We start from the raw sequence: 46,079 nt of genomic DNA, 5'->3' as shown, positions 1-46,079 counted from the left end.
GGGCAGCGGTGGATGCGGGTTACGCACCCAACGACTGGCAGGTCGGGCAGACGGGCAAGATCGTCGCACCGCAGCTGTACATCGCCGCCGGCATCTCGGGGGCCATCCAGCACCTGGCCGGCATGAAGGACTCCAAGGTCATCGTCGCCATCAACAAAGACCCTGAGGCGCCGATCTTTGCGGTGGCTGACTACGGCCTCGAGGCCGATCTGTTCACCGCGGTGCCGGAACTGGTGAAGGCGCTGTAAAGCGCGAACACCGCAAGAGCCCGTTCGCCCTGCGGCCAACGGGCTTTTTGTTGCCCGAACATAAAAGCTGAAGGAGATGCCATGAGCTACGTCGCTCCCGTCAAGGACATGCTGTTTTGCATGAAGGAACTCGCCAACATCGAAGCCGTGGCGCAACTGCCCGGGTTCGAAGAAGCGGGTCTGGAGACGGCCCAGGCCGTGCTCGAAGAGTGCGCCAAGTTCAACGAAGGCGTGCTCGCGCCCTTGAACTTTGAGGGCGACAAGAACCCGTCGTACTGGAAAGACGGCGAAGTGTTTACGACGCCAGGCTTCAAGGACGCCTTCCGCCAGTTCGGTGAAGGTGGCTGGCAAGGCCTGCAGCACCCGACCGACTTCGGCGGCCAAGGTCTCCCCAAGACCATCGGTGCCGCATGCATCGAGATGCTCAACAGCGCCAACATGAGCTTCGCGCTGTGCCCGCTGCTGACCGATGGCGCGATCGAAGCGCTGCTTACGGCTGGTTCCCCCGAGCAGCAAACCATCTACCTGCCGAAGATGATCGAAGGCACATGGACCGGCACCATGAACCTGACCGAGCCACAGGCCGGCTCCGACCTGGCGCTGGTGCGCACGCGCGCCGAACCGCAGCCCGACGGCACCTACAAGATTTTCGGCACCAAGATCTTCATCACCTACGGTGAACACGACATGGCCGAGAACATCGTGCACCTCGTGCTGGCCCGCGTGGTCGGGGCACCGGAAGGGGTGAAGGGCATCAGCCTCTTCGTCGTGCCGAAGTTTCTGGTCAAGGCCGACGGTTCGCTGGGCGAGCGCAACGACGCGCACTGCGTGAGCATCGAGCACAAGCTGGGCATCAAGGCCAGCCCCACGGCCGTGCTGCAGTTCGGCGATCACGGCGGCGCGATCGGCACGCTGGTGGGCCAGGAGAACCGTGGCCTCGAGTACATGTTCATCATGATGAATGCGGCTCGCTATGCCGTCGGCATGCAGGGCATCGCGGTGGCCGAGCGCGCCTACCAGAAGGCCGTGCAGTACGCGAAGGACCGTGTGCAGTCGCGCCCGGTCGACGGCTCCATGCCGGGCAGCGCGCCGATCATTCATCACCCCGATGTGAAGCGCATGCTGATGACCATGCGTGCACAGACCGAAGGCTGCCGTGCAATGGCCATCACCGCGGCAGCGGCTTACGACGCGGCGCATGCGCACCCCGATGCCGAGGTCCGCAAGCAGAACCAGGCCTTCTATGAATTCATGGTGCCCTTGGTCAAGGGCTACAGCACCGAGATGAGCCTCGAGGTGACGAGCCTCGGCGTGCAGGTGCACGGGGGCATGGGCTTCATCGAGGAAACCGGCGCGGCGCAGTACTACCGCGACGCGAAGATTCTCACCATCTACGAAGGCACGACCGCCATCCAGGCCAATGACCTGGTGGGTCGCAAGACGGCGCGGGACGGTGGCCAGACGGCCAAGGCCATCGCTCGCCAGATCGCGAGCACCGAGGTCGAACTGGGCAAGAGCGACAGCGTGAATGCACGCGCTGTCATGAAGCGCCTGAGTGCGGCGCGCGTGGCCTTTGAGCAGGTGGTCGACTTCGTTGCGGTTGGTACCAAGGGCAACCCGAATGCGGTGTTTGCCGGCTCGGTGCCCTACCTGATGCTCGCCGGCAATGTCATGGCCGGTTGGCAGCTTGCGCGCGCCTTGCTGGTGGCCGAGTCGCAACTCAAGGCAGGCGAGGGCGATACCGCGTTCCTGCAAGCCAAGGTGACGACCGCGCGCTTCTACGCAGACCACATCCTGAGCCGCGTGCCAGGCGTGCGCGATGCCATCGTCGAAGGCGCCGAGAGCGTGACGGCGCTGTCCCTCGAATCCTTCTGACCTGTCGCTCGCGTGACTGCTCGCGCCTGAGCCCGCTGCGCACACTCCAACCCAATCGACCTACCCATTTCGGAGACACCCYGTGGCCTTGCCTCCCATCCTGCAGAACCTGCCCCTGCCCATCATCGGTTCGCCGCTGTTCATCATCAGCAACCCCAAGCTCGTGATCGAGCAGTGCAAGGCGGGGGTCGTCGGCTCCATGCCGGCGCTGAATGCCCGGCCTGCCGAGTTGCTAGACGAGTGGTTGGCCGAGATCACCGAGACGCTCGCGGCCTACAACAAGGCCAACCCGAACAAGCCAGCCGCGCCTTTCGCCATCAACCAGATCGTGCACAAGAGCAATGACAGGCTCGAACACGACATGGCCTTGTGTGCCAAGTACAAGGTGCCCATCATCATCACTTCGCTGGGTGCGCGCGAGGACGTGAATCAGGCCGTCCATGCCTGGGGCGGCGTGGTGTTGCACGACATCATCAACAACAAGTTCGCTCACAAGGCGATCGAGAAGGGCGCTGACGGCCTGATCGCCGTGGCGGCGGGAGCCGGTGGCCATGCGGGCGTGAAGAGCCCGTTCGCGCTGGTGCGCGAGATTCGTGAATGGTTCGACGGCCCGATCGCGCTGAGCGGTGCCATTGCAAGTGGCGAAGCCGTGCTGGCAGCGCAGGCCATGGGCGCCGACTTCGCCTACATCGGCTCGGCCTTCATCGCGACCGACGAAGCGCGCGCCGACGAGGCCTACAAGCAGGCCATCGTGAACAGCAGCTCCGACGACATCGTCTACTCCAACCTCTTCACCGGGGTGCATGGCAACTACCTTGCGCCGTCGATCCGTGCGGCAGGCCTCGACCCAGACAATCTGCCCGAAAGCGACCCGAGCAAGATGAGCTTCGGCGGTGGTGAAGGCTCCAAGGCCAAGGCCTGGAAGGACATCTGGGGTTCGGGGCAGGGCATCGGCGCCGTCAAGAAGATCGTGCCGGCACGCGAGTTGGTGCAGCGCCTGAGCGATGAATACACCGCGGCGCGGCGTCGCCTCGGTGTCGCCGCGGCCGTCGCCTGAGTCAGGCCAGCGGTTCGACCGTGAGGTCGCAATCGCAGCCGGAGCCTGCCGAGATCATGCGCATCGCGAAGCTCGCAGCCATGGCTGCGAGCCAGCGCGGTGCCACGAAGCGCTGCGGCTCGCTCACCACGCCGCAGCGGTAGCGGCCTTCTTCCGAATTCCACAGCAAGGCCTTGCAGGCGCCTTGGCGTTGTCTGCTGATTAGCATGCCGACGGGGCAGGGCTCCGTTGCGCAACACACTCCGCAGCCATTGCACGGCTCGCCCCACGCTGGCTTGGGCGCTRCGGCTGGGTGAATGTGGATGGTCTGGTACATCGTGGTTGACGCTTAAAGGGACTTCTCCCTTTTCACATTGTGTTAACTCACACGGTGTCCAATCACTCGAAGTGGCTGCCCATAAACAACGGTGTTACAGTCGCCCGCAGACTTTTTAGGTCCTTCCCGTCCCCTTGATCGCAGCAGTCAAGGCGGGTCGCAATCCGCCAGTCGGTTCAGCCGTGTCGCGGAAGGTTTATCAACCCACTACAGCACCGGGAACCGGAGCGAAAGGTGAGCGAAATGATGCAGGAATACAGGTCCAATTCGTACCTGTTCGGGGGCAATGCGCCCTATGTCGAAGAGATGTACGAGGCCTACCTCGACAACCCGGGGTCCGTGCCCGACAACTGGCGTACGTATTTCGACGCCCTCCAGAACGTACCCGCCGCCGACGGCTCCGAAAGCCGTGACGTCGCTCATGCGCCGGTGGTCGAATCGTTCGCGCAACGCGCCAAGGCCAACGCCTTCGCCGTCAAGGCGAGCGCTACCGAACTGGCCGTCGCACGCAAGCAGGTTCACGTCCAGTCGCTGATTGCAGCCTACCGCTCGCTCGGCGCACGCTGGGCTGACCTCGATCCGCTCAAGCGCCAGGAGCGCCCGAAGATTCCCGAGTTGGAGCCGGCGTTCTACGACCTGAGCGAGTCCGACATGGACATCACGTTCAGCGCCACCAACACCTACTTCACCACCGCCGAGCAGCAGACGCTGCGCGAGATCGTGCAGGCGCTGCGTGAAACCTACTGCGGCTCCATCGGTGCCGAGTTCATGCACATCACCGAGCCGAGCGAAAAGCGCTGGTGGCAGCAGAAGCTCGAAGCCATTCGCTCGAAGCCCAATTTCACGGGCGATGAGAAGAAGAACATCCTCGACCGGCTGACCGCGGCCGAAGGCCTGGAGCGCTATCTCCACACCAAGTACGTCGGCCAGAAGCGCTTTTCGCTCGAAGGCGGTGAAAGCTTCATCGCGTCGATGGACGAAGTGGTGCAGCGCTCGGGTGTCAAGGGCATCCAGGAAATCGTGATCGGCATGGCCCACCGCGGCCGGCTGAACGTGCTCGTCAACACCCTTGGCAAGGCGCCGAAGAACCTGTTCTCCGAGTTCGACCACACCGCCCCTGAAGAGTTGCCCTCCGGCGACGTGAAGTACCACCAGGGCTTCTCGAGCGACGTGACGACCGACGGCGGCCCGGTGCACCTGAGCCTCTCGTTCAACCCCTCGCACCTCGAGATCGTGAACCCGGTGGTCGAAGGTTCCGTGAAGGCCCGCCTGGATCGCCGTGGCGACAAGGAAGGCGACACCGTGCTGCCCGTGATCGTGCACGGCGACGCGGCCTTCGCCGGCCAGGGCGTGGTGATGGAAACGCTGGCGCTGGCGCAAACGCGCGGTTATTACACCGGCGGCACGCTGCATATCGTCATCAACAACCAGATCGGCTTCACCACCAGCGACCCGCGCGACAGCCGCTCGACGCTGTATTGCACCGACGTGGTCAAGATGATCGAGGCACCGGTGCTGCACGTGAACGGTGACGATCCCGAAGCCGTGGTGCTGTGCACCCAGCTCGCGCTCGACTATCGGCAAGAGTTCAAGAAAGACGTGGTCGTCGACATCGTCTGCTTCCGCAAGCTGGGCCACAACGAGCAGGACACGCCCTCGCTCACTCAGCCGCTGATGTACAAGAAGATCGCCCAGCACCCAGGCACGCGCAAGCTCTACGGCGACAAGCTGATCGCCCAGGGCGTGCTGCAGGCCGAAGGCCCGGACGAGATGGTCAAGGCCTTCCGTGCCGCGATGGACAGTGGCAAGCACACCGTCGACCCGGTGCTAACCAACTACAAGAGCAAGTACGCGGTGGACTGGTCACCGTTCCTCAACAAGAAGTGGACCGACTCGGCCGACACGGCACTGCCGCTCGCCGAGATCAAGCGGCTGGCTGAACGCATTACCACGCTGCCGCCGAAGTTCAAGGCCCACCCGCTGGTTGAAAAGGTGCTGGCCGACCGCGCTGCGATGGGGCGCGGCGAGATCAACGTCGACTGGGGTATGGCGGAACACTTCGCTTATGCCTCGCTGGTGGCCAGTGGCTACCCCGTGCGGCTGTCGGGCGAAGACAGCGGCCGCGGCACCTTCACCCACCGCCATGCGGTGTTGCACGACCAGAATCGCGAGAAGTGGGACGAAGGCACCTGGACGCCACTCGAGCACATCGCCGACAGCCAGGCTCCGTTCGTCGTGATCGACTCGCTGCTGTCCGAAGAAGCCGTGCTCGGCTTCGAATACGGCTACGCCTCGGCCGACCCGAACACGCTGGTGATCTGGGAAGCCCAGTTCGGCGACTTTGTCAACGGCGCGCAGGTGGTGATCGACCAGTTCCTCGCGTCCGGCGAAGTGAAATGGGGCCGTGCCAATGGCCTCACGCTGATGCTGCCGCACGGCTACGAAGGGCAAGGCCCGGAGCACTCGTCGGCACGCCTCGAGCGCTTCATGCAGCTCGCCGCTGACAACAACATGCAGATCGTGCAGCCCACCTCGGCGAGCCAGATCTTCCATGTGCTGCGCCGGCAGATGGTGCGCATGTTCCGCAAGCCGCTGGTGATCCTGACGCCTAAGTCGCTTCTGCGCGCCAAGGATGCGTCTTCTCCGCTGTCTGAATTCACCAAGGGCGAATTCAAGACCGTGATTGGCCCGGCTCGCGACGAGATCGAAGCCGACAAGGTCAAGCGCGTGATCGCCTGCTCGGGCAAGGTCGCCTACGACCTGATCAAGCGCCGCGACGAGAAGAAGGCCTGGGACACGGTGATCCTGCGTGTGGAGCAGCTCTACCCGTTCCCGCACAAGGCGTTCGCCGCCGAGCTGAAGAAGTTTCCCAACGTGACCGACGTGGTCTGGTGCCAGGACGAACCGCAGAACCAGGGCGCCTGGTTCTTCGTGCAGCACTACATCCACGAAAACATGCTCGAAGGTCAGAAGCTGGGCTATGCCGGCCGGCCGGCCTCGGCATCGCCGGCAGTGGGTTACGCCCACCTGCACCAGGAACAGCAGAAGGCTCTGCTCGACCAGGCCTTCAGCAAACTCAAGGGCTTCGTCCTCACCAAATGACGCTCTGGCAAGCGACGGCGGCCGCCCTGCGCCACCGTCGCTTCGCGCGCTCGGCCGCATCTGGCGGCTATCAGCGCGGGGTGAACACCACAAGAAAGAATTGAAATGGCAATCGTAGAAGTCAAGGTCCCGCAGCTTTCAGAATCCGTGGCCGAAGCCACTTTGCTGCAGTGGAAGAAGAAGCCCGGTGAAGCCGTGGCGCTGGATGAAATCCTGGTCGAAATCGAAACCGACAAGGTCGTGCTTGAAGTGCCGGCCCCCGCCGCCGGCGTGATGGTGCAGCTGGTCAAGGGCGATGGCGAAAGCTGTGTCAGCGATGAAGTCATCGCCAAGATCGACACCGAAGCCGCAGCGCAGGTCAGCCCGCTGGAAGTGAAGCCGGCTCCCGCCACCACCCCGGTTGCGCCGGCGCCTGCCGCAGCAGCAACCAGCACGGGCGGTAGCAAGAGCGACGTGGCGATGCCCGCCGCCGCGAAGATCATGGCCGACAACAACCTCGCTGCCGGCTCGGTGTCGGGCACCGGCAAGGATGGCCGCGTGACCAAGGGTGACGTGCTGGGCGTGCTGGCGTCGCCGCCCGCCGCGAAGCCGGCCGCAGCTCCTGTCGCCGCACCGGTGGCAGCCGCCGTCGCCAGGCCGCTGCCTTCAGTCGCAGCGCCCGCTGCGGCCAACCTAGGTGATCGCCCCGAGCAGCGCGTGCCGATGAGCCGCCTGCGCGCCCGCGTTGCCGAGCGCCTGCTGCAATCGCAAGCCACCAACGCCATCCTGACCACGTTCAACGAAGTGAACATGGCGCCAGTGATGGAGATGCGCAAGAAGTTCCAGGAGAAGTTCGAGAAGGAGCACGGCGTGAAGCTCGGCTTCATGAGCTTCTTCGTGAAGGCGGCCGTGGCCGCGCTCAAGCGCTACCCGGTGATCAACGCTTCAGTCGACGGCAACGACATCGTCTACCACGGCTATTTCGACATCGGCATCGCCGTCGGTTCGCCACGCGGCCTGGTGGTGCCCATCATCCGCAACGCCGACCAGATGAGCTTTGCCGACATCGAGAAGAAGATCGGTGAATTCGGCCAGAAGGCGAAGGACGGCAAGCTGTCGCTCGACGACCTGACCGGCGGCACGTTCTCGATCTCGAACGGCGGCACCTTCGGCTCGATGCTGTCGACGCCGATCATCAACCCACCGCAGTCGGCCATCCTGGGCGTGCACGCCACCAAGGACCGTGCTGTCGTGGAGAACGGCCAGATCGTCATCCGCCCGATGAACTATCTGGCGATGAGCTACGACCACCGCATCATCGACGGTCGCGAAGCCGTGCTGGGCCTGGTCGCGATGAAAGAAGCGCTGGAAGATCCGTCGCGCCTTCTGTTCGATATCTAAGGACGCACGATGGCAACCAAGCAATTCGACGTCATCGTCATCGGCGGTGGCCCAGGCGGCTACATCGCCGCCATCCGTGCGGCGCAGCTCGGCTTCAACACGGCCTGCATCGACGACTGGAAGAACGCCAAAGGCGGCCCTGCACCGGGTGGCACCTGCACCAACGTGGGCTGCATCCCATCCAAAGCGCTGCTGCAATCGAGCGAACACTACGACCATGCCAAGCTGCACTTTGCCGATCACGGCATCAGTGTCGGTGAGTTGAGCCTGGACCTCGCCAAGATGCTCAGCCGCAAGGACGCGGTGGTGAAGCAGAACAACGACGGCATCCTGTACCTCTTCAAGAAGAACAAGGTCACGTTCTTCCACGGGCTCGGTTCCTTCGTGAAGGCTGCCGACGGCGGCTACGAGATCAAGGTGGCCGGAGCGGCCGAAGAGTCGATCTCGGGCAAGCACATCATCGTCGCGACTGGTTCCAGCCCGCGCGCGCTGCCTGGTGCGGCGTTCGATGAAGAGAACATCCTCAGCAACGATGGCGCGCTGCGCATCGAAGGCGTGCCGAAGAAGCTGGGTGTGATCGGCTCGGGCGTGATCGGCCTTGAAATGGGCTCGGTATGGCGGCGCCTGGGCGCCGAAGTGACGGTGCTGGAAGCGCTGCCCACTTTCCTCGGTGCTGTGGACGAGCAGATCGCCAAGGAAGCCAAGAAGGCCTTCGACAAGCAGGGCCTGAAGATCGAGCTCGGCGTGAAGATCAGCGAAGTCAAGTCAGGCAAGAAGGGCGTGAGCATCGCTTACGCCAATGCCAAGGGCGAAGCGCAGACGCTGGAGGTCGACAAGCTCATCGTTTCCATCGGCCGCGTGGCGCACACCAAGGGCCTGGCCCCGGAAGCCGTCGGCCTGAAGCTTGACGAGCGCGGTGCCGTGGTGGTCGATGACGAGTGCAAGACCAACCTGCCGAACGTGTGGGCCATTGGCGACGTGGTGCGCGGCCCGATGCTCGCGCACAAGGCCGAAGAAGAAGGTGTGGCCGTGGCCGAGCGCATTGCCGGCCAGCACGGGCACGTCAACTTCAACACCATTCCGTGGGTGATCTACACCTCGCCTGAGATCGCGTGGGTGGGCCAGACCGAGCAGCAGCTCAAGGCCGCGGGCCGCGCCTACAAGGCGGGTACGTTCCCGTTCATGGCCAATGGCCGTGCGCGCGCGTTGGGCGATACGACCGGCATGGTCAAGTTCTTGGCCGACGCGGCGACGGACGAGATCCTCGGTGTGCACATCGTTGGCCCCATGGCGTCGGAGCTGATCTCCGAAGCCGTGGTCGCCATGGAGTTCAAGGCTTCCGCTGAAGACATTGCACGCATCTGCCACGCCCACCCGAGCCTGAGCGAGGCCACGAAGGAGGCCGCACTCGCCGTCGACAAGCGCACGCTCAACTTCTGACGTGACAGCCGTTGTGGGCGTGCGAGCGCTCTACGAGCAGACCCTGGCGGAGCGCGGCTATGCACCCGATCCGGCGCAGCTCAGGGCCGTTGACGCTCTGGAGCGCTGCGAGAGCGAGTGGGCCGACTACAAGGCACGGCGAAGCAATGCGCTGACGAAGCTGCTTGCTCGCCCGCCGATCCCGCGTGGGGTCTACATGTACGGCGGAGTGGGGCGGGGAAAAAGCTTTCTGATGGATTGCTTTTTCAACGCCGTGCCGCTCACGCGCAAGACGCGGCTGCATTTCCATGAGTTCATGCGTGAAGTGCACCGCGAACTGGCCGAGCTGAAGGGCACGGTCAACCCCCTGTTCGAACTGGGAAAGCGCATCGCGCGCCGCTATCGGCTGATCTGCTTCGACGAATTCCACGTCGCCGACGTCACCGACGCGATGATTCTTCATCGCTTGCTGGAGTCGCTGTTCGAGCACCGCGTGAGCATCGTCACCACCTCGAACTTCAAGCCGGACGATCTTTATCCGAACGGTTTGCACCGCGATCGCATCCTGCCGGCGATCGAGCTGCTGAAGGAGAAGATGGAAGTGATCGGCGTGGACAACGGCACCGACTACCGGCGCCGCACGTTCGAGCAGGTGACGATGTACCACACGCCGCTCGGCCGGCAAGCCGATGCAGCGATGACCGAAGCATTCGATCGCCTGGCCGAGAGCCGGGACGAGACGCCCATCCTTCAGATCGAGCACCGGGAGCTGAAGGCTCGCCGCAAGGCGGGCGGCGTGGTGTGGTTCGATTTCAAGCAACTGTGCGGTGGCCCGCGCTCGCAGAACGATTACCTCGAACTCGCGACGCAGTTCCACACGGTGCTGCTGTCCGACGTACCGCAGATGTCGCCTCGACTGGCATCCGAAGCGCGCCGCTTCACGTGGCTGGTGGACGTGCTGTACGACCGGCGGGTCAAGCTGATCATGTCGGCGGAGGTGCCCCCCGAAGAGCTGTACACCGATGGTCCCTTGGCGCATGAGTTTCCGCGCACGGCCTCGCGTTTGAACGAAATGCAGTCGACCGAGTTTCTGGCGCTCGCGCGCCGTGACGTGGACACTTCGCTGACATGAACAAGCGCCTTGCCCTGTTGCTGCTCCTGTTGTGCGGACTCGTCCATGCGGACGATTCTGCGGAGAAGGAGCGGCTCAAGAAGCAGCGCGAGGCCATCGAAGCGGAACACGCGCAACGGGAAAAGGTCTGCCACCAGCAGTTTGTCGTGAACTCGTGTTTGGAGAACGCGCGCGTCGACAGGCAGAAGGCTTTGCAGACGGTGCGGACGCAAGAGCTGGCCATTGAAGATGCAGAGCGCCGCGAACGCGCGCAGGCTCAGGCAGAGCGGCTGGAGAAGAAGGCACAAGCCGCGCAGGAGCGCAACAGCAAGAAAGCCGTCGAACCGAAACCAGCCAAGGCGGCGCGCGCGGCGCCTCCTCCGAAGGCCGCCAAGCCGCCGGCCCCGAAGGCGTCAGCAGCTGAGCGAAGTGCCAACGAAAAACAGGAGCGCGAAGCCTTCGAAGCGCGTCAGCGCGAGATCAAGGCCCATCGAGAAGCGGTGGAAAAGCGCAACGCCGAGCGTGCCAAACGCAAGCCGCCACCCCAACCGCTGCCTATACCGGCCAGCGCGGCAATGCAGTAACGCTGCTCAGCCCAGAGGGTCGACCCGGATCAAGGCCAGCGACAGGTTGTCGCCCGACCCCCGTGCTCGTTGACGTGCCTTGCTGACCAGCATCTCGCTGGCTTCGCGGGGTGGCAGCGTGTGCACGATGGCGCCAAGTTCTTTCGGCGTGAAGTAGTGCCACAGGCCGTCACTGCAGGCCAGCATGGTGTCGCCCGTTTCCAGGCGATCGATGTGGTGCAGCGTCAGCGGTGGATCTTGAAAGGTGCCGAGGCAGCCGGTCAGCAGGTTCGACTGCGGGTGGCTGTTGGCCTCGTCTTCGGTGATCTGCCCTTCATCGACCAGGCGCTGCACGAACGAGTGATCGATGGTGCGCTTGACCATGTCGGGGCCGCGAAAGTGATAGATGCGGGAGTCGCCGGCGTGAATCAGGTCGCACTCGCGTGACGGGCTGATCAGGAAGGCCGTCACCGTGCTGTGGGGTTCTTCTTCGGCGGTGATGGCGGTCAGCTTGATCATCAGGTGCGCTTCAAGCACCAGTTGCTTCAAGAGCTCGGAGGGGTCGTCCTGGTTGGGGCTGTAGCGCTCGAATAGCTGCTTGGCCGTGAGGATCACCTGGTCCGCTGCCTTGCGCCCGCCGCTCTTGCCGCCCATGCCGTCGGCCAGCACGCCGAGCGCACAGCCAGGAACACGATGGTGGGGCAGGATCTCGACCTGGTCTTGCTGGTAGGCGCGGTCGCCGCGATGAATGCCGGTGGCGGCCGACAAGCGATAGCCAGGAGGGGTGCTCATGGTCGAAAACTATAATCGCTTTGCCTCTCTGCTCTCAATCAATCGCGCTTCCATGGATGACAACCTGCATTCGCCACAGCGCCGACTGATCGAGCTCCGCATGGAACACGCCGACCTCGATTCCGTCATCGATCAAACCGCCGAAGAACGCCCCGCGGACGACTTGGCGTTGCGTCGCCTTAAGAAGCGCCGTCTCGCTCTGCGCGACCAGATTTCCAAGCTCGAAGTCCGGCTCGAGCCGCCCGAACCTGCATGACGAGCCTCAGTGAAGACGTCGCCCAGGCCTTCGCACCGGGCGGTGCGCTGGCGCAGGCCGACGCGCGCTACGTCGAGCGCGAGGTGCAGCAACGAATGGCGCAAGACGTGGCGTCGGCCATCGACGAGCAGCGTGCACTGGTCGCCGAGGCCGGCACCGGTGTCGGGAAGACTTTTGCCTACCTGGTGCCGACCATGCTGTCGGGCAAGCGGGCGCTGATCAGCACGGCCACCAAGAGCCTGCAGGATCAGCTGTTCCTGCGTGATCTGCCGCGGTTGCGGGATGCCTTGCAGCTTCCGGTGTCGATCGCTCTGCTGAAAGGCCGGGCGAGCTACCTGTGCCACCACCGCCTGAACCAGGCCCGCCAATCGGCCCAGTTGCCCGACCGCTGGGCGGTGCGCACGCTGGCCAAGATCGAGACCTGGGCGCAAAGCACGCAGAGCGGCGACCTGGCCGAGCTGGAAGGGTTGGACGAGCGTTCCAGCGTGATCCCGCTCGTCACATCGTCACGTGAGAACTGCCTGGGCAGCGAGTGCCCTGAATACCGCCAGTGCCATGTGATGAAGGCGCGGCGCGAGGCGATGGCGGCCGACCTCGTTGTCGTCAATCATCACCTGTTCTTTGCCGACATGGCCTTGCGCGACAGTGGGGTCGCCGAGCTGCTGCCCAGTGTCGAGGTGGCCGTGTTCGACGAGGCGCACCAGCTGGCCGAAGCCGGCGTGCAGTTTCTCGGCACCACGCTCGGCAGTGCCCAGGTGATCGACTTCGCACGCGACATGCTGGGCGTTGGTCTGCAGCATGCTCGTGGCCTGGTGCCGTGGCAGGAGCTGGCGGGTGCTTGCGACCGCGCGGCGCGCGATCTCCGGCTGGCAGCGGTCGGGCCCTTGCGCGAGGTGCGCGGGTCGCTCAAGCTTCGTTGGGAAGAGCGGGCGGCTCGTGCCGATTTCATCGAAACCTTGAGCCAGGTTGCCAGCGCCTGTACTGCTGCGAGCGAGGGGCTGACCACGGTGGATGAACTCGCGCCCGACTTCACCAAGCTGGCCGAGCGAGCCAAACAGCTCGCCCGTCAGGCGCAGCTCTTCAGTGGTCATGTCACGCCAGGGCGCGTGCGCTGGATCGACCTGTCGCCGCACCAGGCGCGCATGGTCGAGTCACCGTTGGACATTCGCGAGGCATTGCGCGAGCAGATGGCGGCCGCACCCAAGGCCTGGATCTTCACCTCGGCCACATTGGGCGACGACGAGCGCCTGAGTTGGTTCACCGAATCTGCCGGTCTCGATGACGCCACCACCCTGCGCGTGGGCAGCCCTTTCGACTACGCGGCTCATGCGCGGCTCTACGTGCCGGCCGGTTTTCCAAAGCCCAACGAGCCGGGGCACCCTGGCGCCGTGGCGGTGCTCAGCGCGCGCTGCGCTCGAGCGCTGGGAGGCCGGACCTTCGTGCTTACGACCACCTTGCGTGCGCTGCAGGCCATCGGTGAACGCCTGCGAGACATCTTCGAAACCGAAGGCGACAACATCCAGGTGCTGGTGCAAGGCAACGCTCCCAAGCGTCAACTGCTGCAGCAGTTTCTGAACCAGCCGCGCTCGGTGCTGGTTGGTTCGCAAAGCTTCTGGGAGGGCATCGACGTGCCCGGCGATGCGCTGCAATGCGTGCTCATCGACAAACTGCCATTCCCGCCGCCGAACGATCCGCTGGTCGAGGCGCGCGTCAAGCGGCTCGAGAGCGAAGGCCGCAACCCGTTTGCCGAATACTTCGTGGCCGAGGCGGCGGTGTCGCTCAAGCAGGGGGCAGGGCGCCTGATTCGAAGCGAGACGGACCGTGGGCTGCTGGTGATCTGCGACCCACGGATGGCCGGCATGAACTACGGGCGTCGGTTGCGCGAGGCCTTGCCGCCAATGGCGCGCGTGATGAACGAAGACGAGGCGCTGGCCTGGCTGGACAGCCTTTCGGCGGCTTCGTTGCCGTTCTGAGCGCGCTTACTTCGTCGAGGGTGCTGCGGCGGCGATGAAGCTGCTGTTGGGGAAGTTCTTGCGCAGCACCCGGTCTGCGTCGTCGCGCAACTGATCCAGGCCGAGGCGGTCGTAGCTTTGCACCATGATCGCCAGCGCCTCTTCGGCGGCAGGCGCTTGCTGGAACTCTTGCACGGTCTGCTGCACGCGGTTCACGGCAGCGAGGTAGGCGCCGCGGCGATAGTAGTAGCGCGCTACGTGCACTTCATACGCGGCCAGCGAGTTCACGATGTAGCGCATGCGCACCTGCGCGTCGGGCGTGTACTTCGAGTTCGGGAACTGCTCGGTGAGCTGCTTGAACGACTGGTACGAATCGCGCGACGCCTGCTGGTCGCGCTCCGACAGATCCTGGTTGGCCAGGTTGCCGAAGATGCCGAGGTTGTCGTTGAAGTTGATCACGCCCTGCAGATACAGCGCATAGTCGAAAGCAGGGCTCGTAGGGTGGAGCTTGATGAAGCTTTCGACGATGGATAGGGCCGTGGCTTTCTCGCCGGTGCGGTAGTTGATGTAGGCGCGCTCGAGCTGCGCCTGCTGCGACAACAGCGTGCCGGCAGCGCGGCCTTCGAGGCGCTCGTACAGCTTGGCGGCACGTTCGTAGCTGCCGGCGGCGGCTTCTTCCTTCGCCTCTGAATACAATTTCTCGACGCTCATGCCGGCGGTTTCGTCTTTCGGCGTCGAGCCGCAAGCGACCAGCACCATCGACAGAGCCAGCGATGCCAGGCTCCCAACACGGTCTGACCAGCGAATCCGATTCATGAGCTTCATGGCACCGCTGAAGCGGCGCTTCCAGTGAGAAGAAGAAAGCAAAGATTATATGGTTCAGCCCCCATCGCAGATTGAGCAAACCCTGCTCGGAGAGCCGGATGATGAAGACGCGCCCGAGCGGCGGGCGGCCGTGGTCGCGCGCGAATTCCACGGGCAGCGTCTCGACAAGGCGCTCGTCGCGATGGCGGACGAGTTCTCACGCAGCCATCTGCAGGGGTTGATCGAGCAGGGTCATGTCTCGGTCGATGGCGTGGTGGCGAACTCAGCCTCGCGCAAGGTGCTGGCGGGCCAGCAGATCGTCGTTGACCTCGTGCCGACGCCCGAGAGCCGCGCTTTCCGGGCCGAAGCTTTGCCCTTGAACATCGTGTTCGAAGACGAGCATCTGATGGTCATCGACAAGCCGGCCGGCCTCGTCGTGCACCCGGCCGCTGGCAACTGGTCGGGGACCTTGCTCAATGGCGTGTTGGCGCATCACGCAACAGCAGCCACGTTGCCGCGTGCTGGCATCGTGCATCGACTCGACAAAGACACCTCGGGCCTGATGGTGGTCGGCAAGACGCTGCCCGCCGTGACGAGCCTCATGCGCGCGATTTCGGCGCGCGAAGTGCACCGCGAGTACCTGGCGCTGGTTCACGGGCATTTGGGCCAGGAGTCATTCCGCGTCGACGCGCCGTTGGCGCGCGACCCGCAGTCGCGCGTGCGCATGGCCGTAGTGGCCAGTGGCAAGCCTGCACAGACCGATGTGACGCGACTGGCGGTCACTGAGACCGCCGATGGACCGGTCAGCGCCGTGCGCTGCAAGCTGCACACCGGTCGCACGCATCAGATTCGCGTCCACCTGGCGTCGCGCGGCTATCCGCTGATTGGCGACATCATGTACGGAGGGCATCACGCGCTGGGCATGCAGCGCCAGGCCTTGCATGCCGTTCGCCTCGGCCTGAGTCACCCGCAGACAAGCGAAGCCCTGTCGTTTGACGCCGGGCCGCCAGCCGATCTGGCCCAGGCTTGGCAACAGGTGGATACCAGACGTGGCAGCCTCTGACGAGGGGCTATACAATGCACGTCAACCCCTTCCCTGGCACCAAAGCGTTCGACGCTGCGCTACGCGCCCTGCCGACGGAAGTGAGCGCGCCGAATGCGGCGCGACAAGTGGTTCGCCGCGCTGAACGCATCGAGCCTTGAGGTCACCCACTCAGCAGCCATTGATGTGGACCCGCCGGTAGCCGGCCTGTCCCTGCAAAAAGCTGCTGTGAAAGAGCCGATCCCAGAGAGCCCGTTGGCCCTCCCGACTGAGGATAACGACGAAGTCCATGAACACACAGGATGCAAAGCGCGTCCTTGAAACCGCGCTCATCTGTGCGCAGCAGCCCCTGCCTCTGAGGGACATGCGCACGCTCTTCGCCGACGAGCTTGGCCCGGACAGCCTGCGCGTCCTGCTCGACGAGCTGATGCGTGACTGGGAGGGCCGCGGCGTCGAGCTGGTTGCGCTGTCCACGGGCTGGCGGTTTCAAAGCCGCCCTGAGATGCGCGATTACCTCGACCGGTTGAACCCCGAGAAGCCGCCGAAGTATTCACGCGCCGTGATGGAAACGCTGGCCATCATTGCCTACCGCCAGCCGGTGACGCGGGGTGACATCGAAGACATCCGCGGCGTCACCGTCAGCAGCCAGATCGTCAAGCAGCTCGAAGACCGTGGCTGGATCGAAGCGATCGGCTACCGCGAGGCGCCTGGGCGACCGGCCCTCTACGCCACGACGCGGCAGTTCCTCGACGATCTGGGCCTTGCGAGCCTGGAGCAGTTGCCTGCCTTGGACGGCTCTTCACTGGGCAACATGGCGGCGCTGGCTGAGGCCTTGCCCGCCCAACCGTCGTTGCTGGAGCCTGATCAGGCTGCACTGGGGCTTGAAGCCGAGTCCGAACCGGCTGTTCAAGCTGACGAAGAGCTTGTGCCGGTCGACGGCTCCGTTGAAGTGGCTCTGGAAGCCCCTGCGGAAGATCCTGCTGAAGTCGCTGAGGAAACCTCTGTTGAGGTTTCCTCAGAGTCAGAACCCGCACCCAAAGAACCCCCCCTTTCTCACCCCGAGCCTGCGGCCGATGCCGCCCCGATGGATCCCGAAGCATGAATCACCCCGACGACGACACCCCGGCCGACTTGAGCGCCGCGCCCGCAGACGCACCGCAGGCCGAGGCCAAGCCGGTTCGACGTCCGCGTGCACCCAAAGCGGAAGCTGTTGCCGCCGAGGCGGTCGCTCCTGCTCCTGCTCCTGCTGCTCAAGCTCCTGCAGTCGAAGCGCCGACGGAAGAGGCGCCAGCCAAACCCGCACGGAAGCGGCGTGCGGCTGCGGTGAAGACCGAAGAGGCGGCTTTAGAGATCGCGCCTGCAGAGCCAGTTGCTTCGGCCCCTGTTGCTGCCGAGGTGCCTGCTGCTCCGCCCGCCGTCGTTGAAGCGGCGCCAGCTGCGGCCGAGACGCAGGACGCCGCTGACGGCGAGGGCGGTTCAACTGAAGCGGGGCAAGAGGATCGGCCCAGGTCATCACGCAATCGTCGTCGAGGTCGCAAGGATCGGCAGCGTGGCGAAAACGGCGAAGTTCGTGAAGCGGGCGCAGCCGAGGTGGCGCAGCCCGTGCAATCGGCAACGGCGCAGGCGGGCGAAGTGTTTGCCCAAGTGCTGTCGGGTGACTTCGATGTGGAAGCGCCCGCCCCCGAAGGCGAACCGGAGGCCACCGAAGAGGCCCCCGAGTACAAGCGTGTGCTGGCTGCTGAGCCCGACGCGCCCAAGCTGCACAAGGTGCTGGCTCAATCCGGCATCGGCTCGCGTCGCGACATGGAGCAGCTGATCGAAGATGGCCACGTGACGGTCAACGACGAGCCGGCCCATGTGGGGCAGCGCATCTCGTTCGGCGACCAGATCAAGGTCAACGGCAAACCGGTGCGCGTGCGCATCGTGCCGCCGCCGCCACGCATCATTGCGTACCACAAGCCGGTGGGCGAAGTCGTCACGCATGACGACCCGGAAAATCGGCCGACGGTGTTTCGCCGTCTGCCGCGCCTGCAGCAGGGCAAGTGGCAGTCGGTTGGGCGCCTCGACCTGAACACCGAAGGCCTGCTGCTGTTCACCACGTCCGGTGAACTGGCGAACCAGCTGATGCACCCGCGCTTCGGCGTGGAGCGCGAGTACGCCGTGCGCGTGCTCGGCCAACTGAGCCAGGAAGACAAGGACGAGCTGCTGAACGGCGTCAATGTTGAGGGGCAGACGGCTAGCTTCAAGTCGATCGAAGACGGCGGCGGTGAAGGTGCGAACCACTGGTACCGCGTGGTGATCACCGAAGGTCGCAACCGTGAAGTGCGCAAGCTGTTCGACGCCGTGAGCCTCACTGTCAGTCGCCTGATCCGCATCCGCTACGGCACCGTGGTGCTGCCGCGGGGCTTGAAGCGAGGTGTCTGGGTCGACCTGGACGACAACGACGTCCGCACCATCCGCCGGCTGGCCAGCGGTGGTGGCGAACCGCGCCCACAGAGCGATCGCAACAACGACCGCGGGGCAAACCGCGGAAACCAGCGCAATGACCGCGGCGGCGGTCGACCCAACGACCGCGGTCCCCGCGGCCAGGGGCCTCGTCCGGCTGGTGGTCCGAACCCCGTGCCGGCGCAGGCGCGCGACACCTCGCAGGGCGATGTCGATCGCGACGACGAAGATCTCGATTTCGACCCGAGCAAGATCCCCAACCCGCTGGAGCAGACCTTCGACAAGCGCTTCGTACAAGGCAAGTCGCGCGGTCCGGTGGGCGGTGCCGGCTTTGGCCGCGGCGGCGGCGGCTTCGGCGCCGGCGGTAGCGCGCCACCGCGTCAGCAGCAGGGTGGCAAGAAGGGTGGCGGTCCGCGCGAGCCCGATCCCCTGCAGACATCGGTCGGATACATCGGGGCCGATGCTTTCCGCAACAAAGGCGGCCGCGGTGGTGGCCGGGGCGGTGGTGGCGGAAACCGAGGTGGTGGTGGAGGTGGTGGTGGAGGTGGTGGTTTCGGCGGTGGTGGTGGGGGCGGGGGCGGCTTTGGCGGAGGCGGCGGTCGCCGCGGCCGCTAGGCATCAAGAGTGAGTTGACACGAAGGAACCTACCTTCAAGCGTTAGAATCCAAGGCTTTGCCAAGTGCTTGATTCAGGAGAAAAAATTATGGCGATCGAACGTACGCTTTCCATCATCAAACCCGACGCGGTCGCGAAAAATGTGATCGGCCAGATCTACGCCCGCTTCGAAGGCGCCGGCCTGAAGATCGTGGCCTCGAAGATGGCGCATCTGTCGCGCGGCGAGGCCGAAGCCTTCTACGCCGTGCACAAGGCACGCCCGTTCTTCAAGGACCTGGTCGACTTCATGATCTCCGGCCCGGTGATGATCCAGGTGTTGCAAGGTGAGGGCGCCATCGCCAAGAACCGCGACCTGATGGGCGCCACCGACCCGAAGAAGGCCGAGAAGGGCACCATTCGTGCCGACTTCGCCGACAGCATCGATGCCAACGCAGTTCACGGCTCTGACGCTCCGGAGACGGCAGCCCAGGAAGTGGCGTTCTTCTTCGCCGGCCTAAACGTTTACAGCCGCTGAGGCCTGGAACGGGTTTTCAGCCTCGCGCCTCGTTAGAGGCCTTGGGCTGAGCCCAGCGCAAGGAACTGACTCCATGACACCGGCCAACCTGCTCGAATTCGACCTCGACGGATTGGCCGCGTTTTGCGAGCAGCTGGGTGAGAAGCGCTTTCGCGCCACCCAGTTGTATCGCTGGATCCATCAAAAAGGCGCGGCCGACTTCACGGCCATGTCCGATCTCGCCAAATCGCTGCGCGACAAGCTTGCCGGCGTGGCGGTCGTGCAACCGTTCGCTGTGGTCAGCGAGCAGGCCTCGACCGACGGCACCATCAAATGGTTGTTCGACGTGGGCGGCGGCAATGCGGTCGAAACCGTGTTCATTCCCGAAGACGACCGCGGCACGCTGTGCGTTTCTTCCCAGGCCGGCTGTGCGGTCGGCTGCCGCTTCTGCTCCACCGGCCACCAAGGTTTCAGCCGCAACCTCACCACGGGTGAGATCGTCGCTCAGCTCTGGTTCGCCGAGCACCACCTTCGGCAAAGGCTCCAGCTGGCACCCGGTGAGCGCGCCATCACCAACGTCGTGATGATGGGCATGGGAGAGCCGCTGCAGAACTACTCGGCCCTCGTGCCCGCGCTGCGCGTGATGCTCGACGACCATGGCTATGGCTTGTCGCGTCGTCGTGTGACGGTGTCGACCTCGGGCGTGGTGCCGATGATCGATCGCCTGCGTGACGACTGCCCGGTGGCGTTGGCCGTGTCGCTGCACGCACCCGATGATGCGTTGCGCGACGACTTGGTGCCGCTCAACCGCAAGTACCCGATCGATGAATTGCTGCAGGCCTGCGGGCGTTACCTGGACAAGGCGCCGCGCGACTTCATCACCTTCGAATACTGCATGCTCGATGGCGTGAACGACACACCGGAGCATGCCCAGGCACTGGTGAAGCTGAGCCAGCGCATCGCCTGCAAATTCAACCTCATTCCATTCAACCCGTTCCCGCAATCGGGCCTGAAGCGCTCGCCGCGCGAGCGCGTGACCGCGTTTGCGCGCGTGCTGCAAGAGGCGGGCGTGGTCACCACCGTTCGCAAGACACGCGGCGACGACATCGATGCTGCCTGCGGCCAGCTCGCCGGCGAAGTGCAGGACCGCACCAACGCAGCCAAGCGGATGACCCGCGCGCCCATCCAGATCCATCGCAAGCCCCTCGAACCCGCAGCCATCCCCCCTGGAGAACCTCACCCATGACCTTGGGACGCAGTTGGACAGCTATCGCTTGCTGGGTGCTCAGTGTTCTTGTGGCGGGTTGCGCGATGCCGCCGCCGTCCAACGGCGACACCAAGGACCGCATGACCGAGTCCGACCAGACGGATGCGAGCAAGCGTGCGAACGTCCGCATGGAGCTGGCCAGCGCCTATTTCAGCCGTGGCCAGCTCACGACGGCGCTCGATGAAGTCAAGCAAGCCCTGGCAGTGAACCCCAACCTTGGCGAGGCCTACAACCTGCGCGGCCTCATCTACGCTGGATTGAACGACGACGTGCTGGCGCAAGAAAGCTTCAAGCGTGCACTGCAGATCAACCCCAGCGATGGCGACAGCATGCACAACTACGGCTGGTACCTGTGCCAGCAGAAGCGCTACGACGAAGCCGAGGCGCTGTTTGCCCGTGCCATTGCGTTGCCGCAGTACCTGGGCACGAGCCGCACCATGCTGACCAGCGGCGTGTGCCAAGCCCGCTCGGGCAAATGGGCGGAGGCGGAAAACACCCTCAGCAAAGCCTACGAACGCGACCCGTCGAACCCGGCCACCGCGGTGAATCTGTCTGAAGTGCTGCTTCACCGCGGCGAGGCCGAGCGCGCCCGCTTCTACATTCGCCGCGTGAATGCCGTGGCCAACCAGTCGAATGCCCAGACGCTTTGGCTCGCCGCGCGCATCGAGATGAAACTCGGCAACCGCACGGCGGCCAACGAGTTCGGGCTGCAGTTGCGCAATCGCTTCCCGCAATCCCGCGAATCCTCTGCCTTCGACCGAGGGCAGTTCAATGAGTGATTCGCAGCTCAGCGAACCACCGCAGGCCGCCGTCACTGCAGGCAGTTTGCTGCGGCAGGCTCGCATGGCCAAGGGGCTGCACATCGCTGCCCTGGCCACGTCGATCAAGGTGGCACCACGCAAGCTTGAGCTGTTGGAGAGCGACCGTTTCGACGAACTGCCGGGCGCTACCTTCACGCGTGCGCTGGCGCAGACGGTGTGCCGCTCGCTGAAGATCGATGCAGCCCCGGTGCTGGCGCTGTTGCCATTGCCGGCCGACCAGAGCCTGTCTCAGATGAGCCTGGGTTTGAACGCTCCGTTTCGTGACCGGCCCGGTCGCCGCGTGCCAAGCGACCTTCAGTTCCTGAAGAGTCCGGTGGTGCTCGGTGCTGCCATGCTTGTTGTGGCCAGCGGAATGTTGTACTTGTTGCCCGCGGGTTGGCTCAGCGATGCGACACAACGCGCCATGACCGGTGCAGAACGGATGGCTGCCGCGCCAACACCCGCTCCGGTGGCCGATGCGGCATCGGTTTCGGTGCTCGAAGCAGCACCTGCCGCGTCGACGGTGGTGGTTGAAACAGTGCAGATTGCTTCGGCTGCCGCGCCTGCTGCCGCTTCCGCTGCTCCTGCTGAAGCTGCAGCGTCTGTTCCCGCCCCCGCCCTTGTTGCCGCACCCGCCGCTGCGACATCAGGCGCTCTTTTGTTGCGCACCAGCGCCGAGTCATGGGTCGAGGTAATCGATGGGCGTGGTTCACCGCTCCTGTCGCGCATGCTGCAACCCGGAGAAACCGTGGGCCTTGATGGGGCATCACCGCTGCGGGTGAAAATCGGCAACGCGTCGGCCACGCAAGTCTCGTTCAGGGGCAGGGCGGTCGAGTTGACGCCCACGCGCGACAACGTGGCCAAGCTCGAACTCAAGTGACTGCCATGAACCACGCCATGCCCCACGCTCTCGCCGCCCTCGACGATTTCATCGAGCCCGCGATACCCGCCAGCCGGCGTTCGCGGCAAGTCGATGTGCGCTGGGGCTCGCGCACCGTCACGCTGGGCGGTAATGCGCCAGTGCGGGTGCAGTCGATGACCAACACTGACACGGTCGACGTGATCGAGACTGCCATCCAGGTGAAGGAATTGGCTGTGGCCGGCTCCGAGCTGGTACGCATCACCGTCAACACGCCCGAGGCGGCTGCCGCGGTGCCGCACATTCGCGAGCAACTCGACCGCATGGGCATCGACGTGCCGCTGGTGGGCGACTTCCATTACAACGGCCACCGTTTGCTGACCGACTTCCCGGCGTGTGCCGAAGCCTTGTCGAAGTACCGCATCAACCCCGGCAACGTTGGCAAGGGCGACAAGCGGGATCGCCAGTTCGCCCAGATGGTCGAAGTGGCCGCCAAGTACGACAAGGTGGTGCGCATCGGTGTCAACTGGGGCAGCCTCGACCAGGAGCTGCTCGCGCAGATGATGGACGACAACGGCAAGCTGACCGAGCCGTTCGAGCCTCAGCAGATCATGTACCGGGCCATCATCACCTCGGCCATCGAATCGGCCCGCCGCGCCGAAGAGGTCGGGCTGAGCGCAGACAAGATCGTGCTGTCTTGCAAGATGTCGGGCGTGCAGGATCTGGTCTCGGTGTACCGCGCATTGTCCAAGCGCTGCGACTACGCCTTGCACCTGGGGCTGACCGAGGCGGGCATGGGCACCAAGGGCACGGTGGCTTCCACGGCGGCGTTGTCGCTGCTGCTGCAAGAGGGCATTGGCGACACCATTCGCGTGTCGCTGACACCGCAGCCGGGCGAGGCTCGCACGCAGGAAGTCGTCGTCGCGCTCGAGATTCTGCAGTCGCTGGGCTTGCGCTCCTTCAACCCCAGCGTGACGGCATGCCCAGGCTGCGGGCGCACCACCAGCACCACCTTCCAGGAGATGGCCAAGTCGATCGACGACTACTTGCGCGCGCAGATGCCGGTGTGGCGCGCGCGGTATCCGGGCGTCGAGAAGATGAAGGTGGCGGTGATGGGCTGCATCGTCAACGGTCCCGGCGAAAGCAAGCACGCCGACATCGGCATCAGCCTGCCCGGCAATGGCGAGGCCCCGGCCGCGCCGGTGTTCATCGATGGCGAGAAGGCGCTCACGCTGCGCGGGCCTGCCATTGCAGAAGAGTTCCAGGCGCTGGTCGAGAACTACATCGAAAAGCGCTACGGCGCTGCCACCACCCAGCATTCGACCGCGCCGGCCTGAGGGGCCCGGCGCACGCTGTCTGCCGCTCCGTCGACAAGGCGGTGCTTCTGGTTCGACTCAACCCAACTTTTGCAAATGGCCAACAACAACATCGCCCTGCAGGCCGTGAAGGGCATGAACGACATCCTGCCGCCCTCGGTGCCACGCACCGACAAGCTGCCGGACTCCGCCCTCTGGGCCTGGTTTGAAACGACGGTGCGCACGGTGCTGTCGCGCTACGGCTACCAGTACCTGCTGACGCCCATCGTCGAGCCGACGGCCTTGTTCGTGCGCGGGCTGGGCGAGGTGACCGACATCGTCGAGAAGGAGATGTATTCCTTCACCGATTCGATGAACGGCGACAAGCTCACTTTGCGCCCGGAGGCGACGGCTGGCATCGTGCGTGCGATGGTCGAGCACAACGCGCTCTACAACGGCCCGCTGCGCATCTGGACCATGGGACCGATGTTCCGTCATGAACGTCCGCAGAAGGGGCGCTATCGCCAGTTTCACCAGCTCGACGTGGAAGCCCTTGGGTTTGCCGGCCCCGACGTTGACGCCGAGATGATTCTGATGGCGCGCAGCCTGTGGCGTGCGCTCGGTCTCATCGAAGGCCAGCACGTCAGGCTCGAACTCAACAGCCTTGGCCAACCCGACGAGCGTCGTGCTCATCGCGAGGCATTGATTCGCCACTTCGAGCAGAACGCCGCTGTCCTCGATGAGGACAGCAAGCGCCGCCTGCACAGCAACCCGCTGCGCATCCTCGACACTAAGAACCCTGCGATGCAGGCGATGGTGGAGGCCGCCCCTCAATTGATGGATTTCCTCGGCGAGGCATCGTTGGCGCACTTCAACGCGGTGCGTGCGATTCTCGATGCGGCGGGCTTGGCCTACCGCATCAACCCGCGGCTCGTGCGCGGCATGGACTACTACAACCTCACCGTGTTCGAGTGGGTGACCGACCATCTGGGCTCGCAGGGCACCGTGTGCGGCGGCGGCCGCTACGACGGTCTGCTGGAGCAGCTGGGCGGCAAGCCTGCACCGGCCGTCGGCTTCGGCCTCGGCATCGAACGCCTGTTGCTGCTGATGATGGAACTCGCGTTGCCGGTACCCAGTGCCGCGCCGCGTGCCTATGCCATCGTCCCGTCTGCCCAGGCGATGCCGCAGGCAATCGCCGTGCTGGAACAGCTACGCCACGCCGGTGTCTCGGTGCTGATGCATGCCGGCGGCGGTGGTATGAAGGCGCAGTTCAAGCGCGCTGACGCGAGTGGTGCGCAGTACGCCTTGATCTTCGGCGATGACGAGCTGGCCCGTGGCGAAGTGGCGATGAAGTCGCTGCGCGATACCGCCGTGCCGCAGCGAAGCTTGCCGCTTGCCAACGCAGCCGATTGGGCTGCCGAACTGCTCAACGCATAATCCTCTATTCGTCTGAAAGATCATTCTCATGGCCACGCATCTCGACCTCGAAGAACAAGAACAGCTCGACCAGCTGAAGGCTTTCTGGAAGCAGTACGGCAACCTCATCACCTGGGTGCTGATCCTGGCACTGGCCGGTTTTGCTGGCTGGACGGTGTGGCACAACTGGCAGCGAGACCAGGCCGTCAAGGCTGGCGCGCTCTACGACGAGCTCAACAAGGCTGCCCAAGCGGGTGACCTGGACAAGACCGCACGAGTTTTCGCGGACATCAAGGAGCGTTTCCCGCGCACCGGTTACGCGCAGCAGGGTGCCTTGCTCGCCGCCAAGCTTCAGTTCGAGAAGGGGCAGGCCGACGCAGCCCGCGCCACGCTGACCTGGGCCAGCGAGAGCGCCACCGAAACCGAGTACCGCACCGTGGCCCGCCTGCGCCTCGCCGGGTTGCTGCTCGATCAGAAGAAATATGACGAGGCGCTGAAGCAACTCGACGGGGCAGATGCCAAGGAGTTTGCCGCGCTCGTGGCCGACCGCCGCGGCGACGTGCTGCTCGCGCAAGGCAAGACCGAAGAGGCAAAAACCGCTTACACCCTGGCCTGGAAGACGATGGACGAAACGGTCGAATATCGCCGCCTGATCGAATCCAAGCTCGCGGCCTTGGGCGCTGCCGTCAGTGCGGAGCCTGCCAAGGCCGCTGCCAGCGCGGGGGCTGGTCAATGAGCTTGGGCAAGAGGGCCTTTCGACGCTGGGCAGGGTTGGCCGTTGTTGGCTTGTTGCTGGCCGGTTGTTCCAGCACGCCCAAGCCCGATCCCACACCGCTGGAGCCGCTCACGCCCCAGGTGGCGGGCCGTCAGGTCTGGAAACAGAGCATTGGCACAGTTAAGTTTCCGCTGGCTGTTGCGGTGAACGGCTCGACCTTCACGGTCGCCGACGACGGCGGCACCGTGATGGCGCTTCAGGCCGACACGGGCGCCGAGCAGTGGCGCGCGGAGATCGGCGACAAGCTCAGTGCCGGCGTCGGCAGCGACGGACGCTTTGCCAGCGTAGTGACGCGTGACAACGTGCTCGTTACGCTCGAAGCCGGCAAGGAAAAGTGGCGCCAGCAATTGCCGTCGCGCGTGGTGACGGCGCCGCTGGTGGCGGGCGAGCGTGTGTTCGTGCTCGCGGTCGACCGTACGGTGACGGCGTTCGATGCGCTTGACGGCCGCAAGCTGTGGTCCTTCCAACGCCCGAACGACGCCCTCACGCTGGCCAGCCCCGGCGTGCTGGTGCCCTACAAAGACACGCTGGTCGTCGGGCAAGGGCCCAAGATGGCGGGCCTCGATCCGCTGAAGGGCTCGCTTCGCTGGGAGGCTACTGTCGCAGCGCCTCGTGGTACCAACGAGGTGGAGCGACTGGCCGATCTCGTTGGACCTTCGGCCCGTGTCGGCGAGGTGATCTGCGCACGGGCCTTCCAGTCGGCCGTGGCCTGTGTGAATGCCGAGCGAGGCAGCCCGGTGTGGACGCGCAATGCCGGCGGCGTGACTGGCGTCGGCGCTGATGCACAAATGGTCGTCGGCACCGACGCTTCTGACCGCATCTCCGCATGGCGTATCGCCGACGGCACCATCGCGTGGACGGTCGAAAAGCTGCTCTACCGCAACCTGACCGCGCCCCTCGGCGTGGGCAAGGCCTTTGTCATGGGCGACGTCGAGGGCATGGTGCACTGGTTTGCGAGCGAGACCGGCGCGCCTGTGCTTCGCCTGCCCACCGATGGCAAGCCGATCCAGGTGGCGCCAGTGGCGTCCGGGCTGACGCTGCTCGTGGTCACGCGAGATGGCGGGCTCTTCGCCTTCCGCCCTGAATGAAACTCGCACCATGAAACCCGTGATTGCGGTGGTCGGACGGCCCAACGTGGGCAAGTCCACCCTGTTCAACCGCATGACCAAGAGCCGCGACGCCATCGTGGCCGACTTCGCCGGCCTCACTCGCGATCGGCACTATGGCGAYGGCCGCCTGGCCGACCGGGAGTACATCGTCATCGACACCGGCGGCTTCGAGCCCGACAGCTCCACGGGCATCGTCAAAGAGATGGCCAAGCAGACGCGGCAGGCCGTGGCCGAGGCCGACGCGGTGATCTTCGTGGTGGACATCCGCACCGGCGTGTCAGCGCAAGACCATGACATCGCGCGTTACCTGCGCTCGGTCAACAAAAAGGTCTTCCTCGCGGCCAACAAGGCCGAAGGCATGGTCGACTCGCCGTTGCTGGGGGAACTGTACGAGTTGGGCATGGGTGAGCCGCACCCGATCTCGTCCGCACACGGGCAGGGCATTCGCAGCCTGCTCGATGCGGTGCTCGAAGGCTTCGAACCCGATCCAGAGCCTCAAGAGACGCCCGAGAACGCCCCGATCCGCCTCGCCGTGGCGGGCCGGCCGAACGTCGGCAAGTCGACCCTCATCAACACCTGGCTGGGCGAAGAGCGGCTGGTGGCCTACGACCAGCCGGGCACGACGCGCGACGCGATCACGGTGCCTTTCGAGCGCCATGGCCAGAAGTTCGAACTGATCGACACCGCGGGCTTGCGCCGCAAGGGCAAGGTCTTCGAAGCGATCGAGAAGTTTTCAGTCGTTAAGACGTTGCAGGCGATCGCCAGCGCCGATGTCGTGCTTCTGTTGCTCGACGCCACCCAGGGCGTGACAGAGCAGGACGCCCACATCGCCGGCTACATCCTCGAAAGCGGCCGGGCGGTGGTGCTGGCCGTCAACAAATGGGATGCCATCGACGACTACCAGCGCGAAACGCTGGAGCGCTCGATCGCCGCGCGCCTGGCCTTTTTGAAGTTTGCCGCGGTGCTGCGTATCTCGGCGCTTAAGCGCCAGGGGCTGGGGCCGGTCTGGCAGGCGATTGCCGATGCGCATGCCTCGGCCAATCGCAAGATGAGCACCCCGGTGCTGACGCGCCTGCTGCAAGAGGCGGTGGAGTTCCAGACGCCGAAGCGGGCTGGCGCTTTCCGGCCCAAGATGCGTTACGCGCACCAAGGCGGGATGAACCCGCCCTTGATCGTCATCCACGGCAATTCGCTGGAGCACGTTACAGACGTCTACAAGCGCTTCCTGGAAGCCCGTTTCCGAGAGCACTTCAAGCTGGTGGGCACACCGCTGAAAATCGAGCTTCGCTCGTCGAAGAATCCCTTCGCCGACAAAGACTAGGCTCATTGGCGGCAATTGCGGCGCCGCCGCACAGCCCTGTGTTAACGTGCCTTCTTCATTCACTTTCCATCACGGAGCATATCGTGAGCAACAAAGGGCAGCTTCTACAAGACCCATTTCTGAACCTGCTTCGCAAGGAGCATGTTCCGGTGTCGATCTACCTTGTGAACGGCATCAAACTTCAGGGCCACATCGAATCTTTCGACCAATATGTGGTGCTGCTCCGCAATACCGTGACGCAGATGGTTTACAAGCACGCCATCTCCACCGTGGTGCCGGGTCGTGCGGTGAATTTCCACGCCGCCGAAACGCCGGAGCAGACCTGAAAGCCAGGCGGCACCTGCCGAGGCGGTACTTACCTTGACTGCAGCGGCACCCACCGCCACCTCGGTGGCGGGCGACCTCCCTCGCGCCATTCTGGTGGGCGTCGATTTCGGGGGCAAATCCCACTTCGATGCCAGCCTCGACGAACTGGCTCTGCTGGCCGAATCAGCGGGCGACGTGCCTGTGGCGCGTGTGATCGCGCGGCGCAAGGCACCTGATCCTGCGCTCTTCATCGGGTCGGGCAAAGCCGACGAGATCAAGGCCTTGGTCCTCGGCCATCAAGCCGAAGCCGTGCTGTTCGACCAGGCCCTGTCGCCAGCGCAACAGCGCAACCTCGAACGCCATCTCGGCGTGGCGGTGGCAGACCGCACGATGCTCATCCTCGAGATCTTCGGAGCCCGTGCGCAAAGCCACGAGGGCAAGCTGCAAGTTGAACTGGCCCGCCTGCAATATCTCTCCACCCGCCTTGTGCGCCGCTGGAGCCACCTCGAGCGCCAGCGCGGTGGCATTGGTACGCGTGGTGGCCCGGGCGAAGCGCAGATCGAACTCGACCGTCGGATGATCGGCGAGCGCATCAAAACGGTGAAAGAGCGGCTGGTGCGTGTCAAGCGCCAGCGTGGCACGCAGCGCAAATCGCGCGAGCGAAGCGGCACCTTCCGCGTCTCACTGGTGGGCTACACCAACGCCGGCAAGTCGACGCTGTTCAATGCACTGGTCAAGGCGCGCTCTTACGCGGCTGACCAGTTGTTTGCGACGCTCGATACGACCACACGCCAGCTGTACCTCGAAGATGTGGGGCGCTCGGTATCGTTGTCAGACACGGTCGGCTTCATTCGCGATCTGCCGCACAAGCTGGTCGAGGCGTTCGAAGCCACGCTGCAAGAAGCGGCCGAGGCCGATCTGCTGCTGCATGTGGTGGACGCGGCAAGCCCGGTGCTCGATGAGCAGATCGCTGAAGTCCAGCGGGTGCTGCACGATATCGGCGCGGACAGCATTCCGCAGATCCTCGTCTACAACAAGCTCGATAATCTTGAAGAATCGCAGCAGCCTCGGGTCGTGAGCGACGTGCAGGAGCTGGACGGTGGGGTGCATGTCCCCCGTGTCTTCGTGAGCGCGCTGCAGGGAACTGGATTGATTGAACTGCGGCGCCTGTTGTCGGTCGCAGTCACCGGCGGTTTGTCTGCTGACTTGAACCTTGCCGAGATGGCCTCACCTCATGCCTCGCTGGACGATCCCACCGATGAACTTCCCGATTCAGCGCACAGAAGACAACTCTGACACCTCTATGACCATGAGCGCTCCCTCCCCCAAGTTCTCGCGTTTCGCCAGCAGGGCGTTCGACGTGGCGGCTGCTGTGTGGGCCTTGATCGGTGGCCTCGGTGCCGCCACGCGTCGCCGTCTCGGCGGCCATCCAACGCTCGTGCTCAACAGCGGCGGACGTGGTGACGGGCCGCCTGATCTGGACGAACTCTGGCGCGACTTCAATCGCAAGCTGAGCGGCCTCTTCGGCGGCAAGGGCGGACAGCGACCCAATGGCCCGGGCAACGGTGGCCCCAACTTCCAGCCCGACATGAAGAACGCTGGCATCGGCGTGAGCCTCGTGGCAGGTGTCATCGTATTGATCTGGGGTGCCAGCGGCTTCTTCATCGTGCAAGAAGGCCAGCAGGCCGTGGTCACGTCTTTCGGCAAGTACAGCCACACGGTGGATGCCGGCTTCAATTGGCGCTTTCCGTATCCGTTCCAGGCGAACGAGGTCGTGCCGGTCACGCAACTGCGCTCTGTGGAAGTAGGACGCAATGCGGTCGTCCAAGCCACTGGCCTGCGCGAGTCGTCGATGTTGACGAAGGACGAGAACATCGTCGACATCCGCTTCACGGTGCAATACAACTTGAAGGACGCCCGCGCTTATCTGTTCGAAAACAAGAACCCCGACGAAGCGGTGATTCAAGCCGCGGAATCGGCGGTGCGCGAGATCGTCGGTAAGAGTGAGATGGATTCGGTGCTGTACGAGCAGCGCGATGCGATTTCGATCCAGTTGATCAAGTCGGTGCAGGCGCAGCTCGACCGGCTGAATACGGGCATCCTGATCGTGAACGTCAACGTGGGCAGCGTTCAAGCGCCGGAGCAGGTCCAGGCGGCGTTCGACGACGCTTTCCGTGCTGGCGCTGACCGCGAGAAGGCAAAGAACGAAGGCCAGGCTTACGCCAACGATGTGATTCCCAAGGCCCAAGGCAGTGCGGCACGTCTGCACGAGCAGGCTGAGGCCTACAAGGCACAAGTGATCGCACGGGCTGAAGGTGACGCGCAGCGTTTCAATCGCGTGCTCGCCGAGTACCAAAAGGCGCCGGGTGTCACGCGGGATCGCATCTACGTCGACACGATGCAGCAGATCTACTCCAGCGTGACCAAGGTGATGGTCGACAGCCGCAACAACTCCAACCTGTTGTACCTGCCGCTCGACAAGCTGATCCAGCAGTCCGGTGCCGCGCCTACGCAGGTGCCTGTCGTGCCCTCCACGCCGGCACCTGATAGCAGTTCGGCCGGTTCAGGCACCGCAGACATTCGCCTGCGTGACGGGCAACGCAGCCGCGATCGCGACGCACGCTGAGACGGCAGGGAACAAGAACATGAATCGAATCGGAACAATCGCGATCGGCGCCTTGGTGGTGCTGATGTTGGTGTACTCCACACTGTTTATCGTCGACCAGCGGCAGTTCGCAGTGATCTATGCACTCGGTGAGATCAAGGAAGTGATCTCCGAGCCTGGCCTGAAGTTCAAGCAGCCTCCGCCGCTGCAGAACGTGGTCTTTCTCGACCGCCGCATGCAAACGCTGGATAGCCCGGAAACCCGCCCGATCTTCACCGCCGAGAAGAAGAGTCTGGTGATCGACTGGCTGATCAAGTGGCGGATAACCGAACCACGCCAATTCATCCGCAACAACGGCACCGACATGCGCAATGTCGAAGCCCGCCTGAGCCCGATCGTGCAAGGCGCCTTCAATGAAGAGGTGACCAAGCGCACGGTGCAGGCCATGCTCTCCACCGATCGCGACAACGTGATGCAAGGGGTACGCAAGCGTCTCGCCGATGAGGGCAAGGCCTTCGGCATCGAAATCGTCGATGTGCGCATCAAGCGGGTCGATTTCTCCTCCAACATCACGAGTTCGGTCTATGGACGCATGGAGTCCGAACGCAAGCGCGTGGCGAATCAACTGCGCTCCACCGGTTTCGCCGAAGCCGAAAAGATTCGCGCCGATGCAGAACGGCAGCGTGACGTGATCCTCGCCAACGCCTATCGCGACGCGCAGACGATCAAGGGCGACGGCGATGCAAAGGCTTCTGCGCTGTACGCCGACGCATTTGGCCGTGACCCGCAGTTCGCCAAGTTCTACCGCAGCCTGGAGGCGTACCGCACGAGCTTCCAGAACAAGTCGGACGTGATCGTGGTGGACCCATCGAGCGAGTTCTTCAGGGCCATGCAAGGCGAGGGTGGCTCAGCATCATCCGCCAGGGCCGCTGCGAAGAAGTAGGCCGGCGCGCCGATGTCGTTGGATTTGCTGTTGAGCGCTCTGGCGCTCATGCTTGTGGTCGAAGGGCTTTTGCCGTTCTTGAGCCCGCCGACGTGGCGCAAGGTGTTTGAGCGAGCGATCCAGATGAGTGACGGGCAGATCCGTTTTCTCGGGCTGAGCAGCATGATTGCTGGCTTGACGGCGCTGCTGCTTTTCTGGCCCTGACCGTCAGCTGGTTGGCTGCACAACGTCGGCCGGTACAATCTCTTTTTTAATCCCCCGGTCATTTCACATGTCGTCTGCTTGGCTGCTGCCCGAGCACATTGCCGATGTCCTGCCCGCGCAGGCCAGACGCATTGAAGAACTCCGTCGCGATCTGCTCGACGGCGCTCGCGGCTATGGGTTCGAATTGGTCATGCCGCCGCTGCTGGAGCATCTGGACTCCCTGCTTTCCGGCACGGGCCGCGAACTCGACCTGAAGACTTTCAAGCTGGTCGACCAGCTCAGCGGCCGCACGCTGGGCGTGCGAGCCGATACGACGTCGCAAGTGGCGCGCATTGACGCACACCTTCTCAATCGCCATGGCGTGACACGGCTGTGCTACTGCGGCCCCGTGCTGCACACCCGGCCTGACGGGCTGCATGGAACGCGCGAGCCGCTGCAGTTCGGTGCAGAGATCTACGGCCATGCCGGCCTCGAGGCCGATCTGGAAGTCCAGGAGCTTGCGCTCGATGGCCTTCAGCGCGCTGGCGTTTCTCAGCTCGCGCTGGACATGGGCGACGCGCGCATCGTGCGAGGCCTGTTGGCCGACCTGCCGCTCGATACCGCGGCGCTCGCCCAGATTTACGCGGCGCTGGCCACCAAGGACCAGGCAGCGATGGAAGTTCAGGCCGCGCGTTTGCCTGCCCCGGCTCGGCATGGCATGCAAGCCTTGCTTCGACTCTACGGGGGCGAAGACGTGCTTCAAGCCGCACGGCGTGAGTTGCCGGCTCACCCCCTGATCAGCGCGGCCCTCGATGACATGGAATGGCTGGCTCGGCACCTGCGGCAGGCTTATCCGCTAGTGCACATCGGTTTCGATCTGGCTGATCTGACGGGCTACGCGTATTACAGCGGGGCACGGTTTGCAGTCTATGCAGCAGGTTCCAGCGATGCCGTAGTGCGCGGTGGCCGCTACGACGAAGTGGGCGCGGTGTTCGGCCGCAACCGCCCCGCAGCCGGCTTCAGCATGGACTTGAAGCAACTCGTGTTGCTCACGCCGTCTCGCATCATGCGTCCCGCGATCCGCGCCCCATGGGGCGAAGACGCTGCTCTGAGGGCCGCCATCCGCAGCTTGCGGGAGCAGGGCGAGTCGGTGGTCTGCATCTTGCCGGGGCACGGACACGAGGGCGAAGAATTCGCCTGCGATCGCGAGCTGGCGCTGGTGGACGGGCAATGGCTCGTGCGCTCGCTCTGACGCACCTCCTAATTTTCAAGCAACGGACAATCAAGCAATGCAACAGAAGCGCAGCGGCCATAACGTGGTCGTGGTGGGCACCCAGTGGGGTGACGAAGGCAAGGGCAAGGTCGTCGACTGGCTGACCGACCACGCCCAAGCCGTGGTGCGGTTCCAAGGCGGGCACAACGCCGGTCACACGCTCGTGATCAAAGGCGTGAAGACGGCCTTGCAACTGATCCCGTCGGGGATCATGCGTGAGGGTGTGGCGTGCTACATCGGCAATGGTGTGGTGGTCGATCCGAGCCATTTGCTGAGCGAGATCGAACGACTGGAAGCCATTGGCGTGGAAGTGCGTTCGCGCTTGTTCGTCAGCGAGTCATGTCCCCTGATCCTGCCGTTCCACGTGGAGGTCGACAAGGCGCGCGAGGCGCTGCGCGAGACGAGTGGCGCCGGCAAGATCGGCACTACCGGCAAGGGCATCGGCCCGGCCTACGAAGACAAGGTGGCACGGCGTGCGATGCGCGTGCAAGACCTGAAGCATCCCGAGCGTTTCGCAAAGAAGCTTCACGAATTGCTGGAGTTGCACAACTTCGCACTGGCTGGATACCTGCAGTCGAAGCCGCTGGAGTTCCAGCCCATCTTCGACCACGCAATGAAGGTGGCCGAGCAGCTCAAGCCTATGTTGGCCGATGTGGGCTACATGCTCTACACGGCGCACCAGCAGGGCGCCAACATCCTGTTCGAAGGCGCGCAAGGCACCTTGCTCGACATCGACCACGGCACCTACCCGTACGTGACCTCGAGCAACTGCGTGGCGGGTAACGCGTCGGCTGGTGCGGGTGTCGGGCCAGACTTTCTGCACTACATCCTGGGCATTACTAAGGCCTACACCACGCGCGTCGGCAGCGGCCCCTTCCCGACCGAGCTCGACATGGTGGTGCCCGGCACGGTCGGCCACCACTTGTCAACTGTGGGCCAGGAGCGTGGCACCGTCACGGGACGGCCGCGCCGTTGTGGCTGGCTCGATGCTGCGCTGCTCAAGCGCTCGAAGATCATCAATGGAATCTCGGGTCTGTGCATCACCAAGCTCGACGTGCTGGACGGTCTGCCTGAGATCAAGGTCTGCGTGGGCTACGAACTCAACGGCAAGCGCATCGATATCTTGCCGCTGGATGCCGATGAGATCGAGGCCTGCGTCCCAATCTACGACACCTTCCCAGGTTGGACCGAGAAGACCGCCGGCATCACGCAATGGGACAAGTTGCCGCTGAACGCGCGTCGCTACTTGGAGCGTGTGCAGGAGTTCATCGGTGCGCCGATCGACATGGTGTCCACCGGGCCGGACCGTGAGCACACGATCTTGCTGCGCCACCCTTATCAAGCCTGAAGCCAAGGAACTTCGACATGCTGACCGACGACGGCAAACACCTCTACGTCTCCTGGGACGAGTACCACATGCTGATCGAGCGCCTGGCGCTCAAGGTCGATGCTTCGGGCTGGCAGTTCGACCAGATCCTGTGCCTGGCGCGTGGCGGCATGCGCCCGGGCGACGTGTTGTCGCGCGTGTTCGACAAGCCGCTGGGCATCATGTCGACTAGTTCATACCGGGCGGAAGCGGGCACGATCCAGGGCCGTCTCGACATGGCAAAGTACATCACCTTGCCAAAGGGCGAACTCGCGGGCAGGGTGCTGCTGGTCGACGACCTGGCCGATTCGGGCGTCACCCTGCGTGCGGTGGTCGACCGCTTGCGCGGCATGCCTTCGATCACTGAGCTGCGGTCGGCGGTGATCTGGACCAAGGGCGTCTCGAGCTACACGCCCGACTACTACGTCGAGTTGCTGCCCACGAGCCCCTGGATCCACCAGCCGTTCGAAGAGTACGACGACCTCAGGCCTGAGGGCCTGGCAAAGAAGTTTGCGATTTGACGGCAAACGTACGAACATCAAGGCCGCGATGAATCTCACGATCAGCGGCTTTGCGTCTCTTAGTACATCTCTCAGTCAACCACATCACGTGGTACCCAACAAAAAGGCCCGCACTTGCGTGCGGGCCTCGTTGGTTTCATCTTTATCTTGGTGCCCAGGAGAGGACTCGAACCTCCACGGAGTTACCCGCTAGTACCTGAAACTAGTGCGTCTACCAATTCCGCCACCTGGGCATTTCAGGAAGTCTTGGATCATATCATCAAACAAACAAATTTCTCAAACGCTTCAGCCATCGGTACCGAATTGATGAGCGAAGTCGAAGGCACCGTGCAAGGTCATCGCGATGGTCACGGGTTTCTCGTGCGCGACGATCGTCAAGCCGATCTCTATCTGTCTCCCCAAGAGATGCGTGCGGTGTTGCATCGCGACCGCGTGAAAGCGCGGGTGATCCGCTATGACCGCAAGGGCCGGCCGGAAGGGCGCGTGCTCGAAATCCTCGAACGCAAGAAGGCGCCGATCATCGGCCGCTTGTTGCACGAGAGCGGCATCTGGCTCGTCGCACCCGAAGACAAGCGCTACGGGCAAGACATCATGGTGCCGAAGAATGCGATCGCCAACGCGACCGTGGGGCAGGTGGTGGCCATCGAGCTCACCGAGCCCCCATCGTTGTATTCACAACCGATGGGCCGCGTGACCGAAGTGCTGGGCGAGATTGACGACCCCGGCATGGAGATCGAGATCGCCGTGCGCAAGTACGAAGTGCCGCATCGCTTCTCGTCCGAAACGCAAGCCCAGGCGGCGAGCCTGCCGGACAAGATCCGGCCGACCGACCGCAAGGACCGCATCGACCTCACCGATGTGCCTCTCGTCACCATCGACGGAGAAGACGCGCGCGACTTCGACGATGCGGTGTACTGTGAGCCGATCAAGACCGGCCGAGGCAAGACTGCCTTCGAAGGCTGGCGCCTGGTGGTCGCGATCGCCGACGTGAGCCACTACGTGAAGCCTGGCGAACCCATCGATGACGACGCTTACGAGCGTGCGACCTCGGTGTACTTTCCCCGGCGTGTCATCCCCATGCTGCCGGAGAAGCTCTCCAACGGGTTGTGTTCGCTGAACCCGAACGAAGACCGCTTGGCCATGGTGTGCGACATGCTGATCACACAGGCCGGCGAGATCCATGCTTACCAGTTCTTTCCGGCAGTGATCTGCTCGCATGCTCGATTCACCTACAACGAAGTGGCAGCCATCTTGTCCAACACACGGGGGCCGGAGGCGGCGCGTCGCAAGGACCTGGTGCCGCATCTGTTGCACCTTCACGAGGTCTATCGTGCCCTGCTGAAGGAGCGCGCCAAGCGCGGTGCTGTCGACTTCGAGACGACCGAAACGCAGATCGTCTGCGATGACAACGGCCGCATCGAGAAGATCATCCCGCGTACGCGCACCGAAGCACACAAGCTGATCGAAGAGGCCATGCTGGCAGCCAACGTCTGCTCGGCCGACTTCATTGCGCAGGCCAAGCACCCTGCGCTGTACCGCGTACATGAAGGGCCGACCCCCGAAAAGAAAACGCTGCTGCAGAACTACCTGAAGCAGCTGGGGCTGGGCTTGAGCATCAGCGACGATCCGAAGCCGGGCGAGTACCAGGTGATCGCGGCCGCAACCAAGGACCGGCCGGACGCCCAGCAGATCCACACCATGCTGCTGCGTTCCATGCAGCAGGCCATCTACACCGGGACCAACAGCGGCCACTTCGGGTTGGCGTATGAGGCTTACACGCACTTCACCAGCCCCATCCGCCGTTACCCCGATCTGCTGGTTCATCGGGTGATCAAGGCGCTGTTGCAAGGCAAGCGCTACAACCTTCTGACGGGTGCGATCGAGGCCGCCTCCAAGGCGCGCAAGAGCGCTGCGGCCGAAGACGAACAGTGGGAAGCCGTTGGTGCGCATTGCAGCGCCAACGAGCGGCGTGCCGACGAAGCCTCACGCGATGTGGAAGCCTGGCTCAAGTGCCGCTACATGCGCGAGCACCTCGGCGAAGAGTTCGGCGGCACGGTGAGCGCGGTCACCAGCTTCGGCTTGTTCGTCACGCTCGACGGCTTGTACGTCGAAGGGCTGATCCACATCACCGAACTGGGCGGCGAGTACTTCCGCTTCGACGAAGCGCGCCAGGAGCTGCGTGGCGAACGCTCAGGCGTGCGTTACGCCGTGGGTTCGCGTGCGCGGGTGCAGGTGAGTCGTGTCGATCTTGATGGCCGCAAGATCGACTTCCGCATGGTGCATGAGGGCGACGAGACCGCGCTCGTCATCCGTGCCAAGCGCGACAAGGCGGGAGTGGAGAAGGGCTCCGGCCCGGTTGCTGAACTGGCTGCCGTGAAGGAAGCCGATCGGGCGGTCAAGGCTGCAACCAAGGCTCGCAAGAACACAGCTGCCGGCAAGAAGAGTGCGCCGCATCCGGTACGTGCAGCGAAGTCGGCCGCACGCCAATCGACAGGCAAGGCGAGCCGCCGCCGTTGATCAGCGTGGCGATGCTGCGTGCATCGCCTCGATCAAATCGGCAGCGAGCAATGGTGTCGTCGTGCAGAGGTCTGCGGCATGGCCGTGCAGCCAGGTGGCTTGCCGCGCTGCTTGCAGCGCATTGCTGCGCGTAGCCGACCAGCACCCGCCCAGCCAGCCGGCGAGCACGTCGCCGGTGCCAGCCGTCGCCAGTGAGGCGTTGCCGGTGGCGTTGATCCATGGTGCGCATCCTGGCGAGGCAATCACCGAACCCGACCCTTTGAGAATGACCGTGCAGGCAAAGCGATCGGCAATTTGCTGGGCGGCGGCCAGGCGATTGGCCTGCACGGCGCTCGTGTTGATGTTCAGCAGGCGAGCTGCTTCCAGCGGGTGAGGTGTCAGCACCGTGCCTTTGCCATGAGGCAGGCGGGCGGCGAGCAGATGCTGCAATGAGGTGTCTGAGGCGATCGCGTTGAGCGCATCGGCATCGAGCACCAAGCGCCCCGCTGAACTCAGCAGCCTGGGCAAGACAGCACGCACAGCATCACCCCCGCCGCACCCGCTGACTACCGTAGCCTGGCTCAGCGTCTGACTCGACTCTTGCCACCACGAAGGCCGGAACAACAATTCAGGACGTTGTGGGTCGAGCGCCAAGGCGCCGCCGTCGAGAAGGTTCACGTGGACCCGGCCTGCACCAGCCCCGTGAGCGGCACGGGCGGCCAGCAGCGCTGCGCCGGTCATGCCGGGCGCGCCTCCGACGACAGCGACGTCGCCGAAGCTGCCCTTGTGTTGCGCATGCTGGCGTGTCGCCACGCGCTTCGCTGTTGCGCTGAGTTTCGCCGTGAGCGACGCAGAGTCGGGCTCGATGCCGAGGGCGTCGAGCCACACTTCGCCAACGTGATCGCGCCCCGACCCCGTGAACAGGCCCGGCTTGAGGGTGAGCAGCGCCAGGGTGTGCGTCGCCACGACGCAATGCTCGCCGTGAGCTTGACCCGTGTCTGCATTCAGGCCCGACGGCAGATCGATGGCGAGCACCGGGCAAGTGAGGGCGTTGAGCTGGCGAATCCATTCGGCGAGTGCTGCATCCGGCGGCCTGTTGCTGCCCAGCCCCAGCAGCGCATCGATCGCGATGTCTGGCACTTTGCTCGGCGTTCGTTCGGGCGAAATCGTCACGCCCGCGGCGAGCGCCCGTTCGAGCGCCGACCGCGCATCAGAGGGCAGCCGCGCGATGTCGGCAGCGAGTGTGACTTCGACGTCGATACCCGCTGCGTGCAGATGCATCGCAGCCTCCAGTCCGTCGCCGCCGTTGTTGCCAGGCCCGCAAGCCACCCAAGCGCTGCGCATGTGGGGGCACAGCGCACGAGCCAGCGCCGCCACCGCGGCGCCGGCACGCCGCATCAGCGCATGGGGTTCTGTACCGGCCAGCGCGTGCTGCTCGATCTGCCGGGATGCCGCAATGCCATGCAGGGGCCAGTCACAAGAGGCCGGGAGGATGCGTTCCATCGACACCTGCCCTCAACGATGCAAACGGCTGATACCCAAGCCTTCGAGATCGATCCCGGGGGCGCGGGCATCGATGGAATCAGCCACCACGCGAGCCGACCCACAAGCCAGCGCCCAGCCGCTGGATCCGTGGCCCAGATTGAGCCACACGCCAGGCAAGCCGCTGGCACCGAGTACTGGAGGGCCATCGGGCAGCATGGGCCGTGCACCTTTCCAGACCTGCGCTTGGCTCATGTGGGCCGCACCAGGAAACCAATCGTTGAGGACCTTGTACAAGGTAGCGAGCGCGGCTTTGTTGTGGCGCTCGGGTCGTCCACCCAGCTCGGCGCCGCCGGCCACGCGAACCCGGGCACCAAGGCGGCTGATGGCCACCTTGTAGCGCTCGTCCATCACGGCCGCATGGGGGCCGAAGTCTGGGTGCGCCTCGATCTTGCGCAGTGGTGCGGTGACGGAGTAGCCGTGAATGGGCGCCAGCGGCAGCCTGATGCCGTGCGGCCGGAGCAGGTCGGTGGCACCCATCGCGGCGCAAACCAGCACGGCGTCGAAGCTCTCCGTTTCGGGCTCGAAAGGAGCCACGTCGGTCGCGGGGCCATCGCGCGTTGCATCTGCATTCAGCCAGGTGGACTCCTCGAGTGGCGAGTACACCTTGGTCAGGCGCGGCGTCTTTCCTGGCTCCAGGGACTGGACCCTGGTGTGAAAGCGGAACGTGGCGCCCAGCTGCTCGGCTTCGTCGCGCATCAGCAGCGCGAACTGGCGGCAGTTGCTCACCTCGTCGTGGGCGAGGTGGATGCCTGCATGCAGCGGGGTGTCCGGGTTGAGCCCAGGTTCGGCCTTGCGGCATTGAGGGGCGTCGAGCATTTCGAAGCGCACGCCCATGTCGGTGAGCAGCGCGAGGCCGTGCTTGGCTCGCGCCGCATCTCTGGCGGAACGCAGCAGCACCAAGTAGCCTTCGGCGCGCTCGTAGTCGAGCTGCAGCGAATGCGTGAGGTGGCGCAGACGCTCTTTGCTGTAGAGCGCCAGGCGATGCATGCGAGCGCGGTTGCTTCGATGACTGTGTTGGCCACAGGCGCGCCACCAGCGCCACATCCAGCCCAGAGTGCCTGCGCTCAGGCGAGGGTTGATGCGCACGGCCGAGTGGCTGCTGAACAGTTGGCGCATCACTTGCCAAGACATACCGGGCGCAGCCCAAGGCGTCACGTAGCCCGGCGCCACCACGCCGGCGTTCGCAAAACTCGTCTCGGCGGCGACGCTGCCGCGGCGCTCGAACACGGTGACTTCGTGGCCATCGGCCGCGAGTTCGTAGGCAGACGTGACGCCGACGATGCCGGCGCCGATCACGGCAACGCGCATCAGTGAGCCCTTTCGGCGAGCGCGCTTTCGATCGCGAGTGAGACGTCGAGCACGGTGTCGTCCTGCAGGCCGTGGCTCCAGACCATCAGACCGACAGGGAGTTCGCCGGCCTGATGGCAAGGCAAGGAGAGGGCGCAGCCATCGAGCATGTTGACGACCGATGGGTTGCGGAGCAGCAGGGCGTTGGCGGCGAAGAACGCCTCGTCGGTGACCAGACTGGCGATGGTGGGCGCGACGATGGGCACGGTCGGGCTGAGCAGGGCGTCGAAGTGCTGCAGCGTGCCTGTCATGCGGGCGATCCAGTCCTTGCGGGCCTGCAGCAAGGTGATGTAGTCGGCTGCGGTCATGGTTTCACCGCGGCGGATGCGCAGCGCCACCCGTGGGTCGTAGTCGGCTTGACGCTGCGTGATCAGCGGCCGATGCCAAGCCCAGCTTTCGGCGGCAGAGAAGCCGCCAGTCGCATTGATCGATGCCAGTTCATCGATTGGCAAGGCGGTGTTGTCAATGCGGACGCCAGCGCTACGCAGCGCAGCGAGGGTGCGCTCGAATGCCTTGGCCACGGTGGCATCCATGCCCTCAAGCAATAGTGTGGGGACGCCCAGGCGCAGCGAACTGAGCGGGCGCTTCGCCAGCGACACGCGCCGGTCGGCCAGCACTTCATGCAGCAAGATGGCGTCACGTACCGAGCGCGTGATGGCGCAAGCCGTGTCCAGCGTGGTCGACAACGGAACGGCGCCCTCGGTCGGAGTCAGCCGGGCGGTGTTCTTGAAGCCCACCAGCCCTTGCAATGCAGCAGGGATCCGAATCGAGCCGCCGGTGTCGGAGCCGAGTRCCGCCCAGGCTGCGCTACTGGCCACCGAGACGCCGCCACCGGAGGTGGATCCACCGGGAATACGCAGCTGTGGATCGACGGGCGCGGTGCCCGCGTTCGGCGGCGTGCCGTGGTGCGGGTTGATGCCCACGCCCGAAAAGGCGAACTCGGTCATGTTGGTATGACCGGTCAGCGCGGCGCCGGCAGCCCGCAAGCGCGCGACGGCGGGGCTGTCGACGGTGGCTGGAGCTGCCTCGGCAAGCACGCGGGACGCCGCGGTGGTCGGTTGAGCTTGAACGTCGAACAAGTCCTTGATACTGACGGCCAGGCCAGCGAGGCGCGGCAGCGGTGCGCCGGCGGCGAGTTGGGCGTCTACAGCCGTTGCCGTGGCGCGAGCCTGAGCGTCGAAGCGGCGGATGTACGTATGAGCGTTGGCGGGTGAATTGGCGCTGGTGATGCTTGTAACGAGCGCATCTGTTGCCGTGAGCCGGCCTTGAAGGATGGCATTGCGGACAGCGGTCAGGTCGTTCGTCATGGATGGGTGAGAAGGCCTGCTATACTCCGCGGGTTTACCTGAGTGCCACTCACGTCGAGCTGGCGTCGGTCAACAAATCGCGAATCTGGCTGTTTAAAGGTGTTGCGAGGCTTCGGAAGAAGTCGCCGCAATTCAGGCCGGATTCTAGAACCAACCTTTGGAGTTCTCATGTCAGTCACCATGCGTGAAATGCTGGAAGCCGGCGTCCATTTCGGACACCAAACCCGCTTCTGGAACCCGAAGATGGCCCCGTACATCTACGGCCATCGCAACAAGATTCACATCATCAACCTCGAGAAGACGCAGCCGCTCTTCAACGACGCGATGAAGTTCATTCGCCAGCTTGCTTCCAAGCGCGGCACCATCCTGATGATCGGCACCAAGCGCCAGGCTCGCGAAGTCATTTCGCAAGAAGCCAAGCGCGCCGGCATGCCCTATGTCGACCAGCGTTGGCTGGGCGGCATGCTGACCAACTTCAAGACGGTCAAGGGCTCGCTGAAGAAGCTGAAGGACATGCAGGCTCAGATCGAGTCGGGCACCGAGATCCGCATCAAGAAGGAAGCGCTGCTGTTCCAACGCGACCTGGCCAAGCTCGAAAAAGACATCGGTGGCATTCAGGACATGAATGCTCTGCCTGACGCACTGTTCGTGATCGACGTGGGCTACCACAAGATTGCCGTGGCCGAAGCCAAGAAGCTCGGCATTCCGGTGATCGGCGTGGTTGACTCCAACCACTCGCCCGAAGGCATCGATTACGTGATCCCGGGCAATGACGACTCGTCGAAGGCTGTGGCGCTGTATGCCCGCGCCGTGGCCGATGCCGTGCTGGAAGGCAAGGCCAACGCCACGAATGACGTGGTTCAGGCCGTGTCTGCCGAAGGCGACGAATTCGTGGAAGTCAGCGAAAACGCCTGAGTCGGTCCCCCGGCTTCACCCTCGCGGTGAGCACAGAAAGGGGCTGCTTCAGCCCCTTTTTTTCAACGCATGAATGATTCCGCGGGCAGCCTGCGCTGTCCCGCCCCAAGCCAAAGGAGATTTTGAATGGCTGCAATTACCGCAAGCATGGTCGCCGAGCTGCGCGCCAAGACCGACGCACCGATGATGGAGTGCAAGAAGGCCCTGACCGAAGCCGAAGGCGACTTCGACAAGGCAGAAGAACTGTTGCGCGTCAAGCTGGGCAGCAAGGCCGGCAAGGCCGCCTCGCGCGTGACGGCTGAAGGCGTGGTCGCCGCGGCAGTCGAAGGGACGACCGGCGCGCTGGTCGAGGTCAACTGTGAAACTGACTTCGTCTCCAAGAACGATGATTTCCTGGCCTTCTCCAAGGCCGTCGCCGAGCTGGTTGCCAAGAGCAACCCGGCGGACGTGACGGCTCTGTCGGCGCTGCCTCTGTCGCAAGCCGGTTTCGGCCCGACCGTGGAAGACGTACGCAAGGGCTTGATCGGCAAGATCGGCGAGAACATCTCGATCCGCCGCTTCCAGCGTTACGCCAACGGCGGCAAGCTCGCCAGCTACCTGCACGGCACGCGCATCGGCGTGATCGTGGAATTCGTTGGCGACGACGTGGCAGCGAAAGACGTGGCCATGCATGTGGCCGCGATGAAGCCGGTGTCGTTGGCTGCCTCCGACGTGCCTGCGACGCTGATCGAAAAAGAGCGTTCGGTTGCGGCGCTGAAGGCTGCCGAATCGGGCAAGCCGGCCGACATCGTCACCAAGATGGTTGAAGGCTCGGTGGCCAAGTACCTGAAGGAAGTCAGCCTGTTCAACCAGGTCTTCGTCAAGGCCGCCGACGGCAAGCAGACCGTCGAGCAGCACCTGAAGTCCGCCAAGACCGAGGTCAAGGCGTTCACCCTGTACGTGGTGGGCGAAGGCATCGAGAAGAAGGTGGACGACTTCGCCGCTGAAGTGGCAGCACAAGTGGCCGCTGCCAAGGGCGCTTGAGCTCTCAGGGCAAGGCCTTCGGGCCTTGCCTTCGCGGATAGACTTCAGCGCAAGCAGCCATTGACCACAAGTCAAATACACGGAGAAAACCGCATGCCCGCTTACAAGCGCATCCTGCTCAAGCTTTCTGGCGAAGCCCTGATGGGCGATGACGCCTATGGCATCAACCGCTCCACCATCGTTCGCATGGTGCGCGAGATCCAGGAAGTGACGCAGCTGGGTTGCGAGGTGGCCGTGGTGATTGGCGGTGGCAACATCTTCCGCGGCGTCGCCGGCGGGTCGGTGGGCATGGACCGCGCGACCGCGGATTACATGGGCATGCTGGCCACTGTGATGAACGCGCTGGCTCTGGCAGACACCATGCGCCAGGAAGGCATGACGGCACGCGTGATGTCTGCCATCGGCATCGAACAGGTGGTCGAGCCCTACGTGCGGCCCAAGGCCTTGCAGTACCTCGAAGAGGGCAAGGTCGTGGTGTTCGCTGCGGGCACRGGGAATCCTTTCTTCACGACCGACACGGCAGCTGCGCTGCGTGGTGCTGAGATCGGCGCTGAAGTCGTTCTCAAGGCCACCAAGGTCGACGGTGTCTACACTGCCGACCCCAAGAAGGACCCGAGCGCCACGCGCTACACGCGGGTCAGTTTCGACGAAGCCATCACGCGCAACCTGCAGGTGCTGGACGCGACCGCGTTCGCACTGTGCCGCGACCAGAAGCTGCCGATCAAGGTGTTCAGCATCTTCAAGGCCGGCGCGCTGAAACGCGTGGTGATGGGCGAGGACGAGGGTACGCTCGTTCACGTTTGATCTCAGGAGTAGCAACATGAGCATTGCAGACATCCGCAACACGGCCGAACAGAAAATGGCCAAGTCGATCGAAGCCTTCAAAGGCGAACTGCAGAAGATCCGCACCGGTCGCGCGCACCCCGGCATCCTCGACCAGGTGCAAGTGGATTACTACGGTTCGATGGTGCCCATCAGCCAGGTGGCCAACGTGACCTTGCTCGATGCGCGCACCATCAGCGTCCAGCCCTGGGAAAAAGGCATGGGCCCGAAGATCGAGAAGGCCATTCGCGAGTCCGACCTTGGCCTGAACCCGGCCGCGCAAGGCGACCTGCTGCGCGTGCCGATGCCCGCCCTGACTGAAGAGCGCCGGCGTGAACTGACCAAGATCGTCCGCAGCGCGGGCGAAGACGCGAAGATTGCTGTGCGCAACTTGCGCCGTGATGGCAACGACCAGGCCAAGAAGCTGTTGAAGGACAAGGAAATCACCGAAGACGACGAGCGCCGTTCGCTCGACGAGGTGCAAAAGCTCACCGACCGCGTGATTGCTGAGATCGACCGCCTGATTTCCGCCAAGGAAGCGGAGATCATGGCCGTCTGAGACGGCTTTGCGCATTCCGTTTGCCAATCCCCAACTGACTCTCGCCGTGGCATCGAATTCTCAGGTTCCACGCCACATTGCCATCGTCATGGATGGCAATGGGCGTTGGGCCAAGAAGCGCTTCATGCCGCGCGTCATCGGCCATAAGCACGGGATGGACGCGCTGGTGGGGGTGGTCCGCGCCTGTGCGGACCGCGGCGTTGAATACCTCACGGTCTTCGCGTTCTCTTCTGAGAACTGGAAGCGCCCGACCGAAGAAGTGTCGGCGCTGATGAATCTGGTTCTGGTGGGGTTGTCCAGGTACCAGGACAAGCTCTCCGAAGAAGGTGTTCGAATCCTTTTCGTTGGCGATCGTTCGCATGTGTCCGACAAGGTGCGGGGTGCCCTGGAAGGTGCAGAGAAGGCCACGGCCGGCAATGGCCGCATCACGCTGTCGGTGGCGTTTGACTACGGTGGCCGGTGGGACATCGTGCAGGCCAGCCGCCAAGCCATCGAGGCGGGCGTGTCGGCTTCGCAGCTTGATGAAGCCACCCTGAGCCGCTTCATGGCCATGAGC

Annotated in this window: 43 protein-coding genes and 1 tRNA gene; 37 read left to right on the top strand and 7 right to left on the bottom strand. The window is 64.1% G+C overall.

What is annotated here, in order from left to right; all coding sequences use genetic code 11:
- From AC1DYS_RS31450 to AC1DYS_RS31440, 3 genes are all read left to right on the top strand, one after another.
- A partial coding sequence (locus AC1DYS_RS31450) for an electron transfer flavoprotein subunit alpha/FixB family protein (protein WP_477905909.1) occupies window positions 1-248 on the top strand: 248 nt, incomplete at its 5' end.
- An 81-nt stretch (window positions 249-329) separates the two neighbouring features.
- Complete coding sequence (locus tag AC1DYS_RS31445; protein ID WP_477905907.1) at window positions 330-2,123, top strand: acyl-CoA dehydrogenase; 1,794 nt, start codon at window positions 330-332, stop codon at window positions 2,121-2,123.
- 82 nt (window positions 2,124-2,205) lie between these two features.
- Window positions 2,206-3,180, top strand: coding sequence for an NAD(P)H-dependent flavin oxidoreductase (locus AC1DYS_RS31440; protein ID WP_477905905.1), 975 nt, complete (start codon window positions 2,206-2,208; stop codon window positions 3,178-3,180).
- 1 nt (window position 3,181) lies between these two features.
- Here AC1DYS_RS31440 and AC1DYS_RS31435 read toward each other — a convergent pair whose 3' ends face one another.
- A complete protein-coding gene (locus AC1DYS_RS31435; RefSeq protein ID WP_477905903.1) occupies window positions 3,182-3,388 on the bottom strand; it encodes a hypothetical protein in 207 nt (68 codons plus the stop codon).
- A 351-nt stretch (window positions 3,389-3,739) separates the two neighbouring features.
- Between AC1DYS_RS31435 and AC1DYS_RS31430 the strand changes: the two genes are divergently transcribed.
- The 5 genes from AC1DYS_RS31430 (at window position 3,740) to AC1DYS_RS31410 (ending at window position 11,092) form a co-directional block, all read left to right on the top strand.
- Window positions 3,740-6,598, top strand: a complete 2,859-nt coding sequence (locus AC1DYS_RS31430) for a 2-oxoglutarate dehydrogenase E1 component (protein WP_477905920.1) — start codon at window positions 3,740-3,742, stop codon at window positions 6,596-6,598.
- Window positions 6,599-6,703: 105 nt separating this feature from the next.
- Window positions 6,704-7,978 carry a 2-oxoglutarate dehydrogenase complex dihydrolipoyllysine-residue succinyltransferase gene (gene odhB / locus AC1DYS_RS31425; protein ID WP_477905901.1) on the top strand — a complete coding sequence of 425 codons (1,275 nt, stop codon included), beginning with the start codon at window positions 6,704-6,706 and terminating at the stop codon, window positions 7,976-7,978.
- 9 nt (window positions 7,979-7,987) lie between these two features.
- The gene (lpdA, locus tag AC1DYS_RS31420) at window positions 7,988-9,418 is read left to right on the top strand and encodes a dihydrolipoyl dehydrogenase (protein WP_477905899.1); all 1,431 of its coding nucleotides are present in this window, start codon (window positions 7,988-7,990) and stop codon (window positions 9,416-9,418) included.
- Between the two features lie 13 nt (window positions 9,419-9,431).
- Window positions 9,432-10,529, top strand: a complete 1,098-nt coding sequence (gene zapE / locus AC1DYS_RS31415) for a cell division protein ZapE (protein WP_477905918.1) — start codon at window positions 9,432-9,434, stop codon at window positions 10,527-10,529.
- Window positions 10,526-11,092, top strand: coding sequence for a hypothetical protein (locus tag AC1DYS_RS31410; RefSeq protein WP_477905897.1), 567 nt, complete (start codon window positions 10,526-10,528; stop codon window positions 11,090-11,092). Before zapE ends, AC1DYS_RS31410 begins: the two co-directional genes overlap by 4 nt.
- A 6-nt stretch (window positions 11,093-11,098) precedes the next feature.
- Here the strand turns inward: AC1DYS_RS31410 and AC1DYS_RS31405 are convergent, their stop codons facing one another.
- Window positions 11,099-11,863 carry a PP2C family protein-serine/threonine phosphatase gene (locus AC1DYS_RS31405; RefSeq protein WP_477905895.1) on the bottom strand — a complete coding sequence of 255 codons (765 nt, stop codon included), beginning with the start codon at window positions 11,861-11,863 and terminating at the stop codon, window positions 11,099-11,101.
- 52 nt (window positions 11,864-11,915) lie between these two features.
- On the opposite strand from AC1DYS_RS31405, the gene AC1DYS_RS31400 reads away from it, so the two are divergent.
- Together AC1DYS_RS31400 and yoaA are read left to right on the top strand one after the other, a co-directional pair.
- Window positions 11,916-12,119 (top strand): YdcH family protein, encoded by a 204-nt coding sequence (locus tag AC1DYS_RS31400; protein ID WP_477905916.1) that lies wholly within the window; start codon window positions 11,916-11,918, stop codon window positions 12,117-12,119.
- A complete protein-coding gene (gene yoaA, locus AC1DYS_RS31395) occupies window positions 12,116-14,092 on the top strand; it encodes a DNA repair helicase YoaA (protein WP_477905894.1) in 1,977 nt (658 codons plus the stop codon). Before AC1DYS_RS31400 ends, yoaA begins: the two co-directional genes overlap by 4 nt.
- Window positions 14,093-14,098: 6 nt before the next feature.
- On the opposite strand, the gene AC1DYS_RS31390 is transcribed toward yoaA, so the two are convergent.
- Window positions 14,099-14,887 (bottom strand): outer membrane protein assembly factor BamD, encoded by a 789-nt coding sequence (locus AC1DYS_RS31390; protein WP_477905892.1) that lies wholly within the window; start codon window positions 14,885-14,887, stop codon window positions 14,099-14,101.
- 58 nt (window positions 14,888-14,945) lie between these two features.
- On the opposite strand from AC1DYS_RS31390, the gene AC1DYS_RS31385 reads away from it, so the two are divergent.
- The 21 genes from AC1DYS_RS31385 (at window position 14,946) to AC1DYS_RS31285 (ending at window position 35,509) form a co-directional block, all read left to right on the top strand.
- Window positions 14,946-15,938 carry an RluA family pseudouridine synthase gene (locus AC1DYS_RS31385; RefSeq protein WP_477905890.1) on the top strand — a complete coding sequence of 331 codons (993 nt, stop codon included), beginning with the start codon at window positions 14,946-14,948 and terminating at the stop codon, window positions 15,936-15,938.
- Window positions 15,939-16,031: 93 nt separating this feature from the next.
- A complete protein-coding gene (locus AC1DYS_RS31380) occupies window positions 16,032-16,238 on the top strand; it encodes a hypothetical protein (protein ID WP_477905887.1) in 207 nt (68 codons plus the stop codon).
- A 43-nt stretch (window positions 16,239-16,281) separates the two neighbouring features.
- Complete coding sequence (gene scpB / locus AC1DYS_RS31375; protein ID WP_477905885.1) at window positions 16,282-17,019, top strand: SMC-Scp complex subunit ScpB; 738 nt, start codon at window positions 16,282-16,284, stop codon at window positions 17,017-17,019.
- Window positions 17,016-18,977, top strand: coding sequence for a pseudouridine synthase (locus tag AC1DYS_RS31370; protein ID WP_477905883.1), 1,962 nt, complete (start codon window positions 17,016-17,018; stop codon window positions 18,975-18,977). Before scpB ends, AC1DYS_RS31370 begins: the two co-directional genes overlap by 4 nt.
- An 88-nt stretch (window positions 18,978-19,065) precedes the next feature.
- Window positions 19,066-19,491: a nucleoside-diphosphate kinase gene (gene ndk, locus AC1DYS_RS31365; RefSeq protein ID WP_047496350.1), complete on the top strand. Its 426-nt coding sequence runs from the start codon at window positions 19,066-19,068 to the stop codon at window positions 19,489-19,491.
- A 73-nt stretch (window positions 19,492-19,564) separates the two neighbouring features.
- Window positions 19,565-20,716, top strand: a complete 1,152-nt coding sequence (gene rlmN / locus AC1DYS_RS31360) for a dual-specificity RNA methyltransferase RlmN (RefSeq protein WP_477905881.1) — start codon at window positions 19,565-19,567, stop codon at window positions 20,714-20,716.
- A complete protein-coding gene (gene pilW / locus AC1DYS_RS31355; protein ID WP_477905879.1) occupies window positions 20,713-21,516 on the top strand; it encodes a type IV pilus biogenesis/stability protein PilW in 804 nt (267 codons plus the stop codon). Before rlmN ends, pilW begins: the two co-directional genes overlap by 4 nt.
- Window positions 21,509-22,417 (top strand): helix-turn-helix domain-containing protein, encoded by a 909-nt coding sequence (locus tag AC1DYS_RS31350; RefSeq protein WP_477905877.1) that lies wholly within the window; start codon window positions 21,509-21,511, stop codon window positions 22,415-22,417. Before pilW ends, AC1DYS_RS31350 begins: the two co-directional genes overlap by 8 nt.
- Before the next feature lie 17 nt (window positions 22,418-22,434).
- Window positions 22,435-23,733, top strand: a complete 1,299-nt coding sequence (ispG, locus tag AC1DYS_RS31345; protein ID WP_477905875.1) for a flavodoxin-dependent (E)-4-hydroxy-3-methylbut-2-enyl-diphosphate synthase — start codon at window positions 22,435-22,437, stop codon at window positions 23,731-23,733.
- 75 nt (window positions 23,734-23,808) lie between these two features.
- Complete coding sequence (gene hisS, locus AC1DYS_RS31340; protein WP_477905873.1) at window positions 23,809-25,128, top strand: histidine--tRNA ligase; 1,320 nt, start codon at window positions 23,809-23,811, stop codon at window positions 25,126-25,128.
- A 28-nt stretch (window positions 25,129-25,156) separates the two neighbouring features.
- Entirely contained in the window at window positions 25,157-25,843 is a 687-nt protein-coding gene (locus AC1DYS_RS31335) for a YfgM family protein (protein WP_477905871.1), read from the top strand.
- Window positions 25,840-26,970 carry an outer membrane protein assembly factor BamB gene (gene bamB / locus AC1DYS_RS31330; RefSeq protein WP_477905869.1) on the top strand — a complete coding sequence of 377 codons (1,131 nt, stop codon included), beginning with the start codon at window positions 25,840-25,842 and terminating at the stop codon, window positions 26,968-26,970. Before AC1DYS_RS31335 ends, bamB begins: the two co-directional genes overlap by 4 nt.
- A gap of 10 nt (window positions 26,971-26,980) precedes the next feature.
- Window positions 26,981-28,312: a ribosome biogenesis GTPase Der gene (der, locus tag AC1DYS_RS31325; RefSeq protein WP_477905867.1), complete on the top strand. Its 1,332-nt coding sequence runs from the start codon at window positions 26,981-26,983 to the stop codon at window positions 28,310-28,312.
- An 83-nt stretch (window positions 28,313-28,395) separates the two neighbouring features.
- Complete coding sequence (gene hfq, locus AC1DYS_RS31320; RefSeq protein ID WP_047496328.1) at window positions 28,396-28,638, top strand: RNA chaperone Hfq; 243 nt, start codon at window positions 28,396-28,398, stop codon at window positions 28,636-28,638.
- 34 nt (window positions 28,639-28,672) lie between these two features.
- Window positions 28,673-29,914: a GTPase HflX gene (gene hflX / locus AC1DYS_RS31315; RefSeq protein WP_477905864.1), complete on the top strand. Its 1,242-nt coding sequence runs from the start codon at window positions 28,673-28,675 to the stop codon at window positions 29,912-29,914.
- Window positions 29,915-29,927: 13 nt separating this feature from the next.
- A complete protein-coding gene (hflK, locus tag AC1DYS_RS31310) occupies window positions 29,928-31,244 on the top strand; it encodes an FtsH protease activity modulator HflK (RefSeq protein WP_477905862.1) in 1,317 nt (438 codons plus the stop codon).
- A gap of 19 nt (window positions 31,245-31,263) precedes the next feature.
- Complete coding sequence (hflC, locus tag AC1DYS_RS31305) at window positions 31,264-32,166, top strand: protease modulator HflC (protein WP_477905860.1); 903 nt, start codon at window positions 31,264-31,266, stop codon at window positions 32,164-32,166.
- 12 nt (window positions 32,167-32,178) lie between these two features.
- A complete protein-coding gene (locus tag AC1DYS_RS31300; protein ID WP_477905858.1) occupies window positions 32,179-32,370 on the top strand; it encodes a DUF2065 domain-containing protein in 192 nt (63 codons plus the stop codon).
- A 67-nt stretch (window positions 32,371-32,437) separates the two neighbouring features.
- Window positions 32,438-33,601: an ATP phosphoribosyltransferase regulatory subunit gene (locus AC1DYS_RS31295; protein WP_477905857.1), complete on the top strand. Its 1,164-nt coding sequence runs from the start codon at window positions 32,438-32,440 to the stop codon at window positions 33,599-33,601.
- Between the two features lie 37 nt (window positions 33,602-33,638).
- On the top strand, window positions 33,639-34,970 hold the full coding sequence (locus AC1DYS_RS31290) for an adenylosuccinate synthase (RefSeq protein WP_477905855.1): 1,332 nt from the start codon (window positions 33,639-33,641) through the stop codon (window positions 34,968-34,970).
- Between the two features lie 17 nt (window positions 34,971-34,987).
- Complete coding sequence (locus tag AC1DYS_RS31285; RefSeq protein ID WP_047496312.1) at window positions 34,988-35,509, top strand: phosphoribosyltransferase; 522 nt, start codon at window positions 34,988-34,990, stop codon at window positions 35,507-35,509.
- A 148-nt stretch (window positions 35,510-35,657) separates the two neighbouring features.
- Here the strand turns inward: AC1DYS_RS31285 and AC1DYS_RS31280 are convergent.
- A tRNA-Leu gene (locus AC1DYS_RS31280) sits at window positions 35,658-35,742 on the bottom strand.
- Between the two features lie 58 nt (window positions 35,743-35,800).
- On the opposite strand from AC1DYS_RS31280, the gene rnr reads away from it, so the two are divergent.
- On the top strand, window positions 35,801-38,026 hold the full coding sequence (gene rnr / locus AC1DYS_RS31275; RefSeq protein ID WP_477905914.1) for a ribonuclease R: 2,226 nt from the start codon (window positions 35,801-35,803) through the stop codon (window positions 38,024-38,026).
- On the opposite strand, the gene AC1DYS_RS31270 is transcribed toward rnr, so the two are convergent.
- The 3 genes from AC1DYS_RS31270 to AC1DYS_RS31260 are packed head-to-tail and all read right to left on the bottom strand — an operon-like array spanning window position 38,027 to window position 42,204.
- Window positions 38,027-39,508: an NAD(P)H-hydrate dehydratase gene (locus AC1DYS_RS31270; RefSeq protein WP_477905853.1), complete on the bottom strand. Its 1,482-nt coding sequence runs from the start codon at window positions 39,506-39,508 to the stop codon at window positions 38,027-38,029. It abuts the gene before it with no gap.
- Window positions 39,509-39,520: 12 nt separating this feature from the next.
- Window positions 39,521-40,858 carry an FAD-dependent oxidoreductase gene (locus AC1DYS_RS31265; RefSeq protein ID WP_477905851.1) on the bottom strand — a complete coding sequence of 446 codons (1,338 nt, stop codon included), beginning with the start codon at window positions 40,856-40,858 and terminating at the stop codon, window positions 39,521-39,523.
- On the bottom strand, window positions 40,858-42,204 hold the full coding sequence (locus tag AC1DYS_RS31260) for an amidase (RefSeq protein ID WP_477905849.1): 1,347 nt from the start codon (window positions 42,202-42,204) through the stop codon (window positions 40,858-40,860). The genes AC1DYS_RS31265 and AC1DYS_RS31260 overlap by 1 nt, the downstream gene beginning before the upstream one ends.
- A gap of 168 nt (window positions 42,205-42,372) precedes the next feature.
- On the opposite strand from AC1DYS_RS31260, the gene rpsB reads away from it, so the two are divergent.
- The 5 genes from rpsB to uppS all read left to right on the top strand — a co-directional run.
- Window positions 42,373-43,119 carry a 30S ribosomal protein S2 gene (gene rpsB, locus AC1DYS_RS31255; protein WP_477905847.1) on the top strand — a complete coding sequence of 249 codons (747 nt, stop codon included), beginning with the start codon at window positions 42,373-42,375 and terminating at the stop codon, window positions 43,117-43,119.
- A gap of 126 nt (window positions 43,120-43,245) precedes the next feature.
- Window positions 43,246-44,142 (top strand): translation elongation factor Ts, encoded by an 897-nt coding sequence (gene tsf / locus AC1DYS_RS31250; RefSeq protein WP_477905845.1) that lies wholly within the window; start codon window positions 43,246-43,248, stop codon window positions 44,140-44,142.
- A gap of 93 nt (window positions 44,143-44,235) precedes the next feature.
- Window positions 44,236-44,946, top strand: coding sequence for a UMP kinase (gene pyrH / locus AC1DYS_RS31245; RefSeq protein ID WP_047496291.1), 711 nt, complete (start codon window positions 44,236-44,238; stop codon window positions 44,944-44,946).
- Window positions 44,947-44,962: 16 nt separating this feature from the next.
- Window positions 44,963-45,523 (top strand): ribosome recycling factor, encoded by a 561-nt coding sequence (frr, locus tag AC1DYS_RS31240; protein WP_477905843.1) that lies wholly within the window; start codon window positions 44,963-44,965, stop codon window positions 45,521-45,523.
- Window positions 45,524-45,569: 46 nt separating this feature from the next.
- On the top strand, window positions 45,570-46,079 hold a 510-nt coding region (gene uppS / locus AC1DYS_RS31235; RefSeq protein ID WP_477905912.1), incomplete at its 3' end, for a polyprenyl diphosphate synthase.

The organism is Rhizobacter sp. P2_G4, assembly GCF_056403575.1.
The sequence above is the reverse complement of the archived record's forward strand: the minus strand, read 5'-3'. Positions and strand labels throughout refer to the sequence as shown.

Bases quoted from the DNA above. Each gene is read 5' to 3' on its own strand.
- pilW (WP_477905879.1), top strand. From the start codon at position 20,713: ATGACCTTGGGACGCAGTTGGACAGCTATCGCTTGCTGGGTGCTCAGT.
- frr (WP_477905843.1), top strand. From the start codon at position 44,963: ATGAGCATTGCAGACATCCGCAACACGGCCGAACAGAAAATGGCCAAG.
- AC1DYS_RS31290 (WP_477905855.1), top strand. From the start codon at position 33,639: ATGCAACAGAAGCGCAGCGGCCATAACGTGGTCGTGGTGGGCACCCAG.
- AC1DYS_RS31435 (WP_477905903.1), bottom strand. From the start codon at position 3,388: ATGCTAATCAGCAGACAACGCCAAGGCGCCTGCAAGGCCTTGCTGTGG.
- ispG (WP_477905875.1), top strand. From the start codon at position 22,435: ATGCCCCACGCTCTCGCCGCCCTCGACGATTTCATCGAGCCCGCGATA.
- lpdA (WP_477905899.1), top strand. From the start codon at position 7,988: ATGGCAACCAAGCAATTCGACGTCATCGTCATCGGCGGTGGCCCAGGC.
- AC1DYS_RS31335 (WP_477905871.1), top strand. From the start codon at position 25,157: ATGGCCACGCATCTCGACCTCGAAGAACAAGAACAGCTCGACCAGCTG.
- scpB (WP_477905885.1), top strand. From the start codon at position 16,282: ATGCGCACGCTCTTCGCCGACGAGCTTGGCCCGGACAGCCTGCGCGTC.
- AC1DYS_RS31350 (WP_477905877.1), top strand. From the start codon at position 21,509: ATGAGTGATTCGCAGCTCAGCGAACCACCGCAGGCCGCCGTCACTGCA.
- AC1DYS_RS31390 (WP_477905892.1), bottom strand. From the start codon at position 14,887: ATGAATCGGATTCGCTGGTCAGACCGTGTTGGGAGCCTGGCATCGCTG.
- hisS (WP_477905873.1), top strand. From the start codon at position 23,809: ATGGCCAACAACAACATCGCCCTGCAGGCCGTGAAGGGCATGAACGAC.
- AC1DYS_RS31300 (WP_477905858.1), top strand. From the start codon at position 32,179: ATGTCGTTGGATTTGCTGTTGAGCGCTCTGGCGCTCATGCTTGTGGTC.
- AC1DYS_RS31285 (WP_047496312.1), top strand. From the start codon at position 34,988: ATGCTGACCGACGACGGCAAACACCTCTACGTCTCCTGGGACGAGTAC.
- rlmN (WP_477905881.1), top strand. From the start codon at position 19,565: ATGACACCGGCCAACCTGCTCGAATTCGACCTCGACGGATTGGCCGCG.
- AC1DYS_RS31380 (WP_477905887.1), top strand. From the start codon at position 16,032: ATGCGGCGCGACAAGTGGTTCGCCGCGCTGAACGCATCGAGCCTTGAG.
- ndk (WP_047496350.1), top strand. From the start codon at position 19,066: ATGGCGATCGAACGTACGCTTTCCATCATCAAACCCGACGCGGTCGCG.
- odhB (WP_477905901.1), top strand. From the start codon at position 6,704: ATGGCAATCGTAGAAGTCAAGGTCCCGCAGCTTTCAGAATCCGTGGCC.
- hflC (WP_477905860.1), top strand. From the start codon at position 31,264: ATGAATCGAATCGGAACAATCGCGATCGGCGCCTTGGTGGTGCTGATG.
- AC1DYS_RS31385 (WP_477905890.1), top strand. From the start codon at position 14,946: ATGGTTCAGCCCCCATCGCAGATTGAGCAAACCCTGCTCGGAGAGCCG.
- yoaA (WP_477905894.1), top strand. From the start codon at position 12,116: ATGACGAGCCTCAGTGAAGACGTCGCCCAGGCCTTCGCACCGGGCGGT.
- AC1DYS_RS31370 (WP_477905883.1), top strand. From the start codon at position 17,016: ATGAATCACCCCGACGACGACACCCCGGCCGACTTGAGCGCCGCGCCC.
- AC1DYS_RS31410 (WP_477905897.1), top strand. From the start codon at position 10,526: ATGAACAAGCGCCTTGCCCTGTTGCTGCTCCTGTTGTGCGGACTCGTC.
- AC1DYS_RS31265 (WP_477905851.1), bottom strand. From the start codon at position 40,858: ATGCGCGTTGCCGTGATCGGCGCCGGCATCGTCGGCGTCACGTCTGCC.
- AC1DYS_RS31430 (WP_477905920.1), top strand. From the start codon at position 3,740: ATGATGCAGGAATACAGGTCCAATTCGTACCTGTTCGGGGGCAATGCG.
- bamB (WP_477905869.1), top strand. From the start codon at position 25,840: ATGAGCTTGGGCAAGAGGGCCTTTCGACGCTGGGCAGGGTTGGCCGTT.
- hflK (WP_477905862.1), top strand. From the start codon at position 29,928: ATGAGCGCTCCCTCCCCCAAGTTCTCGCGTTTCGCCAGCAGGGCGTTC.
- AC1DYS_RS31295 (WP_477905857.1), top strand. From the start codon at position 32,438: ATGTCGTCTGCTTGGCTGCTGCCCGAGCACATTGCCGATGTCCTGCCC.
- rpsB (WP_477905847.1), top strand. From the start codon at position 42,373: ATGTCAGTCACCATGCGTGAAATGCTGGAAGCCGGCGTCCATTTCGGA.
- AC1DYS_RS31405 (WP_477905895.1), bottom strand. From the start codon at position 11,863: ATGAGCACCCCTCCTGGCTATCGCTTGTCGGCCGCCACCGGCATTCAT.
- AC1DYS_RS31445 (WP_477905907.1), top strand. From the start codon at position 330: ATGAGCTACGTCGCTCCCGTCAAGGACATGCTGTTTTGCATGAAGGAA.
- tsf (WP_477905845.1), top strand. From the start codon at position 43,246: ATGGCTGCAATTACCGCAAGCATGGTCGCCGAGCTGCGCGCCAAGACC.
- AC1DYS_RS31270 (WP_477905853.1), bottom strand. From the start codon at position 39,508: ATGGAACGCATCCTCCCGGCCTCTTGTGACTGGCCCCTGCATGGCATT.
- AC1DYS_RS31400 (WP_477905916.1), top strand. From the start codon at position 11,916: ATGGATGACAACCTGCATTCGCCACAGCGCCGACTGATCGAGCTCCGC.